53 protein-coding genes and 2 pseudogenes (2 of these 55 cut by a window edge) are annotated in these 55,778 nt (G+C 61.0%); 24 read left to right on the forward strand and 31 right to left on the reverse strand.

The window, feature by feature from the left end:
- Together BMY54_RS05485 and BMY54_RS05490 are read left to right on the forward strand one after the other, a co-directional pair.
- Nucleotides 1–310, forward strand: the end of a protein-coding gene (locus BMY54_RS05485) for a DUF4123 domain-containing protein (protein ID WP_093430255.1). It extends 485 nt beyond the left edge of the window; the window shows 310 of its 795 coding nt (coding positions 486–795); its start codon lies beyond the left edge, outside the window; it ends in the stop codon at nucleotides 308–310.
- Nucleotides 311–327: 17 nt separating this feature from the next.
- Nucleotides 328–1,191 carry an alpha/beta hydrolase gene (locus BMY54_RS05490; protein WP_093430256.1) on the forward strand — a complete coding sequence of 288 codons (864 nt, stop codon included), beginning with the start codon at nucleotides 328–330 and terminating at the stop codon, nucleotides 1,189–1,191.
- On the opposite strand, the gene BMY54_RS05495 is transcribed toward BMY54_RS05490, so the two are convergent.
- A complete protein-coding gene (locus BMY54_RS05495) occupies nucleotides 1,185–2,534 on the reverse strand; it encodes an MATE family efflux transporter (RefSeq protein WP_093430257.1) in 1,350 nt (449 codons plus the stop codon). The genes BMY54_RS05490 and BMY54_RS05495 overlap by 7 nt on opposite strands.
- A gap of 272 nt (nucleotides 2,535–2,806) precedes the next feature.
- Nucleotides 2,807–3,100 carry a hypothetical protein gene (locus BMY54_RS05500; protein ID WP_007914623.1) on the reverse strand — a complete coding sequence of 98 codons (294 nt, stop codon included), beginning with the start codon at nucleotides 3,098–3,100 and terminating at the stop codon, nucleotides 2,807–2,809.
- A gap of 245 nt (nucleotides 3,101–3,345) precedes the next feature.
- On the opposite strand from BMY54_RS05500, the gene BMY54_RS05505 reads away from it, so the two are divergent.
- From BMY54_RS05505 to BMY54_RS05525, 5 genes are all read left to right on the forward strand, one after another.
- The gene (locus tag BMY54_RS05505; protein WP_007914625.1) at nucleotides 3,346–3,648 is read left to right on the forward strand and encodes a MazG-like family protein; all 303 of its coding nucleotides are present in this window, start codon (nucleotides 3,346–3,348) and stop codon (nucleotides 3,646–3,648) included.
- Nucleotides 3,648–4,397: a methyltransferase gene (locus BMY54_RS05510; RefSeq protein WP_093430258.1), complete on the forward strand. Its 750-nt coding sequence runs from the start codon at nucleotides 3,648–3,650 to the stop codon at nucleotides 4,395–4,397. The genes BMY54_RS05505 and BMY54_RS05510 overlap by 1 nt, the downstream gene beginning before the upstream one ends.
- Before the next feature lie 12 nt (nucleotides 4,398–4,409).
- Nucleotides 4,410–5,030, forward strand: coding sequence for a DUF4136 domain-containing protein (locus BMY54_RS05515; protein WP_093430259.1), 621 nt, complete (start codon nucleotides 4,410–4,412; stop codon nucleotides 5,028–5,030).
- 54 nt (nucleotides 5,031–5,084) lie between these two features.
- A complete protein-coding gene (locus BMY54_RS05520; protein ID WP_093430260.1) occupies nucleotides 5,085–5,642 on the forward strand; it encodes a DUF4136 domain-containing protein in 558 nt (185 codons plus the stop codon).
- A 222-nt stretch (nucleotides 5,643–5,864) separates the two neighbouring features.
- Nucleotides 5,865–7,853, forward strand: coding sequence for a pilus assembly protein TadG-related protein (locus BMY54_RS05525; RefSeq protein ID WP_093430261.1), 1,989 nt, complete (start codon nucleotides 5,865–5,867; stop codon nucleotides 7,851–7,853).
- Here BMY54_RS05525 and BMY54_RS05530 read toward each other — a convergent pair.
- Nucleotides 7,850–10,603: a PAS domain-containing sensor histidine kinase gene (locus BMY54_RS05530; RefSeq protein ID WP_093430262.1), complete on the reverse strand. Its 2,754-nt coding sequence runs from the start codon at nucleotides 10,601–10,603 to the stop codon at nucleotides 7,850–7,852. The genes BMY54_RS05525 and BMY54_RS05530 overlap by 4 nt on opposite strands.
- Complete coding sequence (locus BMY54_RS05535) at nucleotides 10,600–11,043, reverse strand: TadE/TadG family type IV pilus assembly protein (RefSeq protein WP_093430263.1); 444 nt, start codon at nucleotides 11,041–11,043, stop codon at nucleotides 10,600–10,602. The genes BMY54_RS05530 and BMY54_RS05535 overlap by 4 nt, the downstream gene beginning before the upstream one ends.
- Nucleotides 11,044–11,118: 75 nt before the next feature.
- Between BMY54_RS05535 and BMY54_RS05540 the strand changes: the two genes are divergently transcribed.
- From BMY54_RS05540 to BMY54_RS05555, 4 genes and pseudogenes are all read left to right on the forward strand, one after another.
- Nucleotides 11,119–11,589, forward strand: a complete 471-nt coding sequence (locus BMY54_RS05540; RefSeq protein ID WP_175559554.1) for a prepilin peptidase — start codon at nucleotides 11,119–11,121, stop codon at nucleotides 11,587–11,589.
- 126 nt (nucleotides 11,590–11,715) lie between these two features.
- Nucleotides 11,716–12,504 carry a response regulator transcription factor gene (locus BMY54_RS05545; RefSeq protein ID WP_093430265.1) on the forward strand — a complete coding sequence of 263 codons (789 nt, stop codon included), beginning with the start codon at nucleotides 11,716–11,718 and terminating at the stop codon, nucleotides 12,502–12,504.
- An 898-nt stretch (nucleotides 12,505–13,402) separates the two neighbouring features.
- Nucleotides 13,403–13,762 (forward strand): annotated as a pseudogene (locus BMY54_RS05550) (DUF6124 family protein); the annotation flags it as partial.
- A 529-nt stretch (nucleotides 13,763–14,291) separates the two neighbouring features.
- Nucleotides 14,292–14,660 (forward strand): DUF6124 family protein, encoded by a 369-nt coding sequence (locus BMY54_RS05555; protein WP_093430267.1) that lies wholly within the window; start codon nucleotides 14,292–14,294, stop codon nucleotides 14,658–14,660.
- Nucleotides 14,661–14,778: 118 nt separating this feature from the next.
- Here the strand turns inward: BMY54_RS05555 and BMY54_RS05560 are convergent, their stop codons facing one another.
- From BMY54_RS05560 to cpaB, 8 genes are read right to left on the reverse strand one after another with little or no spacing between them, the layout of a single operon-like run.
- Nucleotides 14,779–15,051: a DUF3613 domain-containing protein gene (locus BMY54_RS05560; RefSeq protein WP_093430268.1), complete on the reverse strand. Its 273-nt coding sequence runs from the start codon at nucleotides 15,049–15,051 to the stop codon at nucleotides 14,779–14,781.
- 10 nt (nucleotides 15,052–15,061) lie between these two features.
- Entirely contained in the window at nucleotides 15,062–15,784 is a 723-nt protein-coding gene (locus tag BMY54_RS05565) for a tetratricopeptide repeat protein (RefSeq protein ID WP_093430269.1), read from the reverse strand.
- A 22-nt stretch (nucleotides 15,785–15,806) separates the two neighbouring features.
- Nucleotides 15,807–16,691 (reverse strand): type II secretion system F family protein, encoded by an 885-nt coding sequence (locus BMY54_RS05570; RefSeq protein ID WP_093430270.1) that lies wholly within the window; start codon nucleotides 16,689–16,691, stop codon nucleotides 15,807–15,809.
- Nucleotide 16,692: 1 nt separating this feature from the next.
- Nucleotides 16,693–17,577 (reverse strand): type II secretion system F family protein, encoded by an 885-nt coding sequence (locus tag BMY54_RS05575; RefSeq protein ID WP_093430271.1) that lies wholly within the window; start codon nucleotides 17,575–17,577, stop codon nucleotides 16,693–16,695.
- An 18-nt stretch (nucleotides 17,578–17,595) separates the two neighbouring features.
- A complete protein-coding gene (locus BMY54_RS05580; RefSeq protein ID WP_093430272.1) occupies nucleotides 17,596–18,864 on the reverse strand; it encodes a TadA family conjugal transfer-associated ATPase in 1,269 nt (422 codons plus the stop codon).
- Entirely contained in the window at nucleotides 18,861–20,051 is a 1,191-nt protein-coding gene (locus BMY54_RS05585; RefSeq protein ID WP_093430273.1) for a CpaE/TadZ family protein, read from the reverse strand. The genes BMY54_RS05580 and BMY54_RS05585 overlap by 4 nt, the downstream gene beginning before the upstream one ends.
- A complete protein-coding gene (locus BMY54_RS05590) occupies nucleotides 20,048–21,265 on the reverse strand; it encodes a type II and III secretion system protein family protein (protein ID WP_093430274.1) in 1,218 nt (405 codons plus the stop codon). The genes BMY54_RS05585 and BMY54_RS05590 overlap by 4 nt, the downstream gene beginning before the upstream one ends.
- Nucleotides 21,266–21,285: 20 nt before the next feature.
- Complete coding sequence (cpaB, locus tag BMY54_RS05595; RefSeq protein ID WP_093430275.1) at nucleotides 21,286–22,227, reverse strand: Flp pilus assembly protein CpaB; 942 nt, start codon at nucleotides 22,225–22,227, stop codon at nucleotides 21,286–21,288.
- Between the two features lie 331 nt (nucleotides 22,228–22,558).
- Between cpaB and BMY54_RS05600 the strand changes: the two genes are divergently transcribed.
- The 3 genes from BMY54_RS05600 (at nucleotide 22,559) to BMY54_RS05610 (ending at nucleotide 23,479) form a co-directional block, all read left to right on the forward strand.
- On the forward strand, nucleotides 22,559–22,768 hold the full coding sequence (locus BMY54_RS05600; RefSeq protein ID WP_175559555.1) for a Flp family type IVb pilin: 210 nt from the start codon (nucleotides 22,559–22,561) through the stop codon (nucleotides 22,766–22,768).
- Nucleotides 22,769–22,786: 18 nt separating this feature from the next.
- Nucleotides 22,787–22,999 carry a Flp family type IVb pilin gene (locus tag BMY54_RS05605; protein ID WP_093430276.1) on the forward strand — a complete coding sequence of 71 codons (213 nt, stop codon included), beginning with the start codon at nucleotides 22,787–22,789 and terminating at the stop codon, nucleotides 22,997–22,999.
- A gap of 72 nt (nucleotides 23,000–23,071) precedes the next feature.
- Nucleotides 23,072–23,479 carry a response regulator gene (locus BMY54_RS05610; protein WP_093430277.1) on the forward strand — a complete coding sequence of 136 codons (408 nt, stop codon included), beginning with the start codon at nucleotides 23,072–23,074 and terminating at the stop codon, nucleotides 23,477–23,479.
- Nucleotides 23,480–24,172: 693 nt separating this feature from the next.
- On the opposite strand, the gene BMY54_RS05615 is transcribed toward BMY54_RS05610, so the two are convergent.
- The 4 genes from BMY54_RS05615 to BMY54_RS05630 all read right to left on the reverse strand — a co-directional run bounded on the left by BMY54_RS05615 (nucleotide 24,173) and on the right by BMY54_RS05630 (nucleotide 30,060).
- The gene (locus BMY54_RS05615; protein WP_093430278.1) at nucleotides 24,173–25,843 is read right to left on the reverse strand and encodes a ShlB/FhaC/HecB family hemolysin secretion/activation protein; all 1,671 of its coding nucleotides are present in this window, start codon (nucleotides 25,841–25,843) and stop codon (nucleotides 24,173–24,175) included.
- Between the two features lie 133 nt (nucleotides 25,844–25,976).
- Nucleotides 25,977–27,551, reverse strand: a complete 1,575-nt coding sequence (locus BMY54_RS05620; RefSeq protein ID WP_093430279.1) for a collagen-like triple helix repeat-containing protein — start codon at nucleotides 27,549–27,551, stop codon at nucleotides 25,977–25,979.
- A gap of 299 nt (nucleotides 27,552–27,850) precedes the next feature.
- Nucleotides 27,851–28,705 carry a MaoC family dehydratase gene (locus tag BMY54_RS05625; RefSeq protein WP_093430280.1) on the reverse strand — a complete coding sequence of 285 codons (855 nt, stop codon included), beginning with the start codon at nucleotides 28,703–28,705 and terminating at the stop codon, nucleotides 27,851–27,853.
- Nucleotides 28,706–28,707: 2 nt separating this feature from the next.
- Complete coding sequence (locus BMY54_RS05630; protein ID WP_093430281.1) at nucleotides 28,708–30,060, reverse strand: 3-oxoacyl-ACP reductase; 1,353 nt, start codon at nucleotides 30,058–30,060, stop codon at nucleotides 28,708–28,710.
- Between the two features lie 283 nt (nucleotides 30,061–30,343).
- On the opposite strand from BMY54_RS05630, the gene BMY54_RS05635 reads away from it, so the two are divergent.
- On the forward strand, nucleotides 30,344–31,621 hold the full coding sequence (locus BMY54_RS05635; RefSeq protein WP_093430282.1) for an acetyl-CoA C-acetyltransferase: 1,278 nt from the start codon (nucleotides 30,344–30,346) through the stop codon (nucleotides 31,619–31,621).
- Between the two features lie 250 nt (nucleotides 31,622–31,871).
- Here BMY54_RS05635 and BMY54_RS31220 read toward each other — a convergent pair whose 3' ends face one another.
- Together BMY54_RS31220 and BMY54_RS31225 are read right to left on the reverse strand one after the other, a co-directional pair.
- The gene (locus BMY54_RS31220; RefSeq protein ID WP_371748302.1) at nucleotides 31,872–32,639 is read right to left on the reverse strand and encodes a methyl-accepting chemotaxis protein; all 768 of its coding nucleotides are present in this window, start codon (nucleotides 32,637–32,639) and stop codon (nucleotides 31,872–31,874) included.
- Between the two features lie 90 nt (nucleotides 32,640–32,729).
- Nucleotides 32,730–33,818, reverse strand: a pseudogene (locus BMY54_RS31225) (cache domain-containing protein); the annotation flags it as partial.
- A gap of 447 nt (nucleotides 33,819–34,265) precedes the next feature.
- On the opposite strand from BMY54_RS31225, the gene BMY54_RS05645 reads away from it, so the two are divergent.
- Entirely contained in the window at nucleotides 34,266–35,162 is an 897-nt protein-coding gene (locus BMY54_RS05645) for a PA4780 family RIO1-like protein kinase (RefSeq protein ID WP_007914672.1), read from the forward strand.
- Nucleotides 35,163–35,485: 323 nt separating this feature from the next.
- A complete protein-coding gene (locus BMY54_RS05650) occupies nucleotides 35,486–36,694 on the forward strand; it encodes an MFS transporter (RefSeq protein WP_093430284.1) in 1,209 nt (402 codons plus the stop codon).
- Here BMY54_RS05650 and cueR read toward each other — a convergent pair.
- The 3 genes from cueR to BMY54_RS05665 form a co-directional block, all read right to left on the reverse strand.
- Entirely contained in the window at nucleotides 36,648–37,061 is a 414-nt protein-coding gene (cueR, locus tag BMY54_RS05655; protein WP_093430285.1) for a Cu(I)-responsive transcriptional regulator, read from the reverse strand. The genes BMY54_RS05650 and cueR overlap by 47 nt on opposite strands.
- Nucleotides 37,058–39,451, reverse strand: a complete 2,394-nt coding sequence (gene cueA / locus BMY54_RS05660; protein WP_093430286.1) for a copper resistance metal-translocating P1-type ATPase CueA — start codon at nucleotides 39,449–39,451, stop codon at nucleotides 37,058–37,060. Before cueA ends, cueR begins: the two co-directional genes overlap by 4 nt.
- A 194-nt stretch (nucleotides 39,452–39,645) precedes the next feature.
- Nucleotides 39,646–40,029 (reverse strand): hypothetical protein, encoded by a 384-nt coding sequence (locus BMY54_RS05665; RefSeq protein WP_093430287.1) that lies wholly within the window; start codon nucleotides 40,027–40,029, stop codon nucleotides 39,646–39,648.
- 147 nt (nucleotides 40,030–40,176) lie between these two features.
- Between BMY54_RS05665 and BMY54_RS05670 the strand changes: the two genes are divergently transcribed.
- Both BMY54_RS05670 and BMY54_RS05675 read left to right on the forward strand, forming a co-directional pair.
- Nucleotides 40,177–40,374: a cation transporter gene (locus tag BMY54_RS05670; RefSeq protein ID WP_038360680.1), complete on the forward strand. Its 198-nt coding sequence runs from the start codon at nucleotides 40,177–40,179 to the stop codon at nucleotides 40,372–40,374.
- 88 nt (nucleotides 40,375–40,462) lie between these two features.
- Nucleotides 40,463–41,665: a multidrug effflux MFS transporter gene (locus BMY54_RS05675; RefSeq protein WP_093430290.1), complete on the forward strand. Its 1,203-nt coding sequence runs from the start codon at nucleotides 40,463–40,465 to the stop codon at nucleotides 41,663–41,665.
- 5 nt (nucleotides 41,666–41,670) lie between these two features.
- On the opposite strand, the gene BMY54_RS30550 is transcribed toward BMY54_RS05675, so the two are convergent.
- The 3 genes from BMY54_RS30550 to BMY54_RS05685 all read right to left on the reverse strand — a co-directional run bounded on the left by BMY54_RS30550 (nucleotide 41,671) and on the right by BMY54_RS05685 (nucleotide 43,344).
- Complete coding sequence (locus BMY54_RS30550) at nucleotides 41,671–41,844, reverse strand: hypothetical protein (protein ID WP_007914687.1); 174 nt, start codon at nucleotides 41,842–41,844, stop codon at nucleotides 41,671–41,673.
- Between the two features lie 160 nt (nucleotides 41,845–42,004).
- Nucleotides 42,005–43,018, reverse strand: a complete 1,014-nt coding sequence (locus BMY54_RS05680) for a zinc-binding alcohol dehydrogenase family protein (RefSeq protein WP_093430297.1) — start codon at nucleotides 43,016–43,018, stop codon at nucleotides 42,005–42,007.
- Between the two features lie 32 nt (nucleotides 43,019–43,050).
- Complete coding sequence (locus tag BMY54_RS05685; protein ID WP_093430300.1) at nucleotides 43,051–43,344, reverse strand: putative quinol monooxygenase; 294 nt, start codon at nucleotides 43,342–43,344, stop codon at nucleotides 43,051–43,053.
- A 119-nt stretch (nucleotides 43,345–43,463) separates the two neighbouring features.
- Here BMY54_RS05685 and BMY54_RS05690 point away from each other — a divergent pair, with 119 nt between their 5' ends.
- The 3 genes from BMY54_RS05690 to BMY54_RS05700 all read left to right on the forward strand — a co-directional run bounded on the left by BMY54_RS05690 (nucleotide 43,464) and on the right by BMY54_RS05700 (nucleotide 46,968).
- Nucleotides 43,464–44,393 carry a LysR family transcriptional regulator gene (locus BMY54_RS05690; protein ID WP_093430303.1) on the forward strand — a complete coding sequence of 310 codons (930 nt, stop codon included), beginning with the start codon at nucleotides 43,464–43,466 and terminating at the stop codon, nucleotides 44,391–44,393.
- 317 nt (nucleotides 44,394–44,710) lie between these two features.
- Entirely contained in the window at nucleotides 44,711–45,445 is a 735-nt protein-coding gene (locus BMY54_RS05695; RefSeq protein ID WP_093430305.1) for an ArsR/SmtB family transcription factor, read from the forward strand.
- 140 nt (nucleotides 45,446–45,585) lie between these two features.
- Nucleotides 45,586–46,968, forward strand: coding sequence for an MFS transporter (locus tag BMY54_RS05700; protein WP_093430308.1), 1,383 nt, complete (start codon nucleotides 45,586–45,588; stop codon nucleotides 46,966–46,968).
- Nucleotides 46,969–47,086: 118 nt separating this feature from the next.
- Here the strand turns inward: BMY54_RS05700 and BMY54_RS05705 are convergent, their stop codons facing one another.
- The 3 genes from BMY54_RS05705 to BMY54_RS05720 form a co-directional block, all read right to left on the reverse strand.
- Complete coding sequence (locus tag BMY54_RS05705; protein ID WP_008082147.1) at nucleotides 47,087–48,040, reverse strand: adenosine deaminase; 954 nt, start codon at nucleotides 48,038–48,040, stop codon at nucleotides 47,087–47,089.
- 80 nt (nucleotides 48,041–48,120) lie between these two features.
- Nucleotides 48,121–49,086 (reverse strand): 2-oxoglutarate and iron-dependent oxygenase domain-containing protein, encoded by a 966-nt coding sequence (locus BMY54_RS05710; protein ID WP_093430311.1) that lies wholly within the window; start codon nucleotides 49,084–49,086, stop codon nucleotides 48,121–48,123.
- Nucleotides 49,087–49,230: 144 nt separating this feature from the next.
- A complete protein-coding gene (locus BMY54_RS05720) occupies nucleotides 49,231–50,304 on the reverse strand; it encodes a BMP family ABC transporter substrate-binding protein (protein ID WP_093430367.1) in 1,074 nt (357 codons plus the stop codon).
- Nucleotides 50,305–50,592: 288 nt separating this feature from the next.
- Between BMY54_RS05720 and BMY54_RS05725 the strand changes: the two genes are divergently transcribed.
- Nucleotides 50,593–51,684, forward strand: a complete 1,092-nt coding sequence (locus BMY54_RS05725; RefSeq protein WP_093430317.1) for a calcium:cation antiporter — start codon at nucleotides 50,593–50,595, stop codon at nucleotides 51,682–51,684.
- 123 nt (nucleotides 51,685–51,807) lie between these two features.
- On the opposite strand, the gene BMY54_RS05730 is transcribed toward BMY54_RS05725, so the two are convergent.
- The 3 genes from BMY54_RS05730 to BMY54_RS05740 form a co-directional block, all read right to left on the reverse strand.
- Nucleotides 51,808–53,166 carry an 8-oxoguanine deaminase gene (locus tag BMY54_RS05730; RefSeq protein WP_093430320.1) on the reverse strand — a complete coding sequence of 453 codons (1,359 nt, stop codon included), beginning with the start codon at nucleotides 53,164–53,166 and terminating at the stop codon, nucleotides 51,808–51,810.
- Nucleotides 53,167–53,419: 253 nt separating this feature from the next.
- Nucleotides 53,420–54,106, reverse strand: a complete 687-nt coding sequence (locus BMY54_RS05735; RefSeq protein WP_093430321.1) for an SDR family oxidoreductase — start codon at nucleotides 54,104–54,106, stop codon at nucleotides 53,420–53,422.
- A gap of 22 nt (nucleotides 54,107–54,128) precedes the next feature.
- Nucleotides 54,129–54,479 carry a MerR family transcriptional regulator gene (locus tag BMY54_RS05740; RefSeq protein ID WP_093430322.1) on the reverse strand — a complete coding sequence of 117 codons (351 nt, stop codon included), beginning with the start codon at nucleotides 54,477–54,479 and terminating at the stop codon, nucleotides 54,129–54,131.
- A gap of 84 nt (nucleotides 54,480–54,563) precedes the next feature.
- Between BMY54_RS05740 and BMY54_RS05745 the strand changes: the two genes are divergently transcribed.
- Complete coding sequence (locus BMY54_RS05745; RefSeq protein ID WP_093430369.1) at nucleotides 54,564–54,980, forward strand: hypothetical protein; 417 nt, start codon at nucleotides 54,564–54,566, stop codon at nucleotides 54,978–54,980.
- Between the two features lie 59 nt (nucleotides 54,981–55,039).
- On the opposite strand, the gene BMY54_RS05750 is transcribed toward BMY54_RS05745, so the two are convergent.
- Nucleotides 55,040–55,778: the 3' portion of an ABC transporter permease gene (locus BMY54_RS05750; RefSeq protein ID WP_064118442.1), read on the reverse strand. It continues 188 nt past the right edge of the window; the window shows 739 of its 927 coding nt (coding positions 189–927); its start codon lies beyond the right edge, outside the window — the gene reads right to left on this strand; it ends in the stop codon at nucleotides 55,040–55,042.

A 55,778-nucleotide genomic window follows, 5' to 3' on the forward strand; every position in this document is an offset into this window, starting at 1 on the left:
GGGGCTAGCCGTCGAGCCGCTGAGCATCGAAGAAAGCCTGACCCGGCGCCAGCGCGAACGCCTGCAAACCTGCTTGCTGGAGCAGCATATCTGGCGCTGGTGCCAATCGCTGGGAACCGATTACGCGACGATGGCCTCCCATGTGCATCAAGGCCTGACGCTGGGATTCAGTGACCGCACCGTGCTCGATGGCTGGTTATGGCTACGCTTGCTGCATCCGCGAGCCGTGCTGGTGCCACCGCCGGTGGGGCTGACCCAACAGCAGCGGCTTGACCATGTGCGGCGCCAGTGGCGCAGCGATCAGTCCTGAGGCGAGGTTCGGCGCGTATGGCAGGTTTATTCCGGCAAGGGTTGGGGATCGTGTTGCTGCTGGTGCTGGGCGGTTGTTCGCCGGTGCAGTTGCTCAATGCGTTGACTCCGGACAGCACATACGCCAAAACCGTGGGCATCGCCTATGGCGACGATCCGCGGCAGAAGCTCGACGTGTATGTGCCGCATCAGCCGATGCCCGGCGCGCCGGTGGTGGTGTTTTTCTATGGCGGCAGCTGGAACAGCGGTTCGCGCGTCGACTACCGCTTTGTCGGCGAAGCGCTGGCGTCCCGAGGGATTGTTGCCGTGGTGGCGGATTACCGTTTGTATCCACAGGTGCGCTATCCGCTGTTCCTGCAAGACGGGGCGCGTGCGGTGGCATGGACCAAAGCGCATATCCACGAGTTTTCCGGCAACCCGCAGCGCTTGTATCTGATGGGCCACAGCTCGGGCGGGTACAACGCGGCGATGCTCGCGCTGGACAGCGAATGGCTCGCGGCGGTGGGCATGTCGCCCAGGGATGTACAAGGCTGGATCGGTCTGGCCGGGCCGTATGATTTTCTGCCGATCAAGAATCCCGAGGTGCGCCCGGTGTTCTTCTGGCCGGATTCACCGCCGCAGTCGCAGCCGATCAACCATGTCAGTCGCGGCGCACCGCCTGCGCTGTTGATTGCGGCAAGCCGGGATGATCTGGTCAACCCGACGCGCAACACCGGTGGCCTTGCGAGCAAGCTGCGCGAGGCCGGTGTGCCGGCGCAGGATTTGTATTACTCGCGGCCCAGCCACATAACCTTGGTGGCGACCCTGTCGCGGCCGTTGCGGCGTCTGGCGCCGGTGCTTGATCAGGTGGTCGGGTTTATCGCCCACACGCCGAGTCAGTGAACGCCGCCACTGAACCAGCCATCGTTGCGCTTGAGCCACCAGGCTTGCGCACCGAGGGTCAGGCTGCGCAACACCATGAACAGCAGAAAAGATATCCACAGCCCGTGATTGCCCAGACCTTGCAGCGCCCAGGCGAACGGCAATAACAGCACCACGGTGATCAGCATGCCGTTGCGCATTTCCCGCGCGCGGGTGGCGCCGATGAACAAACCGTCGAGCAGGTAGCTCCAGACTGCAATCAGCGGCAGCACGGCGAGGTAGGGCAGGTAGACGAACGCGGTGTCGCGCACGCTCTGGATGTCAGTCTGCATCTCGATGAACAAGTGCCCGGCCAGCAGGAACAGCATGGCGAAGCCGAGGCTGGCGATCAGTGACCAGCCGCCTGCCACCACCAGCGAGCGACGCAGGGCCAGACGATCACGGGCGCCGATGGCGTGTCCGCACAAGGCTTCGACGGCGTGGGCCAGACCATCCAGCGCATGCGCCGTCAGCAGCAAGCCATTGAGCAGCAGCGCGTTGGCGGCCACCGTCGAATCACCCAGTCGCGCGCCTTGTACGGTGATCAGGAAAAACACCGATTGCAGCGCCAGGCTGCGGATGAAGATATCGCGGTTGACCGCCAGCAACGGACGCCAGCTCTGCCAGATGCTCAGCGCTGCCCAGACAATGTGCCCCGGGTACGCGCGCAGCGCCTTGCGGGTCAGCAGCAGGCCGAGCAGGGCGCCGCTCCATTCGGCGATCACCGAGGCGCGCGCCGAACCGACCACGCCCCAGTCCAGGCCGATGACGAACCACAGATTGAGGACGATGTTGATCAGGTTGGTGGTCAGCAGAATCGCCAGCGGCGCCCGGGCGTTCTGTGTGCCGAGGAACCAGCCGACCAGCGCATAACTGGCCAGCGCCGCTGGCAGGCCGAACAGGCGTGTATGGAAAAAGTCCCGGGTGAGTTGATCCAGCTCCGCTGACGGTTGCATGAAGTGCAACGCAACACCACTCAGCGGCACACCCAAAGTGCCAAGCACCAGTGCCAGTCCCATCGCCAGCAGCAAGCCCTGCAACAGAATCTGCCGCAACGCCGCACCGTCGCTGCGCCCGGCGGCTTGCGCGGCAAACCCGGTGGTGCCCATGCGCAGAAAGCCCATAGCCCAGGCGAGAAAGGTGTACAGGCTGGCACCGACCGCCACCGCGCCTAATTGATGGGCGTGGGGCAAGTGGCCGATAACGGTGCTGTCGACCAGCGCCACCAACGGTACGGAAATATTCGACAGAATCATGGGCGCGGCGAGTGCCCAGACCTTGCGGTGCGTCGGGCGGTCGCGCCAGTCGGCGATCAGAGTAGACATGCGGGCTCCTTGGGGGAGCGGGGATTGTAACGATTCATGGAGGATTTGCTGTGTCTGACAGAAACAACCCCCTCACCCCAGCCCTCTCCCAGAGGGAGAGGGGGCCGACCGAGGTGTCTGGCGTCATCCATCGACCTGAGAGAATGTGCCGATTATGGATTCGCTGAAGCTCGCTCAAGTCGGTGTAGCTCTTGAAGAGCCCCTCACCCTAGCCCTCTCCCTCCGGGAGAGGGTTAGGCGGGCGGCGTTCCGATGAGGGGCTCTTCAAGCGGTTAATGAATAATCCAGCTAAGCAGCCACAACCCCAGCAACAACCAGATGATCCCGGCAATGATCGACGCATTCATGAACGCCCGAATCGCCGACCACAACAGCATCAGCCCGACGATCAGGGCGATGATGCTGATAATCGAGGTGTCCATGCCCAGGGTTTTGGCCAGGCCGTCGACAAAGTTGCCACCGGCATTGCTCAGAATGTTGAACAAACCACTGAGGCCATCGACGATAAAGCGGATGACTGAACCGAGCGCCTGCCCGAGCCATTCGAAAAAGCTTTCTACCTGCATGTGTGCATCCTGATGAAAGAGCTGAGCCTTGGGCCACAACGCGGGTGGCCGAGTTCCCTGCATGATAGAAGGTTTGCACCCATTCTGTGTGGGAGCGAGCCTGCTCGCGAATACGGTGGATCAGTTAACTGATGGGTTGAATGACACAGCGCTTTCGCGAGCAGGCTCGCTCCCACATTAGATCACCTGCGCCGCTTGCCTTTGGTGGGTATCCCCCCGAAGCTATACGCCTTCAGGAGAACCCGATGAACCTTGTTGAACTGACCGAACGCCTGCACGCCATTCGCGACCGTAATGACTGGCGGCAATTTCACAGCCCGAAAAACCTCGCCATGGCAGCCAGTGTCGAAATGTCTGAACTGGTGGAAATCTTCCAGTGGCTGACGGAAGACCAGTCGCGCCAGTTGCCCGCCGACAAACTCGCCCACGCCGGGCAGGAAGTCGGCGATATCGTGTTGTACCTGTTGCTGCTGTGCAGCGAGTTGGGCCTGGACATGAATGAAGTGGTGCGCGCCAAGCTTGCCGACAGCGAACGGCGGTTCAGCTGATGAGCGACCGGCATTTCGATCAGTTGGCGACGCGGTTCGCCGAAAAAATCTATGGCGGTGCCAAAGGCGCGATTCGCCTCGCGGTGTTGCAGGCCGACCTAATCGAGGCACTGCCGGATCGTCCGTTGCGCGTTCTCGACATCGGTGGTGGTCTTGGCCACATGTCGCTGTGGCTGGCCGAGCGCGGCCATGACGTAACCTTCACCGAGCCCGCCGCACCGATGCTCGACGGCGCGCGCCAGCGTTTTGCTGAAGCCGGGCAAACCGCAACATTCATTCAGGCGCCGTGGCAGGAACTGCTCGGCCAACTCACTGAACCGTACGATCTGGTGATCTGCCACGCCGTGCTCGAATGGCTCGCCGAACCCCACGCGATCCTGCCGGTGCTGCACCAACTCACCAAGCCCGGCGGCTGGTTGTCGCTGGCGTTCTACAACCGCGATGCGCTGATCTACCGCAACCTGCTCAAAGGCCATTTCAAGAAAATGCGCAAGAACAGCATGGCTGGGGAAAAGCAGAGCCTGACCCCGCAACAGCCTCTCGACCCACGGGAATTGGCAACGCAACTCGAAGGCCTGTGGCAGGTCGAAACCCAGAGCGGGATCCGGGTTTTCCACGACTACATGCCGGTGGAATTCCAGGCCCGCGCCGAACTCGCGGATTTGCTCGAGATGGAGCTCGCTCACCGCCGTCACCCAAGCTTCGCCGGGCTTGGGCGCTACTTGCACTGGATCTGCCGGCCGATCTGATCGGAGCGCGACATGAAAGCTCAATCCGGGTTATTGCTGATCTGTCTGGGGTTGGCTGCCTGCCAGGGCAGCAACCCGTACGTGGCGCAGTCGCGGCCCTTGCCGCCGGCGCCGGCGCCGGCGCAAGCCGCCACCACCTTCGACCGTAGCGCTTACCCGGCGCCGCCGCGTGACTACGGACGCTATCGCAGTTGGGCCTGGCTCAACGGGCAGTTGCCGCCGGGTACGGCGTGGGCGGACTCGGCGCAAGTGGCCGAAGCGGTGAGCAATGCCCTCGATCAGCGCGGTTTGCGCCCGTTGCACGACAACCGCCCGGCCGACCTGTTGGTCAGCGCCGATCTGCAGCTGGAAACCCGTTTGCGGCAGGTCCAGGACGACTACGGCTACTACGGCGGCGGATACGGCGGCTACGATCGATATGGTCGCGGTTATGGCATGTACAACACGGTGCCGATCGTGCGCACGTATTCGGAGCAGGTCGTGGTGGTGCAGGTCAATCTGTTCGACGCCGGCAGCGGGCAACCGGTCTGGAGTGCCAGTGCCGAAACCGCGAACAAGGGCAGCGAAATCGATCGCACCGATTCGATCCGCGAAGCTGTGGAAAAGGCCATGTCGGCGTATCCTCCGAGTTAGCTTTCTGCCAACGGGAAGCTGCCGCAGGTTCATGTCTTCAATCGGAGAAAAACCATGTTCCGCCGTCTCGCTCTACTGGCCATGGCCACGCTGCTCAGCGCCTGCGCCGCCAACCAGGTCAACCACGACTTCGATGCCAGCCGCGACTTTGCCGCCTATCGCAGCTGGAGCTGGAAAGACCCCGCCCTGCAATATCGCCCCGATGATCCACGAATCAAAAGCGACCTGACCGAACAGCGCATCCGCCAGGCCGTCGCTGATCAGCTCGACCAGCGCGGTTTGCGTCCTGCGGCGGCGGGGGGCAAGGGTGACCTGAATGTACAGACCTACCTGATCGTCGAGGATCGTCAGCAGCAAGTGACGACCAATTACGGTGGCGGTTGGGGTGGCCCGTGGAACGGCTACTGGGGCGCGCCGATGTACAACGAAACGCGCAACATCACCTACAAGGTCGCGACCATCCAGATCGACCTGCTCGACGGCAAGGACGGCAAACTGGTGTGGCGCGGCAGCGATGAGCAGATGCTCGCCAGCAGGCCGAATCCCGAAGATCGCAGCAATGCCATTCGCGAGACTGTCGGGCGGATTCTGGCCAACTATCCACCGCGCTGAATCCGTTAAAAAGTGGGAGCTGTTGAGCTCCCATTTTTTGTTCCACCCTAAATTCTGATGTGGGAGCGAGCCTGCTCGCGAAAGCCGGGTGTCATTCAACTGTTATTTATCCGACACGACGCCTTCGCGAGCAGGGATGTTTGTCTGTTCGAAATGGCGCGTTGCCATTAGGCGCGTCTACACTCAGTTGCACCAATGGAGCTTGCGGCAAAGGAGTGCGCCATGTCGCCTCGTTCGCGATTCACCAGCCCGGCCCGGCAGCGCGGGGCGATTGGCTTGATGGCGGCGGCCACCCTCAGTCTGGCGGTGGTGATGCTGCTGTTGGTGGTCGACACCGGCCGCTTGTACATGGAGCAACGCAAATTGCAGCGGGTGGTGGACAACGCCGCCCTCGAAGCCGTCAGTCGTGGCGGCAATTGCCTGCCGGGGCTGAGCGCTGCCAGTTACGCCGGGCAAAGCGCCGTGCGCAACGGCTACGTTGTCGACGCCAGCAACACCCTCGCCACCACGTGCGGCACCCTGGTGACTGCCGCCAGCGGTTTACGCACGTTCGCCGTGGATGCCACGCAAATGGCTGCGGTCAAAGTCGTCGCCAGTCGCACGGTGATCACCAGTTTTGCCGGCGGCGTACAAGCCTTGTTCAGCGGTACACCGGTCAGTCTCAATACCACGCTGAATGCCTCGGCGGTGGCCGCCAGACCGCAGCCAACGGTCGCCCAGCTGAATATTCGCAGCACGCTGGCGAGCATCGATACGGCCCAGTCGAACATCCTCAATCCGCTGTTTTCCGGGCTGCTCGGCGGTAACGTCAACCTCACCGCGTTAGGCTGGGACGGCCTGCTGAACACCGATATCAACTTGCTGAAATACCTTGATCAGCTGGCGATCAATCTCAACGTCGCGGCCGGCAACTACACACAATTACTCAACACTCAGGCCACGGTGACGCAACTGATTCAGGCCGCCGCGACGGTGGTGCAACTCAATGGTGCGACCGCCCAAGTGATCACTGCGCTGGGCCAATTGCAGGTGGCGGCGGTCAACGCGGCGCCGGTCAAACTGGGTGACATTCTGCAATTGCAGACCGGCACCACTTCGGCGGGGCTGGACGCCAATCTGCAACTGCTGCAGCTGATTCAGGGCGTGGTGCAACTGGCCAACAGCAAGAGTGCGGTGGCGGCGACGTTGCCGATCAGCGTGCTCGGGCTGGCGAACGTCACGGTGCGGGTGAAAGTGATCGAGCCGCCGCAGTTCTCTGCGATTGGCGATCCGGCGCGGGCCAAGGTCAATCCGACCGGGCCGGACCGGATTTATGTGCGTACGGCGCAGGTGCGTACGATGTTGTCGGTGAGCCTGCCGGTGCTGTCCGGGGTCACGGGACTGACCAATGCGGTGTTGGGATTGGTCGCGGGACTGACGCCGACGCTCAATGCAGTCCTGAGTCTGAATCTGGTAGCAGTCCTGAGTTCGGTCGCCTGCGCCGGTTGCCAGCAACTTGACCCACTCCTTTTGCCATCCCCCGAAATTGACATCAGCCTGGATGCTGGTGGCGCGAAAAGCTATGTCACCGATTACAGCTGCCCAACCGGGACAACAGGCACGAAAAGCCTGACTGCCCACACCATCACATCCATTGCCGACCTCAAACTCGGCAAGATCGACCCTGCCAACGCCTTTTCCTCGGCCGCTGAACCGACTGTCACGCCATTACCGTTGGTTGACCTGGGAATCGTCACCTGCCACAAGATTCTGGGCATCGGGACTTGCGACCCCTCCACCCATATTCAATACGGCGCTGGCGGCATTGCGATCATGCTCGACACCAGCGTTGCGCAAAACACTCAGGATCTGGTGTTCTCCAGCGCTACGCCATTCGCCACCCCGGCCAACCTCAAATTACCCCCAAGCATTCAGTCAGCCGCACCCACCAGTAACATCGTCGGCAGCCTGTCGAACACCCTCGCGGGGATCAACCTGATCGTCTACAAACCCCAGGGCAGCAATCCATTGGGTGCCGTTGTTACCGGCGTTGCCTCGTTGATCAGTGATGTCACCAGCAAACTGCTGCCGGTGGTGACCAACCTGGTCAGCCCGTTGCTCGACCCGCTGCTGAACAACCTGCTCAAAGGCCTGGGCATTAACCTGATGGATGTCGACGTCGGTGCCAACATGACCTGCGGCCAGACCGGCAAGGCCTATCTGGTGATCTAGGCGTCCACGGCAACCGGCAACTCAATGCAGAACCGCGCGCCCTCCACCGAGTTGCGCACGCTCAACTCGCCGCCCATGTTGTCGATGATGCCGTAGCTCACCGACAGCCCCAGCCCGGTGCCGACGCCGATGGGTTTGGTGGTGAAAAACGGCTCGAAAATCCGCTCCAGCAAACGCGGATCGATACCGCCCCCGTTGTCCTCGACCCACAGTCGCACATGCTGCTCATCACGTTCAGCGTAGATTGAGATCCACGGTTTGAAGCTTGAGTCCTTCTCGCGTTTGCTCAGTAACGCATCCCGCGCGTTGACCATCAGGTTGATCAACACCTGTTCAAGCTGATCGACGTAGCCGCGCACTTGCACCTCGAACCCGGTCTCGCTGATGCGCAAATCCACGCCTTTGCCGCGCATGCCCTCGGCCAGCAGCGACAGCGTGCCTTCAATGGCTGAGGCCGGGTTGAACAGTTGCTGCTCGATCTCCGAACGTCGACCGAATACGCGCATGTGATCGACGACTTTCGCTGCACGCTGCACCTGCGCATCGATGCGATTGAGTTTGTCGGTCAGGTAATCGACCTGCACATCGCCGTTGCCCAGACGCTTGAGCACGTTGACGATGGCCATGCGCATCACGTTCAGCGGCTGATTGATTTCATGGGCGAGGCCGGTGGCCATTTCGCCAAGGGTGGCCATTTTCGCGCTTTGCGTGAGTTGCTGCTGCGAGCGGCGCACCTCGGTGTTGTCGCGGCCTACCGCTTGCACTTCGATCAACTGGCCGTGCTCATCGAACACGCCGCGATCGGACCACACCCACCAGGCATGTTCTCTGCCGGGCAGTTGCAGGCTGATTTCCGCGGTGCTCACCGGTTGCTCCACAGTCAGTGCAGCGAGACGCTGGACGAACGCAGTACGTTGTTCCTCGGACATCCAGCTGCCCAGATCAACCCCTGGCAGTTCCTCCGGCGTGCATTCCAGATACTTCGCCAGCGGCCGGTTGCCAAAGGTCAGAATCAGATCCGGGCGATAGCGACAGATCATTGCCGGCGAGTCTTCCACCAGAATCCGATAGCGCTCTTCACTCTTTTTCACCTGTTCGGCTGCCAGGGTCGCCTCGGTGACGTCCAGCCATAAACCGACCGCTTCGACCGGCAGGCCGAGGTCATTGCGCAGCAGACGGGCTTCATCGAGCAACCAGTGATACTCGCCGCGACGGTCGCGCAGTCGATAACGGCTGCGCACCGAACCTTCGCGCAGCAACTGGCGGCTGCGGGCGAAATACACCTCGCGATCCTCGGGATGGATCATCTCGACCAGAGCGCCGTCGCTGCAGTCCTCAAGGTTCCAGCCCAGCAAGGGTTGCAGGCTGGCACTGAAGAACGCCGGGACCAGCGCGCCTTCCTGGTAGTGCTGGACGTAAATCACCGCGGGCGAGCTGGCAATCAGGTTGTCCAGCCGCGCATGCGCGGCGGCGGCCCGTTGTTGCTGGTTCTGGATGTCGCTGATGTCGAGCATGAAACCGACCAGCCTGCGGTGCTCGCCGCTGCCAATCAGTTGGCCCTGTACGCGATACCACGTGGGCGCTTGCGCGGGATTGCCGTCGTGCAGACGCACCGACAGCGTCAGGGCTTCACCGTGTTGTTGCAAAGCGTGCAGACGGCTGCGCAACTCGTCGCGGTCGGCGGGATGGATTTGCGTCAGCCAGTCTTCCAGCGGTAATCCGCCAGGGTTCACGTTCAAGACCGCCGCCAGCGCGGGTGCCAGTTGAATGTGCTTGTCGCCTGCCAAAATCTCCCACCAGCCTGCACCCAATAGGGTTTGCAGCGCTTCGATGCGCTCCAGTTGCAGGTGATGCTGCTGTTCGCGCAGGCGCCCCAGCAACGGCCCGGCCAGCGCGCCGAGCAGTGCCATCCAGTCACGCTCGGTCAGGTATGGTGCGGCGCTGTCCACGGGATAAAACCCACAGAGCAGCCAGGCCACCACACCGTGTTCATCGCTATACGGCACCGCGAAACCTTCGGCACTGCCGAACAGAACCTGCACTCGCGAATGTTCATCCAGGCCCTGATGCGCGCCGACACGTTGCGGCGCGGCACCGTTCAGGCTGTCCAGCGGCGTGCCCAGACGTTGCTGGTCGTGCCACAGGTTCGGCGCATCGTGGGCGCGATGCTGACGATAGATCTGCCAGCCCTGCTGCTCATCATCGAGCAAGGCCAGCGCCAGACAAGGGATGTGCCAGCGCTGGGCGATCATTTGCAATTGTTCGCTGACGATCGTCGGCAACCGCGCCTGGCTGCATGCGCGCAACTGTTCGCTGATCTGCCCGGCGAGCAATTGGCAGGCATCACGCTGGCGCGATTGTTGGCGTTCGAGCAACAAGTCGGCGATATCGATCAACTGCATCAGCCAGCCCTCGCCCAGCGGTTGAACCCAGCCACGCACGTGCACGGTCTGCTCGCCCAGACCGAAGAAGTCGAGATCAAGCAAAAGCCCCTGCCACTCCCTTGGTCGACCTTCGATGGTCAGTGTGCTGTGCGGCAGTAGATAGGCGCTCAGCGGTAAGGGTCGATCGTGAGTCTTGAACTGCGCCAGCAGATGCCGCAGCGGCCCGGCCATTTGCAGCACGTCACCGTCGTCGTTCAGGTACAGGTGCAAGCCTGTTGCGGGTGAACCGAGTGGGTCGGGCAACTCATGGGCGGCGGGCGGTGTGCGTTTGAGCAAACGCCCGAAAAGTTTGTCTCCCGACGTCAAAATTGCAGACTCGACTTGGCGGTCAGGTAGGTGGGCAGGCTGGGTACCGTGCCGATGCCCGGCAGAACCAGAAACGGCATGACCTGATTGAGCTTGCTGACCGGGTAATTCACTTGCACTGTCAGCAGGCCCGTCGCGCTGTATTCGACACTGGTGTCAACGCCGACCACCAGGTTGAAGATCGGACGGATCCAGGACAATTGCTGGGTCAGCGTGGCATTCGCGGTGTTGATCACCACGGTTGAATAGTTGGGTGTGTTGGGATCGACCGCGACACTGCGGCGCACGGCTTCGGACGTGGCTTGATTGAACGATTGCATCATCACCAAGGGCAGGCTGTAACTGACCAGGCCGTAAAACACGGCGAAAAAGATGATGAACACCAAGGCGAACTCAATCGCCACCGCACCTTTTTGCGACTTGCGAAAGCCGGTTTTCATGAGTGCGTCTACCCTGACTGTCACTGCGTAGTCTCAGCATAGAATCATTCCGCAAAAATGGACGGTTTTTACCGGATGTACAGTTTTCTCCTCCTGATCTGGCTGGGCCTGTGCGCGGAGCAAGATGCCCGCCAGCGACGCATTGCCAATGGGCTGACGCTCGGTGCGGCGGCGCTGGCGCTGATCTGGCTGTTGTGGACCGGCAGCACTTGGCTGGGCGCTGAGGCGGGGCAGGGCGGTTGGGCCTGCCTGATCGCGCTGGCGCTGACCCTGCCGGGTTTTTTCATGGGGCGCATGGGCGCCGGCGATGTGAAATTAATGACAGCCCTCGGTCTTGCGACGGACGGTCTGTTTATTCTTGGCGTATTTATGGGGGCGGGCGTCGCCAGCCTGATCTGGATGCTGCTGGCGCCAAGAGTCTGGCTCCATATGAGTCAAGGGCTTAGAGAACGTCTGCGATATCTGGCCCCCGGCATGTCAAAAAAGCTGCCATTTGCACCGTTCGTGCTGGTCGGTGCAGTGCTCGTTATGCTTTGGATCCACTAGTCGCCAAGCGCCACTAGTTCTATGTACATAGTCGGAAAGTACGTCTACTTTCAAATGAACTGGTTATACAGCCAAAGGCTGGCAGTACAGGAATGGTCAGCTTTGGCCTGGGACATGGAGTAGCACGTGAACAAGCTTACGTCTGCGGTAAAAGTCCTCGTGGTCGACGATCAGCCGTTGATCGTGGAGGAGTTGTGCGAGTTTCTTGAAAGCAATGGTTATCGCTGTGTGCCGTGCGAATCCAGTCTGCAGGCGATCGAGTGTTTCAGTGAGGACGCGGAAATCGGTCTGGTGCTGAGTGATCTGCACATGCCGGACATGGATGGCATTCAACTGATTCAGGCGTTGCAGCGTTTGGCGGGCAAGCGTCGGGTGTTCGAGGCGATCATGCTCACTGGGCGTGCCGACAAGCAGGATGTGATCAAGGCATTGCGTGCCGGGATTGCCGATTATTATCAGAAGCCGATTGATCTGGATGAGTTGCTCGACGGGGTGCGGCGTCAGGAGGCGGCGCTGCAGGAGCGGCAGAAGAATCTGCAATTGGGGCATTTGAATCAGAAGTTGCAGTATCTGTCTGAGTCGATTGATGACCTTTATCAGGATCTGGACAAGGTGCGGCGTAGTCCTTCGGCGGTGGTTCGTGATGTGTTGGGCGGTGAGCCTGCCGAGGCGGAGGCTCAGGAGATGCCGGAGATTTTCAATCAGTTGTCGCCGCGGCAATTGGATGTGGCGCGGTTGGTGGGCAAGGGGCAGACCAATTATCAGATTGCCTGTGAGTTGGGGATTACCGAGAACACGGTGAAGCTTTATGTTTCGCAGGTGTTGCGGTTGACGCATATGCATAATCGGACGCAGTTGGCTTTGGCTCTTTCGCCGAGTGCTTCTGCTGCGCGGCAGCGGGTTACGGCGCATTGACTTGGCGGCCTGTGGGCCGACCAGGTTCTTGGGGTTTTGGGTGAATATCCGTTGCTGCGGGTGTTGCTGCTGACGGTTCCGCTCTTACAGCGGGTCACTTTTGGCAAACGCCCCAAAAGTAACCAAAAGGTCTGCGCCCTGACGTTCGGCCCGCTCGCTGGGGCTCGGGGTTCCTTCGCTCCGGGATCGATCCGGGGGCATCGCTTCCGGTTTGCTTCGCTGCACCTCCTTTCGATGTGTTCGACTTCGTCGAACGGCGCTGCGCGCCTACCCCCGGATCAATCCCTCCACTCAGCCTGCCGACGGGCTCCAAGATCAAAAGCAGGCGAGCTGACACTCGGCCTATTGAGTGGTGAAGAGCGGGTGTTCGGCTTTAGTTTTGTGGTGGATTTGCCCCTCATCGGAACACCGCCCGCCCAGCCCTCTCCCGAGGGTGAGGGAGCTGATCTGGTGATTTTCAGTATCTGAATTCGACTCGGTCTTTCACGTCGACGTAGCTCTCCCAAACACCTCGGTCAGTCCCCTCTCCCTATGGGCGGTCCGACGTTTCGGGAGGGTGAGGGTTGGTTTCTGGCTGTTTAAATTTGTGCCAGATAACCGGAACCTTCCCACACGGTTTTCAGGTTGTCCGTCAGACGTGCTCTCTCTAGTCTCTGACTGTCGCTGAACACTCAGCGATCGGGTGTGAGAACCCGGCAATTTATGGTCATCCAGTTTCTGTGCACGCATAATCGCCGCCAGCTTGTCTGCTGTCTGCAATGTGTCATGGCGGCTGTGTGCGGGCAGACTTCGGTCTGGCCGGGTGTCCATAACCGGTATTCTCACCCCGCATACAGCTGCCACCTTTTGCCCCGTGAGAATGGCAGTGGGTGGCGGCAAAGACTTTGGAATTGTTTCAATGGACAAACTGATCCCCGACCCACCCCACGAACCCATCACCCCGCTCGAAGAAGCCATCCGCGCCGACGACCTCGTCAAAAACCGCGAGGCCATCAAACGCGCCCTCGATTTCTACCTCTGCCCCGAACCCGCGAAACCCCACCAACCGAGCACGATGTTTCTCATCCATCCGAAAATCGATACCGAAAGCCTGCTCGCCCATGCCTGCGAATCCCTGGCTTCGGCCAATACGCTGGCGGGTAACTTTGCCGATCAGTTGGGTCGGCCGGAGCGCAATGCCGCGCTGGCGATTCAGCAGATCATCACGCTGGCCGAGCTGGCGGTAAACCGGGCACTGGATCGGGTGGACCCACAGACCTTACCCGCCAGGCACACCGCGTCATCGTTCTTCGCGAGCAGGCTCGCTCCTACATTTTGAAATGCATTTCAGCTGTGGGAGAGCACAGGGGGACGGCTTCTGATTTGCGTTGGATTCGCCCCTCATCGGAAACGCCGCCCGCCCAGCCCTCTCCCTATGGGCGGTCCGAAGTTTCGGGAGGGCTAGGGTGAGGGTTGGCTTTTGGCTGTTTAAATGTGTGGCAGATAACCGGAACCTTCCCACACGGTTTTCAGGTTGTCCGTCGGACGTGCGCTCTCTAGTCTCTGGCTGTCGCTGCCAATTCAGCGACCGGGTGTGGAAACCTGAATTTCAAGTAGATGCGTTGCATCGCTACCGCAATCATTGTCGGCGTCTTCTTTCGTCTGCAAACTGTGTCGCGGCGGCTGTGCGCGGGCAGGCTTCGGTCTGGCCGGTTGCCTACTTATCGGTTTTCCACCCTGCGTACAGCTGCCACCTTTTGTCGTGTGGAAACGACAAAGGTTGGCTCCTCAGCCAAGTAGGAGTTGTTATGGACAAACTGATCCCCGACCCACCCACCGAACCCACGACCCCGCTCGAAGAAGCTATCCGCGCCGACGACCTCGTCAAAAACCGCGAGGCCATCAAACGCGCCCTCGATTTCTACCTCTGCCCCTGCCCCGAACCCGCGAAACCCCACCAACCGAGCACGATGTTTCTCATCCATCCGAAAATCGATACCGAAAGCCTGCTCGCCCATGCCTGCGAATCCCTGGCTTCGGCCAATACGCTGGCGGGTAACTTTGCCGATCAGTTGGGTCGGCCGGAGCGCAATACCGCGCTGGCGATTCAGCAGATCATCATGCTGGCCGAGCTGGCGGTAAACCGGGCACTGGATCGGGTGGATCCGCAGGCCTGATCCGCCAGGCACACCGCGTCATCGTTCTTCGCGAGCAGGCTCGCTCCCACAGGTGGAGTGCATTTCAAAAGGTGGGAGCGAGCCTGCTCGCGAAAGCGCTCGCAAGGTCACCCCATCACTAATTCTTGCTCTCGATCTTCCCTCCCGCATCCGGATCATAAAAATCCGGAATCTCATATTTGTACTTCTTCAGCCAGCGCTGCATTGCCAAATCCCGTTCGGTCGCAGTCGCCGTTTGGGGTTTGGGGGAGGCGGCTTTGTTGCGGCTTTGCAGGACCAGCCAGCCTTCGGTTTCCTGTTGTTGCGCCGAGGCGGGGCCGGCGTCGATGGCGGCGGCGCTGAGGGGCAGGCTGAGCAGGGTCAGGTAGCACAGGCCTTTGAAGGGGTTCATGGCTGTCTCCTTATTTGAGCGATGACGGCAACGGGTCAGCGACGGCGGCCACTTGATTGCTCGTGGCCGGTTTGGCCTTGACCGGGGCTTTGAGTTTTTCTGCGCGTTCCTGGGCTTCGGTGAATTGTTGCGGGGTCAGTTTGGCGCGGCTGACGATTTCGGCGGCTTGTGGCCAATCGTTCTGGTACAGCAGCAGGGTGACCATATTCAGGGTTGCCAGTTGGTTGTTCTGCTTGAGTTCGATGGCGGTGAGGAACTCGAAACGGGCGTCGTTGAGGCGCAGTTGGTTGAGGTAGACCACGCCCAGGTCGTTGCGGATTTTTTCGTCGGTGGGGGCCAGGCGCGCGGCGCGTTGCAGGTGGGCTTGGGCTTGGCCGTTATCGCCGCGAGCAGCGTAGAGCTGACCGAGGCCGTGTTCGGCTTCGGCGGTCAGGCAGCCGCCGAGCAGGCCGCGGTACAGCGGCTCGGCTTCGCTACGGCCGAGCAGACGATAGACCTTGGCTTTGCGCAGGCGCACTTCGCTGATGTTGTCCGGCAGGCTTTGCAGGTTAGCCAGGCTGGCGTGCAGTTTGCCGTCGTTGGCCAGATCGTCCGCGAGGTTCAGGGCCAGCTCTTGCTCCTGGGTCATCTTGCTGCAATTGCTCGGTGCCAGCAGCGCTGTCCAGGGTGCCTGGCCGTCGGTGGCGCAACCGCCGAGCAGCAACAGACTTGCCATGACTATCAGTACTTTCATCAAACGCTCTCCATGAGCAAGGTCAGTTTGCGAACGCCCGGGCTATCGCGGTGAAGCCGGGGCCAGCGAGGACGATCAGCAGTGCCGGAAACAGAAACAGCATCATCACTACAGACATCTTCGCCGACATTTTCGAGATGTACTCCTGCAAGCGCGTCAGGCGCCGGTCATCCAGCAGTTGCTTGAGCGCCAGCAGCGATTTCATCGCGCCGCCGCCCTGTTGAATCAGTTGCTGGAGGATTACGCAGGTGTCGCTGAATTCGTCCACGGCGAGCATCACCGCGGCTTTGTTCAACTCCTGGCCAAGTTCCAGACCGGAGTCGACACGGGTCAGGATCAGGCGCAGTTCGCTGGTCAGTTCCGGCAACAGTTTTTGCGCTTCGATGCTGAGTACACGCAGGGCTTGTTCGACTGCCATGCCGGATTCGAAAAGGATGCGCAGCAGCGGAATGAACGTCGACACCTCCACGGCGATGGTTTGCTGCCGGCGTGCCGCCGCGTAGGCCAGCAAGCGTTTAGGCAGCAGATAACCGCCGCCGGTAGCGAGCATCGGCACGATCCAGCGGTTGTCAGCCTGGGGGAAAAACACCTCTTGCAGAAAAATTGCCAAACCCAACGTTAGCAGCGGCGTGCCGATCTGGCAGGCCGCAAAAAGCGCGCGTTCATTGGCCCGGCGCCAGCCGATGCGGTTGAGCAGGGTCTGGGTTTCGCTGTCGATGCTCACCGAACGCTGGCCGAACTTACTGCTGCCCAATGCGCGCAACCAGTTGCCGAAGCGATTCTCGCGCACCAGTTGTCCTTGCAGGCGCTGATTGATCTGACGCACCCGGCGCCGCTCCATCAGCAGGTGATTGATCACCAGCATCAAGGCGCCGAGCAGCAACATCAGTGCCGCGAGCCAGACCATGTCAGACGCTCCTCAACATGCGCCACAGCGCCAGGCTGCCGACCACTTGCAGCACGGCGGCGCTGATCAACATGTGCTGACCACTGGCGTCGTTCCACATCCCCAGCATGTAGCCGGGGTTGGTCAGCATGAAGTAACTCACCAGCAGCAGCGGCAATGAGCCGAGCACCCACGCGGTCATCCGCGTTTCGCCGGTGAGGGCGCGCAGTTGGCGGGCGCCCTGGTCGCGTTCGCGGATCAGTTTGATCAGGTTCTCCAGCAGCTCGCTGGCGTTGCCGCCGTAGCGATGATTGACCTTCAGGCCGAGGGCGAACATGCGTAGTTCATCCTGTTCATACAGCTCGGCAAAATCACTGACCGCATCGGGCAGGTTCACCCCCAGTTGCACGTTGCGCTGGACCCGGCCCATTGCTGTTTTTAACGGATCTTCGCTGGCTTCAATGCCGCCCATGACCGCGTCACTCAGGGTGCGCCCGGACTTCAGGCTACGCACGGTGTGATCAAGCAACTGCGGCAGTTGCTCGATCATGCGTTTGATCCGGCGTTGGTAAAGAATGGCGATGTATAGCCGCAACAGCAGTGGCGGTATGACGATCATCAGTAGCAGGCCGATCCAGTCAGCAAGAAAATACCCCAGCGCTATCGCCAGCGCCCACAGACTCAGCCACAGGCCGAAACGCTCGGTCGGGCGGCCCAGTCCGGCACGCAGAAACATCCGCTCCAGTCCGACCCACACAGGTTTTTCCGGCGCCAGTTGCGGTTGTCCGGCGGCGAGACGGTTGAGCACTTTTTCCGTGGCGGTCTTGCGCAGACCCTGCAAAAACAGGCGAATCGACAGCCCCAGCAGCGTCAGGCAGATAACAATGAGAATGATCGCTCCCAGCATGCTCGATGCTCCTTGCCGTCAGCCCAGATGTGTCTCGTGGCGCAGCTTGTCGCCGGCCGGATTGACGGCTTCGCGCAGGAAACCGAAACCGCTGCGGCGGTCGAGGCGGAACAGAGTATTGGTGACGTAAACGTCTTCGCGAATGCCGACCACTTCCACGACCTCGCTGACGCAACGGCGCCCGTCAGGCATGCGCGTCAACTGGATGATCACGTCGAGGGCCGCGCAGATCATCTGGCGCAGGGTGCGTTCGGCGATGGAACGGCCCGTCAGACCGACCAGCGTTTCCAGGCGCAGCAGGGCATCCTGGGCGTTGTTGGCGTGCACGGTGCTCATCGAGCCGTCGTGACCGGTGTTCATCGCCGTGAGTACATCGACCACTTCGACGCCACGAATCTCGCCGAGGATGATCCGGTCGGGGCGCATCCGCAGGGCATTGCGGATCAGGTCGCTGGCCTTCACTTCACCGTGGCCTTCGGCATTCGGCGGACGGGTTTCCAGGCGCACCACGTGGGGGTGGCCGAGCTGCAATTCGGCGACGTCTTCGATGGTCACCAGACGTTCGTGCGGGTTGATCAACTGGCTGAGAATGTTCAGCAGCGTGGTCTTGCCGGTGCCGGTGCCGCCGCTGATCAGGATGTTGCAGCGCTTGCCGACGGCATCCTGGAAAAACTCGAAGATCGACAGGTCGACGGTTTGCATGGCGATCAGGTCGCTGCTTTTAAGCATGTCCTTGCGGAATTTGCGGATCGACAGGCAGGGGCCGTCGAGGGCAATCGGCGGAATGATCGCATTGACCCGGCTGCCATCGGGCAGGCGTGCGTCGACCATCGGTGAGGACTCGTCGAGGCGCCGTCCGAGCGGTGCAAGGATGCGCTGCATCACGCGTTCGACGTGATGCGCATCGATAAACCGCAGGTCACTCTGGTGCAGCACACCGTCGCGTTCGATGAATACCCGATGCGGGCCGTTGACCAGAATCTCGGTCACCGAATGATCGCGCAGCAACACCTCCAGCGGACCGAAACCGGTGAGTTCGTCGACGATCTCTTCGGCCAGCCGCTCCATCTCGTAGCGGGAAATCGCCAGATGCAAACGGGCGATGTACTCGGCGACCTTGTCGGTGACGAACTGTGCGAGTTGCTGACGAGAACCTTCCAGCAGGTTTTTGCCCGACTCTTCGAGGGCGTCGATGATGTAGCGATGCAGGACCAGTTTCAGGCCTTCGTGATCGCTGTTGCCGCCGCTGCTACGGGGCGCAGCGCCGAAGAGTTTTTCTGCGCTCATGAGGTGCCTCGCAAGCGGTCGAACCAGGTGACTTTGGGCTTGGCCAGACCCTCGGAACGTTTGGCCAGGCGCTCACCGAGGGCGCGCAGGCTCTGGGTAAGTTTTTCGCGCGGGGCCAGTTCGAACAGGCTGACGCCCTGGTTTTTTGCGTTCAGGCGCACTTCTGGAGTGAGGGCCAGCGTGGCGATCACCTCCAGATTGAAGGTCTTGCCGAGGGTTTCCGAATTGGGCGCAACGTTGCTCAAGTAACGGTCGATCAGCAGCCGCCCGTGGTCGAGCTTCATGCCTTTTTCCCGCCACAGATTGAGCACCGCGAGGTTGCGTCGGCAGTTGAGTACGTTCTGGTCGGTGTACCAGAGCAACTTGTCGCAATGGCTGACAAAGGTGCGCAACGCCTCGCTGTCAGTCTGCCCGGTGAGGTTCACGACGATATGCTGGAAGTGCTGGCGCAGGGCGCTGAGCAACATGTACAGCTCGGCGGCGCTGGTGTTTTCCAGCGGCTCATCGTTGCTGGCGTAGGCGAGAATGCGCAGGCCGGCTTCGGCGCTGGTGAAGGCGCTGTCGATCAGCGTGGCGTCGAGCCGGCGCAAGTGACGCAGGGCATCGCCAAAGTGAAACGAACTTTCCAGCCCGAGCAGGGCGAGGCTGTCACCGCGCGGCAGACCGAGATCGAGCAGCAAGGTTTGCTGACCGCTCTTTTGCACCACCAGCGCCATGTGGTTGGCCAACAGCGCGCCATCGGAACTGCTCTGCACGCCATACATGACCGTGAGGCCGCCGAGTTGCGTGTTCGGTGCCACGGGCGGCAGGCGTTTACTCAAGCGCCGCACCAGCCCGGCGACTTCACTGGAGCGCGAACCGTAGGCGACAAAATCCCGGGCCCCGGCGCGCATGGCATTGAGCACCAGCTGATTGTCCATGCCGTCGCCGAGGGCCACGATCGCCAGCATCGGTTTGGCCTCCAGCGCGCCTTCGATCAACGCGCTCTGGGCGACCACGTGTTCGCGATCCAGGCCGACGAACACCAGGCTGGCAAAGGTGACATCCACCAGCGCCAGCAACTCATCCAGGCTGCCGCCACCGGCGCTGACCACTTGGCCGAGCGGCGCGAGCGCGCCCTGCAGCCACTCCAGATCGGTGCTGTTGCGGGTGATGGCGAGAAAGGTCTGGCTCAGGCTCTGGCTCATTGGGATAACCCGCTGCGCTTGTCGAAATTGCCGTTCTCAAGAAAAAACATGCGGTAGAAATTCGGGTCGTAATTGCGCAGTTTTTCCCCGGGCAACGACGGCAGTTGGGCATCGGCGGCCAATGGCTGCACCAGGTGCGGGGTGACGATCATCAGCAGTTCGCGCTCTTCGCGCTTGATCTGCGAGCCTTTGAAAAATGCGCCGAGCACCGGGATGTCACCGAGGCCGGGAAACTTGTTCACCTGCGAGCTATTGGTGGTGCTGATCAAGCCACTGATGACGAAACTCTCGCCGTCGCCAAGCGACACGCTGGTGTCGGTGCGGCGGATAGTCAGCGCCGGCACGGTGGTGCCGGCGATCTGTACGGCGTTACTGAAGTCTAGTTCGCTGACTTCCGGGGCGACCTTCAACGCGATGCGGTCGCGACCGATGATGGTCGGCGTCAGGGTCAGGCGGATGCCGAATTCCTTGTACTCGATCGACACGCTGTCGCTGCCGGAACTGGGCACCGGAATCGGAATTTCACCGCCGGCCAGAAAGCTTGCGCTTTGCCCGTTCAGCGCGACCAGGCTCGGCCGCGCGAGGGTGTAGGCGAAGCCGCTGGTTTCCAGCGCGTTGATGATTGCCATGGTCTTGCCGCCGATCCACGAGAAGTTGAACAGCGAGTTGTCCACCGGCAGGCGTGGCTGCGGCACCCCGTCAATCGGCGGAAGGGTGCCGGGCGAACCGAACAGGAAGTTGCCGCGCGTGCCGATTAGCGAGGCGGTGGCTTGCTTGAGTTTGGTGCGGCTGACTTCGACGAACCGAATATCGGTCTGCACTTGCGACGGCAGGTTCGGATCATCCGACGGCAGACTGCTGTTCAGCGCGGCAGTGGCGGCGCCCTGAACAAAGACCATGCTCTGGCGCGGCTCGCTCGAACACGACGTCCAGACCATCAGGCTGGTGGCGCCGGGTGCAACACCGGTGAGCAGAAAGGACGAGCTGCCGTTGGCGTGGACATCGGCGATTTTCGGGTCGCCAATCGCCAGACGCGTGATCGCCACGGGGGACTGCACGTCCTGCTGAAACCCTTCGCCGATTTCGATCACTGGCGGCATGCGCCCCAGTGCCGAACAATTGCCGACTGCCGCGAACGCAGCGTCCATCGACAGGCCCATCAGTAACAGGGCGCGCAGCATGGGTTTGAATGTCGGCCTGAAACGACTCTGCATGCCCTTGGATCCTTGCGCAGTCATGGGTTTTGTTGGGTGATCTGGTTGCCGCGAATGATTTCCACGGCAGGCCTCGGGGCCGCACCGGAACCGCCGCCGGTAGGCGCTTTCGGTCCAGCGCCCAAGGCCAGTTGGGTGAACTGGAAGAGTTGGCTGTTGGCATTGTTCAGATGTGCCGGCGCCTGAGTTTCTCCAGCCCAGTATTTGGCCAGACGTTGTTCTTCACTGCTGCGTACGGCCAGACGCAAGGTGCCGACTTGCGTTGCCAGCATCAGTCGGCTGAGCAGTTGTTCCGGCACTGCCAGCACCACGGTGCGCGCGGCGATGCGGCGTTGATCCTGTTTGAGTTTTTCCTCGGCGCTCAGGGCCGGCGAGGCGGGTTGGCCGTCGTTGGTCAGGCCGTATTGATCGCCGACACCCAGCACACGCATGGCCGGTAAAACGATCTGTGCCGACTGTTCGAGGTTGCTGGAATCCTGGCGCAAGTAGAGCAAGACATCGACGTAATCGCCGGGAATCAGTTGCCCGGCGGCACCGATCACTTCGTCAACAGCCACGGTGAGCGCGCGTTCGTCACTGTGAATCATGCGTGCCAGTGAACCGCCGGCGGTGAAGCTTTCATCGTTCAGCCAGGTGCCGGCGCTGAGGTGCCGCCAAGGTGTGCGGCCAATGGCCTGATCGACAGTGCTCAAGCTGCCCGCCGGTGCACTGCGCAGTTTTTCCACCGCTACATCGGCGGCGGTCAGCGCAGTGAAGGGTGGCACATCGTGCAGCAGCACCACCACGGGTTGGCGGGTCTGGTCTTCGGCGATCGCGACAGTTTTTTCAACAGTGACAGTTGGGGCGACGGGGGCGACGGCGACGGGCGCTGGTTGACGACTGAGTACCAGTCCCCAGTAACCGACAAAAATGGCTCCCAATAACAGGATGGCTGCAAGGCCCATGGTGACGCGACTGTTCATGACGGCTCTCCCTTTCCTGCTGCACTACCCACTGCTATTGCTAACGAGAGAAGTTCCCAATCCGGCAGCTATGAACATGCAACTATTTCGCTATTTCCACGCTAGCTGATCCAAGCCAAAACGCCATTACTGACAGGAAAATAACTCACGAAAGTATGAGTCTTGGCCAATTAACAGCAGCCGATGGCAAAAACACGATTGGATTAATACTTTCCGGTTAATCCGTTCTTACAGTTGTTGGGTGGGGGTTTGTTGACAATGCTCAAATGGCACGGTGGAACCTTGCCGCTGTAGTGCGACATCGGCGCCAGAGGCGCGAAGGAGTGGACGTATGTTCCAGATGATTGTTGATTACTTGATGGCCAGAGTGCGTCTGTTGTTCAGAAACGAGGAGGCGGCATCGGCTATCGAGTACGCGATCGTGGTGGCGATGGTGGCCGTTGTGGTTGTGGCATTTGTGACCCCCCTCGGTAATCGAGTGTTGTTCTACTTCAACAGCATCTTGACCGGACTTGGCGGCCAAACCGTGACCCGACCCTGATGACGGAGGAGAGCTGCGATGCTTTTTGAATATCTGATGATTCGTGCCCGCAGTTTCCTGGCCGATGATGACGCTGCATCGGCCATCGAGTATGCGATTGTGGTGGCGATGGTCGCTGTGGTGGTCATTGTGTTCGTTACGCCTGTGGGTGGCCGAGTGTTAATCATGTTCGATAATCTGTTGGTCGCGTTGGGCGGATCGACGGTGCAGACGCCACCCGCGACACCCTGAGTTGAACGAAGCTCAATGCCCGGCTGATGTCGGGCTACACTCGGGTTCACTTTCAGTTTTCAGGGATTGCCCATGACTGCTTCCTCGCTGCCGCGCCAACAGTTGCTTCTGGTTGACGATGAAGAGGACGCGTTGCTGGAGCTGGCGGAGTTGCTCGAGGGGGAGGGGTTTGTCTGTCATACGGCGACGTCGGTGAAGCTGGCGTTGCATCATCTGACTCGCCATCCCGATATCGCGCTGGTGATTACTGATTTGCGCATGCCGGAGGAGTCCGGGATGTCGTTGATCAAGCGCTTGCGTGAGCATACTTCTCGGCAGCATTTGCCGGTGATTGTGATGTCGGGGCATGCGGATATGGAAGATGTCAGTGACCTGTTGCGATTGCAGGTGGTGGATCTGTTTCGCAAGCCGATTTATTACGTCAGGTTGTTGGAGACTCTGGATAATTTGTTTCCCAAGCCTAAGGTTCAGGTTGGCTGAGGTTGAACTCGGCGGCCTCTGGGCCGACCGTGCTTTGGGTGTTTTGGGTGAATATCCGTTTTTTTGGGTGATGCAGCTGGCGGTTTCGCCCTTACGGCGAGGCACTTTTTCCAGACGCCGAAAAAGTACCCAAAAAGGCTTGCCGCAACGTTCGGCCCACTCGCTGAGGCTCGGGGTTCCTTCGCTCCGGGATCGATCCGGGCGCAGCGCCTACGGTTTGCTTCGCTGCACCTCCTCTCGCTGTGTTTGGCTTCGCCAAACGGTCGCTGCGCTCCCACTCCCGGATCAATCCCTCCACTCAGCCTGCCGACGCGGCCGGTGAATCAAGATCAAGAGCTGCAGCCGAGCTAACGCTCATCCTGTTGAGTGGTGAGGAGCGGTAGCGGTGCGCGGTGTGCGGTGTGCGCGGTGTGCGCTGTTTTGCTTTGGCTTTTCTGTGGGGGCGAGTTTGCTGCGGACGGCGTTCCTGCGAAAGCGGCCTGACAGCCGGCCAGTTTCTAACTGAATGCACTCAATCCAACTGTAGGAATGAGCCTGCTCGCGATGGCGGCCTGACAGCCGGCCAATTTCTAACTGAATGCACTCAATCCAATTGTAGGAGTGAGCCTGCTCGCGAAGGCTGCCTGCAATCCGACCCAGTTCTGCCGTTTGTACACTCCACCCGCCGCTGCCGAAGCCTCTTGGTGTTTCAGCTTACAACTGGTAACTGAAACTGATGCTGTACCTGGGCTTGCGATTGAACGTGTCCAGCGCTTCATCCGACATCGCCTTCGCCGCTTCCAGCGCAATGTTGTAGTACTTGGCATCGCCAAACCGTAGCCCGATCGCCGCCGATGACAGATTGTTGGCCCGCACCGGCAATTCATTGAACCAACTGCGCGAGCGATCGAGTACGACATACGGTTGCAGGATGCGCACCCAGTTGCCGTCGCGGTTGAAGCTGTAGTTGACCTCGTACGCCACGCCCCAGCCCTTGTCGCCGGACGCTTGATCGTCGGGATAACCGCGACCGAAGTTCTGCCCGCCGAACACCGCGCGTTCGCTGTCGGGCAGGGTGTCGTCGCTCCAGTACAGCGCGGCCGACAGCACCCCTTGCCAATTGTCGAGGAACTTGTCGCTCTGTACGCCAGACAGGCGCAGGCGAAAGAAGTCGAGGTCGATGGCGTTGTTGTTGGTTTTCGCGCCCATGCTGTCGAGGCCCTGGTACACGCCGCCGCTGAGGATCCGCAACTGGCGGGCATCGGCCTTGCGCCAGTCGCTCTCGAAGGCGAGGGCGCGGATGTCGGTGCGTTCTTCGACACTCAGCGGGAAGCCGATCACCTTGTAGCGGGTCTTGTCGTTGACCGCGTAAAGCCTTGAACCGGCCGTCAGCAGTTCGTTGGAAGCGGCAATCAGCGGCAGGGTGAAACCGATCGAGTAGCGGTCGTTTTCGCGGTGCGGTTTGAGTTGCAGGCCATTGTCGAGCAGGACATTGGTGCCGGGGTCAGCACGGTAGCGTGAAGCCGACAGCGCCAGTTGTGCGCCCTCGTCATTGAGGAACTGGTTGTAGTCGAGCCGGTAGTAATGTTCGTGATCGTCACCCGGTGGAAACAGGCCGCTGAGGGTCAGTTGCTCGCCCATCGCGGTCTGCGAATTGCTGCTGACACCGAGCAGGGCCTGGGTGCCGTTGCGGTTGTCTTCGGTGGTGCTCAGCGTACTGGTGAAGGGTTTGCGACTGGCCTGGGCCACCAGCGTTGTGGCGCCGTCGGTGGTGCCGGGCGGTGGCACCTGGGCCTGGATCGTCACCCCGGGAATGCGCGTCATCAGCGTGGTGTAGCGCTCGAACGTCTTGCGGGTCAGCGGCCGCTCGGTCTGAATCTTCGCCGCCAGTTTGTCGAGCAGCGCTTTGACCCGGCCGACATCGCCCTGGATCTGGATATCGCGGACGTAGCCTTCCACCAGCACCACGCGCGCTACGCCGTCATTGAAATTTTGCTGCGGCAAGAACGCGTAGGACAGCAGGTAACCGTCCTGCTGATAGCGTCGGGTGATGTTGCGCGTGGCTTCGATCAGCTCGGCGAGCGTGGCTTGCCGGCCGATCAGGGGCTTATAGATTTCGGCGAGTTCGTTGAGCGGATAGAGGGTGCCGCCTTCGATCTGCACGGTTTGCAGTTTGATCTTGGTGTCCATCAACAGCGGTTGCGCAGCGGCGGCACCAGCGTCCGGCACCTGCACGGGCGTGGCGCTTGGGCGATAGGCGTCGGCCGGCAGGTTCGGCACCGGCAGATTGCGGATGGTTTCGTTGCTGTTGAGAAAGCTGGGCAGGGTGTCGGCGAGGGCGGCGGAACTGAGACTGAGGAACAGCAGGGATGCCATTACGCGCATAGGACACTCCATGGTCAGATCACAGCACTGGGCTGAATTCTCCTAAGAAAAAAGCGGAAGACTCGTGGGAATCTTCCGCCCTCAACCAAGCGTAGGCGCTGTAGGTGAGGCCGTCGAATCGGCCAGGTGCAATTTAGCGTTTGTTGCCTCCCAGGGTGCCAGTCAGACCACCGAGTACACCGCCCAGACCGCCACTGGTGGTCCCCCCGCTGGTACCGCCGTTAACCAGGCCACCGACGGCGGAGACGGTGCCGCCGACGTTGCTGACCAGACCACCGACTGCGGTGGTGACCGGGTTGTTGGTCGCAGCAATACTGCCGCCGATACTGCTGACCGCGCCGCCCACCTGGCCGGTGAGACCTGCAACAGGTGAGCCGATACCGGTAGCGGCGCCGAGTTGCTGAGTCACGTTGGTAACGCCACTGGTGACCGGGTTCAGGCCTGCGCCCAATGTGGCGCCAACCGTGGCCAGCGGTGAAGTCGTAGCAGTGATCGGAGTGCCCGAACCGCCAAGCACGGTGTTGAGCGAAGCGACGGTATTACCGAGACCGACAGCGGTAACGCCGCCTGCGCTGACCACGCCATTGGTATTGCCGGCATTCAGGCCCGCGCCGACGTTGACCACGGCGCCGCCAACGGTTTGCAGCAAACCGGTGCCGCCGAGGCCACCGCCCAAACCGCCACCCACTCCACCGGTACCCGAACCAGTGCCGTTAGACACCAGACCACCGGCCTTGCCGACTGCGGTGCCGGTATTGCTCAAGGCGCCACCGAGCGTATTGGTCAAGGCGTTGCCGTTACCCGCATCGGTAACATTGCCGCCCAGTGTGTTCACCGCACCACCGACTTGCGCAACCACGCCTTTGAGTGGATCGCCAAGACCTGTGGTCGCGCCGAGTTTGTCCGTGGTGCTTTCAACCATCGCAATCACTGGCACCAGACTACCGCCGAGTTTGTTCGTCAATTGGCTGGTCGGGCCGCTGGTCAGCGTGGTGTCGAGGGTATTGCCGAGCATGGTGACTTTCTCGCCGACACCATCAAGCAGCGGCGCGACTTTGGTCACCACACCGCCCACCACCGGTACGCTGCCCGTCGCAGTGGACAGCTTGGCGCTGAGGTCGGAGACGCCGTTGCCAACATCCGTCACTACACCGCCAACCGAGGCAACGGTGGTGGTCAGGCCATTAGGGTCGGTGGCCAGTTTGCCTACGCCATTGGCGACGCCATCACCCAAGGTGCTGACAACATTGCCTGCGGTGTTGGCCGCACTCTGCACCACACCACCGACCACCGGTACGGTGCTCAGCGAGTCGCCGATCTGGCCAACGCCATCGCCGACACCCGCGACGGTCTTACCGACATCCTGCACCAGGGTGGTGGTTACCAGCGGTGTGGTGGTCGGATTGGTCGGGTTGGTCGGATCCGTTGGGTCTGTCGGGTTGGTTGGATTGGTCGGATCGGTGCCACCGGTTCCGCCAGTACCACCTGTGTTCCCGGTCCCGCCGGTTCCGCCTGTGCCTGCAGTATCACCGCTGCCGCCCGTACCGCCAGTACCCGAGGTGCCGCCAGTGCCAGCGGTGCCGTCCGCCGCAGAACTGCCGGAGCTGCTGTGATGGCCGCCACCGCCGCTGCTGCAGCCGGCGAGGCCGAAGGAGAGAATCAATGCCAGAGCGATTGCCGATTTGCACCACACATCTTGAGTTTTCATGATTGAGATTCCTTGCACCTGTCACAACGTTCGTTGTCTTCGATGGCTCGCCGATCTGTTGTCGGTGATGCCTTCGCCCGTTGTGCTCAATCTCAGTCCAGGGGCAGGTTTCAGGCCATTCTCAAGTTGGTATTAACGCCTTTATATATAAGGTGAAGTTCAGCGCCTAAGGACTAATACCCAGGATATAGCCGGACAAAAAAAGGCCTTGATAATCAAGGCCCTGGTTTTTTCAGCGGAAGGCGGAAGGACGGCGAAAACTTAAGTTATATACACACAATTAACGGTATCCCGCGTGCTCAGGCAATCGGTTGCCACTGCCCGACCATATGCTCCAGGTCTTGCGCACCGATCAGCCGCAACTCACCACTGGACCCCGCCGCACTCGCCAGCAGGGTCACCTCACTGGGCAGGCGCACCGGTTTGCGAAAGTGCACGGCGATCTCAAGGTTGGCCTTGGGCAAATGATCGTTCAGCGCCGCGAGGGTCCGCGCCTTGTTCCACAAACCATGGGCGATCGCTGTTGGAAAGCCAAACAGCCTGGCACTGGCCGCACTCAGGTGAATCGGGTTGTAGTCGCCGGACACTTTGGCGTATTGCCGACCGATATCGACCGGGGCTTTCCAGCGCGCCACCTCCACCAGCGATTGCGACGGCTCCCAGGTCTGCTCGGCCGGCTCGCCCTCAAGTTTCACACCGCGACAGAGCATCTGGCTTTCCGCTTCCCACAGCGGCCCGAGCTGATCATCCAGGGTGGTCAGCAGATCGAACGTCGCACCTTTGGGATGCGCTTGCAGATTCGTCACGCGCACGCTGACCTGCGCCCGACCGATCCCGCCCATCGGGCGCAACACGCGAATGCGGTTGCTCAGATGAATCAGCCCCAGCAGCGGGAACGGAAAGGCTTTGGCGGTGAGCAATTGCATCTGCAATGCAAAGGCGAGGATGTGCGGATAGGTCGGCGGCAACAGACCGTCATCGACGAATCCGCAGACCTTGCGATAGCCCGCCAGGCGTTGGCCATCGACATCGACCCAACAGCGCAGGCCGCTGTCGGGTAATTGGGTGCCGGTGATTTTCCGTCGCGTCGCCGCCCGTGCGTAGAGCCCAGGCAGGCTCGGTTCGCGATCCAGCGTATGCCATTCGATGCTCATGCCTAAGCCCCCAGAACGCTTTGTCCGCAGACCCGCAGCGCCTGCCCGGTGAATGCTCCGGTGCCCGGTTGCGCCAGCCACGCGACGGCTTCGGCGACGTCTTGCGGTAAACCGCCCTGACCGAGCGAACTCATGCGTCGGCCCGCCTCACGCAGGCCAAACGGAATGTGTGCAGTCATTTGCGTCTCGATAAAACCGGGGGCGACGGCATTGATGCTGATCCCACGTTCCAGCAGCGTAGGCGCCCAGGCTTGCGCAAGACCAATCAGCCCGGCCTTGCTCGCGGCGTAGTTGGTTTGCCCGCGATTGCCGGCAATGCCGCTGATCGAGGCCAGCAGAATCACCCGCGCGTTGTCGCGCAGCGTGCCGCTGTCGAGCAGGGCCTGGGTCAGCACTTGCGGTGCGTTGAGGTTGACCGCCAGCACCGCGTCCCAGAATTCCGGGGTCATATTGGCCAGGGTTTTGTCGCGGGTGATGCCGGCGTTGTGCACCAGAATATCGAGGCCGTCAGGCAGTTGTTCGATCAATTGCGTGGCGGCGTCGGCGGCGCAGATATCCAGGGTAATCGCGCGGCCGCCGAGGCGGGCGGCAAGGGCTTCCAGATCGGTCTTCGCCGGCGGCACGTCGAGCAGGATCACCTCGGCGCCGTCGCGCGCCAGGGTTTCGGCAATCGATGCGCCGATACCGCGAGCCGCACCAGTGACCAGCGCCTTGCGTCCGGCCAGCGGCCGGGTCCAGTCAGTCACTGGCGTCGCACAAGCTGTCAGGCGAATCACCTGCCCGGACACGAACGCACTTTTCGGCGAGAGGAAAAACCGCAGCGGGCCTTCCAGTTGATCTTCGGCGCCCTCACCGACGTAGATCAATTGCAGCGTGCCGCCGCTGCGCAATTCCTTGGCCAGCGAACGGGAAAACCCTTCCAGCGCTCGTTGCGCACTGGCAGCAAACGGATCTCTGAGGGTTTCCGGGGCACGGCCAAGGATCACCAGATGGGCGCTGTGCTCAAGATTCTTCATCAACGGCTGGAAGAATTCGCGCAGTTGCTTGAGCTGGTCGGTATGCAGCAACTCGCTGGCGTCGAACACCACGGCTTTGAGTTTCGGGCCGTGGCCGGGAATCCATTCGGTAGCGGTTGCCGGTTGTTCGCCGTAACGGTAGATGCCGTCGGTCAAACGGTTGGCGAAGGCACTGACGCGCTCCGCCAGTGGCCCGCCGCCGATCAGCAGCGCCCCTTCCACCGGCCGCAGGCGCCCGGCCTGCCAGCGTTCCAGCCGCACCGGCGACGGCAGGCCCAGCGCCCCGACCAGGCGATGGCCGATGGACGAGTTGGCGAAGTCGATATAGCGGTCAGACATGGAACGCTCTCCAGAAGTTGGGGTTCAAAGTGTGGACTACCGATGGCAATCAATCGTTCGATCCACGCAATAAGGCCTACGCTAGAACAGCAGAGTAGTTTGCCCCCGGCGTTTGTGTTGCCGAACCCACAGTCAGAAACACAGCTGACCCCTGTAGGAGTGAGCCTGCTCGCGATAGCGGTGTATCAGTCAAGAAATGTTTATCTGACCCACCGCTATCGCGAGCAGGCTCACTCCTACAGGGGATCGGCGTGAATTCAAACCTTCGGAAAAGGAGTTATTCATGAGTCAGCTGCGCCGCGTCGCGATCATCGGCGGTAACCGCATTCCCTTCGCCCGTTCCAACGGGCCGTACGCCACGGCGAGTAATCAGGCGATGCTCACCGCCGCCCTCGAAGGCCTGATCGAACGCTACAACCTGCACGGCCAGCGCATTGGCGAAGTGGTGGCGGGCGCAGTGCTGAAATTGTCACGAGATATGAATCTGACCCGTGAATGTGTGCTCGGCTCGCGTCTGTCCCCGGCGACGCCCGCCTACGACATTCAGCAAGCCTGCGGCACTGGCCTGGAAGCGGCGATCCTGGTGGCGAACAAGATCGCCCTCGGCCAGATCGAGAGCGGCATCGCCGGTGGCGTCGACACCACCTCGGACGCGCCGATCAGTGTCAGCGAAGGCCTGCGCAGAATCCTCTTGCAAGCCAACCGCGCCAAGACCACCGGCGACAAGCTGAAAACCTTTCTGCAGTTGCGGCCGCAACACCTGATCCCGGAATTTCCGCGTAACGGTGAACCGCGCACCGGCCTGTCGATGGGGCAGCACTGCGAACTGATGGCGCAGACCTGGAACATCCCGCGTGAAGATCAGGATCAACTGGCCCTCGAAAGCCACCACAAACTCGCTGCGTCCTATAGCGAGGGTTGGCACAACGACCTGATGACACCGTTCCTTGGTCTGACCCGCGACAACAATCTGCGCCCGGACCTGACCCTGGAAAAACTCGCGACGCTGAAACCCGCCTTCGAAAAAAGCGCGAAAGGCACGTTGACGGCAGGCAACTCCACGCCGCTGACCGATGGCGCGTCTGTGGTGCTGCTCGGCAGTGAAGAGTGGGCGAAGGAACGCGGCTTGCCGATCCTCGCGTACCTGCGCGATGGCGAAGCGGCGGCAGTGGATTTCGTCAACGGCGCCGAAGGGCTGCTGATGGCGCCGGTGTATGCCGTGCCACGGTTGCTGGCACGCAACGGGCTGACCTTGCAGGATTTTGACTACTACGAAATTCATGAAGCGTTCGCGGCGCAAGTGCTGTGCACGTTGAAGGCCTGGGAAGATCCCGAATACTGCAAAACCCGTCTGGGCCTTGATGCGCCCTTGGGTTCGATTGATCGTAGCCGGCTGAATGTGAAGGGCAGTTCGCTGGCGGCCGGGCATCCGTTTGCGGCGACCGGTGGGCGTATCGTCGCGAACCTGGCGAAGTTGCTGGACGCAGCGGGGAAGGGCAGGGGGTTGATATCGATTTGCGCGGCGGGTGGGCAGGGCGTCACCGCCATCATCGAACGCTGACGCTGAAAGAGCCCCTCGCCCTAACCCTCCCGAAACGTCGGACCGCCCAGAGGGAGAGGGGACCGATTGGGGGATGCTTCAAAGGTGCGCCGACCTGAGAGAGTTGTGCTGAATCCAGAATCGAACCGATTTGGAGAATTCGGCCAGTCCATAATCGACGCGGTATTTCAGGTCGATGTATAACGCCAGACACCTCGGTCAGCCCCCTCTCCCTCGGGGAGAGGGCTGGGGTGAGGGTGGCTGTTGAGGTTCAGGTACGAAACCGTCTGACCAACCCATCCAACTCATTCGATAATCCCGCCAGACTCTGCGAATCCAGACGCGCCGAGTTGGCCAGTTCTGCCACCAACTGCGCATCACCGTGGATCTGGCTGATGTGCCGGTTGATGTCCTCAGCCACCTGATGCTGTTCTTCAGCAGCGGTAGCGATTTGCGTGTTCATGTCACGAATCACGTCCACCGATTCGCGGATCTGCCCGAAGCTTTCGCGCGCCTCGCCGATACGCGTCACCGACTGCTGCGAGACCTGCAGGCTGGCGTGCATCTGTTGTGTGACCTGACTGGTGCGCTTGGCCAGATTGCCGAGCAAGCCATCGATCTCTGCCGTCGAATCCGCCGTGCGTTTGGCCAGTGCGCGCACCTCATCCGCCACCACGGCAAAACCGCGCCCCTGTTCACCGGCGCGGGCTGCTTCGATGGCGGCGTTGAGCGCCAGCAGGTTGGTCTGTTCGGCGATGGAGCGGATGGTGCCGAGGATCGACTGGATATCGTTGCTGTCGCGCTCCAGTTGTTGCATTGACTGCGCCGATTGCTCCAGCTCCTGGCTCAGTTGATCGACGCTGTGCACCGCCGCATCAATCTGTTGCTGGCCTTGGCGGGCCTGACGCTGGCCGCTGTCGGCGGAGTCAGCCGCCTGACTGCACGAGCGCGCGACTTCGTTAGCGGTGGCGACCATTTCGTGGAACGCGGTCGAGACCATGTCGACCGCTTCACGCTGACGCCCGGCGGCTTCGGCCATGTCGCTTGAGACGCGGGTCGAACTCTGCGAGGTCGCGAGGATTTTCCCGGCGGCGCCGCCGATGTGCTGGATCAGGCTGCGGATCGCGGTGAGGAACTGATTGAACCAGTTGGCCAGTTGCGCGGTTTCATCATTGCCACGGATGTCGAGGTTTTTGGTCAGGTCGCCTTCGCCCTGCGCAATGCCTTCCAGGCCACTGGCGACGCTGCGGATCGGCCGCACGATGAGGGTGGCGAAACTGGCGCCAACCACGGCGAACAGCACGGCCAGCACGGCGGCGATGATCGCGATCAGCCAGGTCAGTTGCGTGGCCGAGCTCATCACATCGCTCTGCTTGATCAGGCCGACGAAGGTCCAGCCCAATTGCTCCGATGGCCAGACGTTGGCCATGTAGCGCTCACCGTTAAGCTCGACTTCGACCAGGCCTTTGCCGGCCTTGGCCAGCTGCGCATAGCCTTCGCCGAGGCTGTCCAGCGGCTTGAAGTTGTGTTCCGGCTGTTTCGGATCGACCAGCACCGTGCCGCTGTTTTCCAGGAGCATCAGGTAGCCGGTTTCGCCCAGCTTGATCTGTTTGACGATCTCGGTGAGCTGCTTGAGCGTCACGTCGATGCTGACCACGCCGCCGTTGCTGCCGAGTTTGTTGTCGATGGTGCGCACGGTGCTGACGTAGGTCGCATCGTCCTGTGCCCAGTAATAGGCGGCGGTACGGAATGGTTTACCCGGTTTGGCTTGGGCGGCCTTGTACCAGGGACGCTGACGCGGATCGTAGTTATTGAGCTTGGGGTCGTCCGGCCACGACACATAACCACCGGCGGCGGTGCCAACGATGGCGTAGGCGTAAGCCGGGTGGGCGTTGCCCAGGTCCTGGAGGAACGCGAAGACCTTTTTGTCCATCTCGCCTTGCGGGATGGATTCGGCGTTGGCGCTCATGTAGGTCTTGAGGCTGTCGTCGGTGTTTTTGATCAGCGGCTGCGACGCCAGGTAATCGACGTTCTGGCTGATGCCATCAAAAAACAGCTGCATGGCATTGCTGACCTGACGGATTTCGCGACCGCTGCTGTCGACAAAACTGTCCCGGGCATCGCTGCGCAAGTTCATCACCACCAGCGTTGCGACCAGCACCACCGGCAAGCAGGCGATGATTGCAAACGCCCACGTCAATTTCTGTTTGATGTTCATCCGCGCTCCAGATTTTCTTGTAGGCCCACGCAGTGCAGATGACTTGTGGTTTATTGGCAGCCGAAAACGTTGTGGATCACTCGTATCCCCGAGCGCGGCATCGCTGATTGTTGTGGAACGATTGCCGGACAAATCCCTCTGTCATTGAGGGCTTCGGCTGCAAAACAGGGAAATTGAGGCGACTTTGCAAAAATCTGCCGAAGGGGCATCAGCCGGATGTCAGATTCTGTCGCAAATGCCCTTGAAGACATGTACCAACAAGTACAACAGCCTCGGCTATGATTCCCCTCGGTCGATGCGCGAGCGCAGAGTTGGCCCTGTTTAATCCGGCACAGTGTGTGCATTCTCAACGTTCACAGGTCGGCAACCCCTCCCCGTGATGCGAGGATTGCCGTATAACGAGTGACATTCGCGTGTTTGGTAATAAAGGACCCACAATAAAAGCTGATGAAGACTCCAAAACGCATTGAACCCCTGATCGAGGACGGTCTGGTCGACGAGGTGCTGCGCCCACTGATGAGTGGCAAAGAAGCAGCTGTTTATGTGGTGCGCTGCGGCAATCAGTTACGTTGCGCAAAGGTCTACAAGGAGGCGAACAAACGCAGTTTCCGCCAGGCGGCCGAGTATCAGGAGGGCCGCAAGGTGCGCAACAGCCGACAGGCTCGCGCAATGGCAAAAGGCTCCAAGTTCGGTCGCAAAGAGACCGAAGATGCCTGGCAGAACGCCGAAGTGGCGGCGCTGTTCCGTCTGGCCGGCGCCGGTGTGCGGGTGCCCAAACCCTACGACTTCCTCGACGGCGTGCTGTTGATGGAACTGGTGGCCGATGAGTTCGGCGATGCCGCGCCGCGTCTCAATGACGTGGTGCTGGAGCCGGATCAGGCGCGCGAGTATCACGCGTTCCTGATTTCGCAGATCGTGCTGATGTTGTGTACCGGTCTGGTGCACGGTGACCTCTCGGAGTTCAACGTGCTGCTGACGCCAACCGGCCCGGTCATCATCGACCTGCCGCAAGCTGTCGACGCTGCCGGCAACAACCACGCGTTCAGCATGCTGGAGCGCGACGTTGGCAACATGGCTTCCTACTTCGGACGCTTTGCCCCGGAGTTGAAGCTGACCAAATACGCCAAGGAAATGTGGGCGTTGTACGAAGCCGGCACCCTGCACCCGAACAGTGTGCTCACCGGTGAGTTCGATGATCCGGAAGACCTGGCCGACGTTGGCGGGGTATTGCGCGAGATCGAAGCGGCGCGCCTCGACGAGGAACGCAAGCAGGCCATCCGTGCAGCGGACGACGAGCCGAAAGGCAAGTCCGACGAACCACCGCCACCACCGTGGATGCAGTGATTGCTTGATGAGAAACCCGGCTTCGGCCGGGTTTTTTGTTTGAATCAGAAGCCTTGGAACCCAGAAGCCCCTCATCGGAACGCCGCCCGCCCAGCCCTCTCCCAGAGGGAGAGGGGGCCGACCGAGGTGTCTTGCGTCATACATCGACCTGAAAAAACGAGTCGATTATGGATTCAACGAAAAACGTTCAGGTCGGTGTACCTCCCAAATATCCCCCAATCAGTCCCCTCTCCCCATGGGAGAGGGTTAGGGTGAGGGCTCTTTCGGATCAACGCAAATTCAAGTCTACTGTCCACCGCCCCAACCACACTCAAGGACTGAATGTGACCACCCCGAGCAACACCCACCTGATCGTCACCGCTCGACTGATCTCCGATTTCGGCGCCTTCCTCAACATGGTCGCGCTGGCCACCTACGTCTACCTGCTGAGCAACAGCGCAATAAGCGTCGGGATCTTTCTCGCCAGTCGTGTCGGCGGGGGGATTTTTGCCAGTCTGATCGGCACCGCGTTTTACCGTCGTTGCAGCGGACGCGCACCGCTGATCGCCTTCGACCTGCTGCGCGCCAGCGTGCTCGGTCTGTTGTTGATCGTGCCCGTCAGCCAACAGGCCTTGCTGTTGCCGGTGATCGCCTTCGGTCTGGGCCTGGGCAATTCGATGTTTGCCATCGGCCTCAACAGCCAGTTGCCGCGTCTGGTCCCCGCTGATCAACTGCTCAAGGCCAACGCCTGGATCACTTCGGCCTCATCCGCTGCGATGGTTGGCGGCAGCCTGGTTTCAGGTTTGCTGGTCGCGGGGTTTGGTTTTGAAACGGTGTTCGCACTGAATGCGCTGACCTATTTGCTGGCCGCGTTATTGATTGTGCCGCTGCGGTTCGCACCCGCAACCGTCAACGACGCACCGGAACGCGGCGAATGGACAGCGCTCAAGCAAGGCCTGCGTTCTGCGCCGGTGATTGCCGCGATGCTCGCGGTCACCATGGCCGACACTTTGGGCAGCGCCGCGCACAACGTCGGCTTTCCGATCATCTCCAGACTGCTCACGCCGGAGTCGGCGAGTACCACGCTGGGGCTGATGCTCGCAGTGTGGGCCAGCGGCAAGCTCCTCGGTGCGCGAATCGCCAGCCGTCTCAAAGGCTCGGACAACATCCATCTGGAACGGCGGTTTTTCTTTGGCGTGGCGCTGATGTCCTGCGGCTTTATCCTGATGTTCCAGCAACACAACCTCTATGCCCTGTTGCTGTTTTCCTTGCCGGCAGGCTTGGGTGACGGTTTTTCCGAGGTCGGGCTGATGTCGCGTCTGCAACGTGAACCCGAGCAATTGCGCCTGCCGATCTTTAGCGTACTGACTTTGCTGCAAATGACCGGGTTCGGTATCGGCATGCTGATCGCCGCGCCGTTCTACGCTTGGTGGACGCCGGGTGCCGTGGTCATGCTGTTCCACGGCATTCCGCTCAGTACGTTGCTGCTGGTGAAAGTTCTGGCGCTCAAGCGCGGGCGGATTGTGCGCAGCAGCCCGACGCCAGCTCCTTGAGGATCGGGCAATCGGGGCGGTGGTCGCCGTTGCAGTGCTCGACGAGGTCTTGCAGGGTGTCGCGTAATTCGCCGAGCTCGCGAATCTTCTGGTTCAACTCGTCGATGTGCTGGCGCGCCAATGCTTTCACATCGGCGCTGGCCCGTTGGCGATCCTGCCAGAGGGTCAGCAGTTTGCCGACTTCCTCCAGCGAAAAGCCCAGATCCCGCGAGCGCTTGATAAACGCCAGCGTGTGCAGATCATCGTCGCCATAGACCCGGTAACCGCTGTCGGTGCGATGCGCCGCTTTGAGCAGGCCGATCGACTCGTAATAGCGGATCATTTTCGCGCTCAGGCCACTGTGTCTGGCCGCTTGGCCGATGTTCATCGGTGTTCCTCCAGGTCCTTGGGTTTCCAGGTTTTCAACAGTAGCGCATTGCTCACCACGCTGACGCTCGACAGCGCCATCGCCGCGCCGGCCAGCACCGGATTGAGGAAGCCGAACGCCGCCAGCGGAATGCCGATCAGGTTATAGACGAAGGCCCAGAACAGGTTCTGGCGGATCTTCGCATAAGTCTTGCGACTGATCTCCAGTGCCGCCGGCACCAACCGTGGATCGCCGCGCATCAGGGTAATGCCCGCCGCGTGCATGGCGACGTCGGTGCCGCCACCCATGGCGATACCGATGTCGGCAGCGGCGAGGGCCGGGGCGTCGTTGATGCCGTCACCGACCATGGCGACCACGCCGGTTTTTTTCAGCTCGGTGACGGTCGCGGCTTTGTCCGCTGGCAGCACTTCGGCGTGGACATTGCTGATACCGAGGGCCTCGGCGACCACGCGCGCACTGCCACGGTTGTCGCCGGTCAGCAGATGGCTGTGGATATCGCGGGCGGCGAGCTGCTGCACGGCTTCCAGTGCACCGGGTTTCAGGGTGTCACCGAAGGCGAACAAGCCGAGCACTTTCGGTTCCGGGCTTTGCTCGATTAACCACGACAGGGTGCGGCCCTCGGCTTCCCAAGTCTGGGCAGATTCGCTCAGGTTGCCCGCGTTCAAAGCACTTTCTTCGAGCATCCGCCGATTGCCCAGCGCCAGACGCCGGCCTTCAAGATTGCCGGCAATGCCGCGACCGGTCAGCGATTGACTGTCGCTGACATCCGGCACGTTCAGGCCTCGTTCCGCTGCGGCATCGAGTACCGCTTTGGCCAACGGATGTTCACTGCCGCGTTGCAGGGCGCCTGCCAGTTTCAGCAGCGTGTCTTCATCACCATCCATTGCACTGAAATGGGCAATGCGCGGCGTGCCGGAGGTCAGCGTGCCGGTTTTGTCGAACACCACACTGCTGACTTCATGGGCGCGTTCCAGCGCTTCGGCGTCCTTGATCAGAATGCCGTGACGCGCGGCCACGCCGGTGCCGGCCATGATCGCCGTCGGCGTGGCAAGGCCCAGCGCACAAGGGCAGGCGATGACCAGCACCGCGACGGCGTTGATCAACACGGTCTCCATGGGGGCGCCGTAGAGCCACCAGCCGATCAGTGTCACCAACGCGATCAGCAACACCGTTGGCACGAAGATCTGGCTGACTTTATCCACCAGTTTCTGGATCGGTGCTTTCGCGGCTTGAGCGTCCTCAACCAGACGAATGATCCGCGCCAGCACGGTTTCTGCGCCGAGCGCCAGGGTGCGCACCAGCAAGCGGCCTTCACCGTTGATCGCGCCGCCGGTGACTTTGTCTCCGGGTTGTTTCGGTACCGGCAGGCTTTCGCCGCTGATCAGTGCTTCATCGGCGTGGCTCTGGCCTTCGATGACTTCGCCGTCGACCGGGAAACGCTCGCCGGGTTTGACCAGCACCAGATCGTTCAGGCGCAAGGCGCTGATGGCGACATCCTGCTCGCGACCGTCGATGACTTGAATCGCCCGTTCCGGACGCAATGCTTCCAGCGCGCGGATGGCGCTGGCGGTCTGGCGTTTGGCGCGGCTCTCCAGGTATTTGCCGAGCAGCACCAAGGCAATGACCACCGCCGACGCTTCGAAATACAGATGCGGCATGCGCCCGGCGGCGGTGGCCCATTCGTACAAGCTCAAGCCGTAACCGGCGCTGGTGCCGAGGGCGACCAGCAAGTCCATGTTGCCAGCGCCGGCACGCACGGCTTTCCACGCCGCCACATAAAAGCGTGCACCGAAAATGAACTGCACGGGCGTGGCGAGGGCGAATTGCGCCCAGGCCGGCAGCATCCAGTGGATGCCGAACGGTTGCAGCAACATCGGCGCCACCAACGGTAGGGCTAGGGCGATGGCGCAGATCAGCGCCCAGCGTTCATGTTTCAGGCGCTGTTGTTGGTTATCGGTTTGTGGATGTTCGGCTTGCCAGATGCTGGCCGAATAACCGGCCTTGCTCACGGCCTCAAGCAGCGTTTGCGGGTCGACCTGGCCGAGCAAATCCAGATGCGCACGTTCGTTGGCCAGGTTCACGCTGACGCTTTTGACGCCCGGCACTTTGTTCAGCGCACGTTCGACGCGACCGACGCAGGAGGCGCAGGTCATGCCTTCGATATTCAATTCGATAGTCTGCTGCGGCACGCTGTAACCGGCGCGCTCAACTGCTGCCATCAAGGCCGGCAGACTGTCGCCGGGCGCCTGCACACGGGCCTGCTCGGTGGCGAGGTTGACGCTGACGGCACTGGCGCCGCTGACTTTGCTCAAGGCCCGCTCGACACGCCCGGCACAACTGGCGCAGGTCATGCCGGCAATCGGCAGGTCGAAAGTGATGGAATCGGACATTGGTCGTACTCCCTGTAGTAGATGCCTACAAGGATCAACCTTGCCATGCGGGCAAGGTCAAGCGCCATTATTTGACGCGCCGCAAAACCAACTGTGGGAGCGAGCCTGCTCGCGAAAGCGGCGGGTCAGTCAACATCATCGCTGAATGACACGCCGTATTCGCGAGCAGGCTCGCTCCCACAATTGGGATTTACTTAGTATTCGAGATCGGCGCGCTTCAAGTAGACGCCTTCCGAATTCATCGCCAACCGATACTTCAGCACATCACCGGCATGCAATTTGATCTCCTGCGACCCCGGCGCGAGCATCCCCGGGTTACAACCGGCGACCTGTCCCGGCAGCAACTTCAAGCGCAGCGAAACAGTGCCCGGCGGCAGGTTGAAGGAAATGCTTTGCTCCTGCAGCAGCCGCGCCGAAAGCTGATCCTGGATGTACACGCCGATCTCGCAAGAAGTCGACACTTCCAGGCGCTCGCGGGAAATAATCAGCACCGCATAATCCTCGCCAGCAGCTTGCACTTGAGGGACGGCGGCAAAGAGGCTGAGAAAGCCAAACAGGCTGAAAGCTGACCAGCGCATGGCTGAATCTCCTGAATCGAGTCATTGATGTACGCAGCTTGGCCGAGCGCGACGCCGATTGCCAGCCCGGCAGTTTATTGAAGAACTTGACCTTGCCATCGTGGCAAGCTCGAGACTGCCGGCAACCTCACTCAAAGGAGTCATTCCATGCAAGTGTTCAACGTTCAAGGCATGTCCTGCGGTCACTGCGTCAAAGCCATCACCAACGCCGTGCAGGCCAGGGATCCAGCGGCCAGTGTGCGGGTTGATCTGGCGGCTAAAGAGGTCGGCGTCGAAAGCGCCATGAGTGCTGATCAGGTCATCGAAGCGATCCGCGAGGAAGGATATGAGGTGAAGCTCGTCTGAATTTGATCGTTAGCGAGCTATCGGAATGTTCAAGGCGTTCGGGCGCGGCTAGACTGTCGGGCTGCCGACTTGCCAACCTGGATGCCTGATGAACTTCCGTACCATTCTGATTCTCGGTGCCTTGACCGCCTTCGGGCCCTTGGCGATCGACTTCTATTTACCTGCATTTCCCTCGATGGCGCTGGCGTTCGGCACTGACGAGAAACACGTGCAGATGACGCTGGCGGCGTATTTCGCCGGTCTGTCCATCGGCCAACTGGCTTATGGCCCGGTGGCGGACCGCTTCGGCCGACGTATTCCGTTGCTCGTTGGTCTGACGCTGTTCACTTTGGCGTCGCTGGCCTGCGCTTATGCGCCAAACCTGGAATGGCTGATCGGTGCGCGTTTCGTCCAGGCGCTGGGCGGCTGTGCCGGGATGGTGATTTCCCGGGCGGTAGTCAGCGACAAGTGCGATGCAGTCGGTTCGGCGAAAGTCTTTTCGCAATTGATGCTGGTGATGGGCCTGGCGCCGATTCTGGCGCCGATGCTCGGCGGTCTGCTGGTCAACACCACAGGCTGGCAGTCGATCTTCCTGGTGCTGACCGGCTTCAGCGCATTGGCCGGGTTGGCCGTGGCGCTGGGGCTGCCGGAAAGTATGCCGGCGCACATGCCGCGTCAGCCGTTGTCCGGCGCGCTGCGTCAGTACGGGCGCTTGCTCAAGGACCGGGTTTACCTCGGCCACGCCCTGACCGGCGGCATCGCCATCGCCGGGATGTTTGCTTACATCGCGGGTTCACCGTTCATTTTCATCAAACTTTACGGCGTACCGGCCGAGCACTTCGGCTGGCTGTTCGGCACCAACGCGGCGGGGTTCATTTTGGTGGCGCAGGTCAACGCGCGGATGTTGGCCAAGCGCGGCCCGGCATTCCTGCTGTCGCGGGCGGTATGGGTTTACTTCGCCGCCGGGCTGACGCTGCTCGCGGTCAGCGCAATGCACACCGAATCCTTGTGGCCGCTGCTGATTCCACTGTTCATCTGCGTGTCGAGCCTGGGTTGCATCAGCCCCAATGCTGCCGCTTGTGCGATGAACGGGCAGGGTGCACGGGCCGGCAGTGCTTCGGCGCTGCTCGGCTGTATGCAATTCAGTGTCGCCGCCGGCGCTTCGGCGCTGGTAGGGGTGTTGCACGACGGCACCGCCGTGCCGATGGCCATGGTCATCAGCCTGTGCGGTTTGCTGGTGGTGTGCGTGGCGCTGCTCACCCGCCGTCTGCAGAATGCCCGGGCACTGGCGCAAGCTCAGGCCGAGGCATAAATACCTCAGCCGGCAGCGCGCTGCTGGCTGCGATCGGGAATCTGATGGGGTGCGCACAGTCGCGCTTCGAGGGTGCGGGTGAAGGCCAGTGCTTCGGCTTCACTGCGGAATGTCACGGCGTGTTGGTCCAGACGAACCTGCCACTGAGACTTTGCCACTTCTTTTATCAGGATCTTCATTGCTGACCTCCCTTGCGTAAAAGATGTATCGCAGAGGCTTCGATTGTAGACCTGAATACGATCGCAATTGTGACAAGGGTCAAGCATCGGACTGACGGCAAAAAACAGCGCAGCCCCGCCGACCGCTCTAGGTTCGGCGAAGGCTGCGCTGTGCGGTTTTTTAGAAACCTTCTAAAACAATTTTGCCCTTGGCTTTGCCACTTTCCAGCAGCTCATGGGCGCGACGCAGGTTCGCCGCATTGATCGTGCCGAAATGCTCGCCCACCGTGGTCTTCAACGTCCCGGCATCAATCAGATCCGCCACGCGGTTGAGCAGTTTGTGCTGCTCGATCATGTCTGGCGTCTCGAACAGCGAGCGGGTGTACATGAACTCCCAGTGCAGCGACAGGCTCTTGCGCTTGAGCTTGCTCACGTCCAGCGACTTCGGATCGTCGATCAACGCCAGTTTGCCTTGCGGCGCCAGCGCTTCGACCAGTTGATCCAGGTGCTGGTCGGTCTGGGTCAGGCTGGCGACGTGGGTCACGCTGTCGACCCCGGCGCGCTTGAGTTCTTCGCTCAGCGGCTGGCTGTGATCGATGACCAGGTCGGCGCCCAGTTCTATGACCCAATCGCGGGTTTGCTCGCGGGACGCGGTGCCGATCACCTTCAGGCCGGTCAGTTGCCTGGCCAATTGCGTCAGGATCGAGCCAACCCCGCCGGCGGCACCGACGATCAGCAGGCTCTGGCCTTCATCGGTATTGCCTTCGCGGATTTGCAGGCGCTCGAACAACAACTCCCATGCGGTGATCGCGGTCAGCGGCAGTGCGGCGGCTTCGGCAAAACCGAGGGATTTCGGCATATGGCCGACGATGCGCTCATCCACCACGTGCAGTTCACTGTTGCCGCCGGCACGGGCGATGGAGCCGGCGTAGAAAACCTTGTCGCCAGCCTTGAACAACGTCACTTCGCTGCCGACAGCCTTGACCACACCGGCAACGTCCCAACCCAGCACTTTCGCCGCGCCGTTTTCCGGTGCCGCGTTCTGCCGCACTTTGGTGTCGACCGGGTTGACCGAAATGGCTTTGACTTCCACCAGCACGTCGCGCGGGCCGGCGACCGGTTCTGGCAGTTCGATGTCTTGCAGGGACTTGGCGTCGCTGATCGGCAGGGAAGCGTAATAGGCGATGGCTTTCATGAGTGGCTCCGTACGGGTAATAGAAGAAGGGATCAGACAATCGCGCCGAGGCGCTTGAGTTGGAAGTGTTCGATGGCGTGGCCGGCGCTGGCCTGGAAATGCTGGAAATGCGCGCTGGCGTTGTGCGCCTCAAGAATCGCTTCGCTGGCCCAGTGTTCGATCACATAAAACACCTGCGGATCAGCGAGGTCGCGGTGCAAGTCGTACTGGCTGCAACCGTCTTCGGCGCGGCTCGGTTCAACCAGGGCGCGCAGGCCTTGTTCGAGAAGATCCTGTTGGCCGGGTTTGGCGGTCAGGGTGGCGATAGCGGTGAAGGGCTGGGACATGCTCGGCTCCAGAGAAGCGGGATGAATGCGATGGAGAGATGATTGGCTATTTCTCTGCGAGATAAAACCGGCTAAAAGAGCAGTCTCTTTCAATATTTTTTTGATAATCGAGGCTGAGCATGCTGCGTTTTGACGATTTGCAGTTGTTTGTCCGGGCGGCGGATCTGGGCAGTCTGTCGGCAGCCGCGCGGGTGATGGACATGTCCGCTGCCGTGGCGAGTGCGGCGTTGAAACGGATCGAACAGCAGCTCGGTGCGCGCTTGCTCGCGCGCTCGACCCGCAGTCTGCGCCTGACAGCCGAGGGCGACGGCTTTCTCGAATACGCGCGGGCGGCGCTGAGCAACCTTGATGAAGGCCGGCGCTTGCTGGCCAGCGGACAGGATCAGGTCAGCGGCGTGTTGCAGTTGTCGGCGCCTTCGGACTTCGGCCGCAACCTGTTGCTGCCGTGGCTCGACGAGTTCCAGCGCGAGCATCCGAAGCTGACCGTGCGCTTGCTGCTCGGCGATCGCATCGCCGACCTGTTCCGCCAACCCGTGGACATCGCTTTGCGTTACGGCGAGCCGGAGGACTCAAGTCTGGTTGCTTTGCCTATCGCCCCGCACAACCGCCGTGTGCTGTGCGCCTCCCCGGCGTATCTGGCCCGACACGGCGAACCGCGCCAGCTCGAACAACTGGCCCAGCACAACTGCCTGTTGTACATGCTCGGCAGCCGGGTGCATGACCATTGGAGTTTTCATGACGGTAAACGTGAAGTTGGTCTGACCGTCAGTGGTGACCGTTTCAGCGATGACGCCGACGTTGTGCGTCTGTGGGCGGTGGCCGGCGCCGGAATTGCCTACAAGTCGTGGCTGGATGTGGGCGCCGATGTGCTCGCCGGGCGGCTCAAAGTGCTGCTGCCAGAGCTGCTTTGTGAGCGCGCACCGCTGAATTTGTTGTGCGCCCATCGCGCCCAATTGAGTAAGCCGGTGAACCTTCTGAGGGAAATGCTCGCCAGCCGATGCGCTGAAGTGAGTAGTCAATTTCCCGCTTTTTCGGAAGTTGATCATTAGTCGCAGGTAAATAGAGAAATTTCTGTCAGGAACAATCACCACCTGCGCAGGCCCCGGCGCAGGACGCGCGGGCTAACCCGCTTATACTAGCGCCCGCCTCATGCCAGCACCGACACCCCGGCCCGGAGACCCTCGCACCGCGTCGCCAGTCTTCGAGTGACGGTCGCGCAACTGCTGCGGGTTCTGTGCCGGAGCAGGCTGCGTCAGCGGCTTGCCTCGCCCCGGTTCATGGCGATTTTCGCGTCTTGGCCGATGACTCATTACCGGCCAAGATGTCTCCGAGCAGTAGACGATACGATTCAACAGGGAGTGAACACATGGAACATGCACCTTGCATCAGCCAGATCGCCACGTTGCTGGCCGACCCCAAGCGCAGCGCGATGATGTGGGCGTTGATGGATGGCTCGGCCCGGCAAACCGAGGAGCTTGCGCTACTGGCAGGGCTGTCGCCATCGTCGGCCAGTGCGCATCTGGCGCGGCTATCCACGGGTGGTCTGTTGAAGGTCGAAGTCCGTGGTCGCAAACGCTTTTTCCGTCTCTCGGCACCGGAGGTCGGTGCTGCGATAGAAGCATTGGCCAGCGCCACCATTGCCAGTGCTCCACGGGAAATTCCCGAGGTCTTCAAACGCACCACCCCCATGGCCAAACCGCAAACCGCGCCGTCCTCATTGTTGCGCGCGCGTTTTTGCGATGACCACCTCGGCGGTACGCTGGCGGCGGACCTGTATCAGCGCTTGCTTGATGCCGGCTGGATCGAACAGCTCGAACAACGCGTCGTGGTGACCCACAAGGGTTCGAAACTGTTGGCTGGACGTGGCGTGTTCATTCAGGCGCTGGCCCATCGCAACGTGCAGGTGGCGTGTGCTTGTCCAGACTGGAGCGAACGTCGTCCGCACATGGGGGGATCACTCGGCGCCGCGTTATTGCAGTTGTTCATGCAGTCCGGCTGGCTGACCCTGCCCAACGACTCTAGAGCTTTGCAATTGACCGCCACCGGCCAACGGGAGCTGCATCGCTTTGCCAAGGAAACCGAGCTGGAAATGGCGTTGTAGAGCACTCGCAATCGACGTCCGGAACTGCGTAAGCGCTTCTGGCGTCGCCCGCGACTGCGAACAGGTCGTATCCAGCACGAACGCCGTTTCGCGATCAAGCACACTCGATCCGGGGATATTTTTCGGATGGGGGAGGTGGCATGGAGACTCACGGCTACAGCGCGGCAGAACGTCTGGAACGACTGCCGATCAGCGGTTATCACCGGATCATTTTCATCATCATCGCCTTGGCGTTTTTCTTCGATTCCATGGATCTGGCGATGATGACCTTCCTGCTCGGCTCGATCAAAGCCGAGTTCGGCCTCAGCAGTGCGCAAGCGGGGTTGCTCGCCAGCTCGAGTTTTTTCGGCATGGTGCTGGGGGCGTCGCTGTCCGGCATGCTCGCCGATCGCTTCGGGCGCAAACCGGTGTTTCAGTGGAGCATCGTGCTGTGGGGCGTGGCCAGTTATCTATGCTCGACAGCGCAAACGGTCGAGACGCTGACGCTGTTCCGCATCCTGTTGGGGATCGGTATGGGCATGGAGTTTCCGATCGCCCAGTCGATGTTGTCCGAGCTGATTCCAGCGCAGCGCCGCGGACGTTACATCGCGTTGATGGACGGCTTCTGGCCGCTCGGCTTCGTTGCTGCCGGTGTACTGTCCTACTTTCTGCTGCCGCTGATTGGCTGGCGCGACATCTTTCTGGTCTTGGCGGTGCCGGCGGTGTTCGTACTGGCGATCAGGTTTTTCATTCCCGAGTCACCGCGCTGGCTGGAGCAGGCCGGGCGCGATGACGCTGCGGATAAGGTGTTGAACGGCATCGAGGCGCGGGTGCGTTCGTCGCTCGGCGGTGCCGCGTTGCCGGAACCGATTCGATTGCCGCGTACCGTGACGCCGCCGGGCAACTTCTTTGCGGCGCTGAAACAGATCTGGTCGCCGCAGTATCGCCAGCGCACGACGATGCTCTGGAGTCTGTGGTTCTTTGCGCTGCTCGGCTTTTACGGGTTGACGTCGTGGCTCAGTGCGCTGTTGCAACAGTCGGGTTTCGCGGTGACGCAGTCGGTGTATTACACGGTGCTGATTTCCCTGGGCGGGATTCCCGGGTTTCTCATGGCCGCATGGCTGGTTGAGCGCTGGGGGCGCAAACCGGTATGCATCGTGACGTTGCTCGGCGGAGGTGTAATGGCGTTCCTGTATGGGCAGAGCGCGGTGTTTGGCGGCAACGTGGCGCTGCTGATCGGCACCGGTTTGCTGATGCAGTTTTTCCTGTTCGGCATGTGGGCGGTGCTCTACACCTATACGCCGGAGCTTTATCCGACGTCGGCGCGGGCGACCGGCTCGGGCTTCGCCTCGGCGATTGGCCGCGTAGGTTCGCTGCTCGGGCCGTTGGTGACCGGACTGGTGTTCCCGATTACCGGGCAGGGCGGGGTGTTTGCGCTGGGCGCGGCGTGCTTTGCGATTGCGGCGGGGGTGGTGTGGTTGTTCGGGATGGAGACGCGGGGTAAGACCCTGGAAGAGCTGACTGAAGCCCAATCCATCGGCTAACACCGATCCAATGTAGGAGTGAGCCTGCTCGCGATAGCGGTCTGTCAGGTAACACATCGGTGTCTGACACTCCGCTATCGCGAGCAGGCTCACTTCTACAAAGGTTATTCGGTGTTGCTTAGGGTTTTACCAGTCGCGCATCCAGGCTGTTCTGCGCCAAACGCTTGGCCTGATCCTGGGTCATGCCCAAGTGTTCATGCAGCGCGTAGAAGTTTTCAGTCACGTAACCACCGAAGTACGCCGGGTCATCGGAGTTCACCGTGACCTTCACGCCACGCTCGAGCATGTCGAGTATGTTGTGCTGCGACATGTGATCGAACACGCAGAGTTTGGTGTTCGACAGCGGGCACACGGTCAGCGGAATCTGCTCGTCGATGATCCGCTGCATCAGGCGCTCGTCTTCGATGGCGCGCACGCCATGGTCGATACGCTGGATCTTCAGCAGGTCGATGGCTTCCCAGATGTACTCCGGCGGGCCTTCTTCGCCAGCGTGGGCAACGGTCAGGAAGCCTTCGTGGCGGGCACGGTCGAAAACGCGCTGGAACTTGCTCGGCGGGTGGCCCATCTCGGAGCTGTCGAGGCCGACCGCGACAAACGCGTCACGGAATGGCAGTGCCTGGTCGAGAGTTTTCTCGGCTTCTTCTTCGCTGAGGTGGCGCAGGAAGCTGAGGATCAAACCGCTGGTGATGCCCAGTTGCTGCTCGCCATCCTTGAGTGCCGCGGCGATGCCGTTGAGCACCACTTCGAACGGGATACCCCGGTCGGTGTGGGTCTGCGGGTCGAAGAACGGTTCGGTGTGAATCACGTTCTGCGCTTTGCAACGCAACAGGTAGGCCCAAGTCAGGTCGTAGAAGTCCTGCGAGGTGCGCAATACGTCGGCGCCCTGGTAATACAGGTCGAGGAATTCCTGCAGGTTGTTGAAGGCGTATGCCTTGCGCAGAGTTTCCACGTCATTCCACGGCAGGGCGATCTTGTTGCGCTCGGCCAGGGCGAACAGCAACTCAGGCTCCAGCGAGCCTTCCAGATGCAGGTGCAGTTCAGCCTTGGGCAAGGCGTTGAGCCAGTCGTACATATTCTTTTCTCATCAGGTGCAATGACGGCATTCTACAGATGCTCGCCGAAACAATTGGCAAAACCTGACCAAGCGATCCATCACACGGCTTCTTGCTCGCGGCGATAGGCGTAGGTATCGGCGAAACGCGAGAGCAGGAATTCGGCGCAGGTGGTCGTCGGATATTTCGCCGGATGCTGTGCGTCCTGACAACCCGGCAGGCATTCGATGCGGGTGTCCGGATGCGGCTCGGCGAAGAACGGCATCGAGTAGCGATCCACGCCGAGCGGGCTGATCACCCGGTGCGGGGTTGAGCGATAACGGTCGTTGCTCCAGCGCGCCATCATGTCGCCGAGGTTGACCACGAAGGTGCCGTCGATGGGCGGCGCGTCGATCCATTCGCCTCGCACGTTCCTGACCTGCAAGCCACCGGCGCTGTCCTGATAGAGCAGGGTGATACAGCCATAATCGGTGTGCGCGCCGGCGCCTTGCTGCTCGGCGGAGCTGGCAGTGTGACGCGGTGGGTAATGAATCATGCGCAGGACGCTGACGGGATCATTGAAACGGCTGTCGAAGAAGTCGCGTTCGATGCCTAGCGCGAGGGTCATCGCCCGCAGCAGGGTTTGCGCGAGGGCCTGCATGTCGAGGTAATGCTGCTCCATCAACTCAGGCCATCCGATCTGCGCGGGATGACGGTTCGGCCCGCGTAACGGTTTTTCAGCGAGCACGTCGGGATGATTGGCCGGCAGGTGCAGGCCCATGTCGAAGGTTTCTTTCAGATCGCTGGGTTTGCTCGGGTCGAGTTGCTCGGTGGCGATGGCGCCGTAGCCACGATGGTGGCGGGTCTGGGTGATGTCGATCTTGAGTTTTTCTGCTGCTGGCAGGGCGAAGAAACGCTGGGCGTGGTCGAGCAGCGCGTCGATGCGTTGCGCTGAAATCGGGTGACCCTTGATGTAGAAGAAGCCCCAGTCGCGGCAGGCTTGGTCGATTTGCCCGGCCACGGCGGGCCAGGCGTTTTCGTCGTCGCTATAGAGCGGGCTGATATCAATGATCGGAAGCTGATCCATACACAATCCTTGAATACGCTGTGTTTCCAATGTGGGAGCGAGCCTGCTCGCGAAGAGGGAGTGTCAGACAACATTTTTGTTTAATGACACACCGCTTTCGCGAGCAGGCTCGCTCCCACAGGGTTTGCGTGGTGAGTCGGGGGATTACTTCGGCATCTCGGCCTTCATGCCTTCAACGTAATAGTTCATCGACGCCAGTTCCGCAGTGTTCGCACTCACACCCGCCGGGATTTTCTCGACGCCGGCCTGATCCTTGATCGGCCCGGTAAACGGCTGCAACGCGCCGCTCTTGATGTCGGCAATGATCTGCTCGGCCTCGGCTTTCACCGGTGCCGGTACCAGGTCGCTGATCGGCAGTTCAACCGTGCCTTCCTTCAACCCACCCCAGTAATCCTGAGGTTTCCAGCTGTGATCGATCACGCTCTGCGTCGCCTGAATGTAATGCGGCGCCCAGTCGTTGACGATCGAAGTCAGCACCGCTTTCGGCCCGAAGTGGGCCATGTCCGAGGCATACCCCACCGCATACACACCACGACGTTCGGCGGCCTGAATCGGCGCCGGGCTGTCGGTGTGCTGGAACACCACGTCGACGCCTTGATCGATCAGCGCGTTGGCCGCATCGGCTTCCTTGCCCGGGTCGAACCAGGAGTTGACCCACACCACTTTGATCTCGGTGCCGGGGTTGTACTTGTTCAGCGCCAGCTGGATGGCGTTGATGTCGCGGATCACTTCCGGGATCGGGAACGAAGCGACGTAACCGATCTTCTTGGTCTTGGTCATCTTCGCCGCGAGGAAACCACCGACGTAGCGACCCTCGTAAGTACGCGCCAGATAGGTGCCGAGGTTCTTGTCCTGTTTGTAGCCGGTGGCGTGTTCGAAGGTCACCTTGGGAAACTGCTTGGCGACTTTGACGGTGGGGTTCATGTAGCCGAAGGAGGTGGTGAAGATCAGGTCGTATTTGTCTTTGGCCATGTTGCGGATCACCCGCTCGGCGTCGGCGCCCTCGGCGACGTTCTCCACATAGTTGGTGGTGATCTGATTGCCGAATTTTTCCGCGAGGGCCTTGCGCCCCTGCTCATGCTGATACGTCCAGCCGTGGTCACCGATCGGGCCGATATAGACGAAACCGACCTTGAGCGGATCGGCAGCGCTGGCGCTCAGACTGATTCCGAGACCGAGGGCGGCGCACAGCAGTTTGTGCAGCGGACGTATTTGCATGAATTCGAACTCCATTTTGTTGTGTGTGGTCAGGGCCAATGCAAATTGCTGACCAACAGGACAACAAACTCCTTCGAAACCGCAGTGTGACCTTCGCGAGCAAGCTCGCTCCCACAGGTGAACGCATTTCAATGTGGGAGCGAGCTTGCTCGCGAAGGGGCCGGCAGGGCCGATAAAAGTGCATGCCTGAAACCAGCTGCCATCGCTTGGTGCGCTAAGGTGTAACGAAACGTTAGCGCCGCCCCGCAGTCAGTAGCTCATTCGCTCTCTTTCGGCAAAAGGCCCGCCATGCTCACAATTCTCAAGCAAGAAAGCTTTCTGCTGCTGGCAGTCATCGCCGCGTGCGTTGCCTATCCCCTGGAACACTGGCTGCTGCACAGCGGCCAGATCGTCGCGCTGCTCGGCGGTCTGGTGCTGATCGCCTTCATCGTCGCCGCCTCGATGCGCGTCGCCCATCACGCCGAATTGCTCGCGGAAAAGGTTGGCGACCCTTACGGCACGATGATCCTCACGCTTGCGGCCGTGCTGGTCGAAGTGGTGATTCTCGCGATCATGATGAGCAACGAAGCGTCGCCCACGTTGGTGCGCGACACGATCTATTCTGCCGTGATGCTCGACATCAACGGCATCCTCGGCCTCGCCGCACTGATGGGCGGGATCAAACATGGCGAGCAGTCCTATAACGACGATTCCGCGCGCAGCTACAGCGTGATGATCCTCACCGCCATGGGGGTGTCGATGGTGGTGCCGGAGTTTATTCCCGAGGCCAACTGGAAGATTTATTCGGCGTTCACCATCGGCGCGATGGTGGTGCTTTACGCGCTGTTTCTGCGCATGCAGGTCGGCCCGCACAGTTACTTTTTCAGCTACAGCTATCCGGACAAACGCCGCAAGAAAGAACCGCAGGAAGCGCAGACGAATGCGCCGAGCATCGGCCTGTCGATCGGCATTCTGGTGTTTGGCATTGTGGTGATCGGCGCACTGGCCGAAGTGATGTCGAAGACCCTCGATCTGGGCCTGGAAGGCACGGGCGCGCCGCCGGTGATCACGGCGATTCTGGTGGCGGCGATTTCAGCAGCGCCGGAGATTTTGACCGCGTTGCGCGCAGCGTTGGCCAACCGCATGCAGTCGGTGGTGAACATTGCGATGGGCGCGTCGCTGTCGACGGTGATTTTGACGGTGCCGGTGATGGAAGCGATGGCGCTGTATACCGGCCAGCCGTTTCAGATGGCGATGACGCCGGTGCAGACGGTGATGATCTTCATCACGCTGATCGTCAGCGCGATCAACCTCAATGACGGTGAGACCAATGCCATCGAAGGCATGACGCACTTCGTGCTGTTCGCGACGTTCATCATGTTGTCCCTGCTCGGTCTCTAGCCCCGACACAAAACAACTGTGGGAGCGAGCTTGCTCGCGAAAGCGGAGTATCAGTCAACTCAAATATTGACTGACACGACGCCTTCGCGAGCAAGCTCGCTCCCACAGGGATTGGTGATCGGATCAGGTACCGGCGATCAACTGGCGCGCCGCCTGGCTGTGATCGGCAATCAGGCCTTTCAGATCAAGACCCTCAACCTGGCCATCGACCACGCGCCACTTACCACCAATCATCACCCGATCCGCACGATCGGCACCGCACAACAGCAACGCCGAAATCGGGTCATGGCTACCGGAGAAGCGCAGCTCATCAAGCTTGAACAACGCCAGATCCGCCTGCTTGCCCACGGCAATCTCACCAATATCGGTACGGCCCAGCAAGCTCGCCGAACCCTTGGTCGCCCAACCCAGCACGCGTTCCGGGGTGATCTTCTCGGCGCCGTAACGCAGACGCTGGATGTACAGCGCCTGACGCGCTTCGAGAATCATGTTCGACGCATCGTTGGACGCCGAACCGTCGACGCCCAGACCAAACAACGCGCCCGCGTCAGTCAGATCGATACTTGGGCAAATGCCGGAGGCCAGACGCATGTTCGAACTCGGGCAATGGCAAATACCTGTGCCGGCCTGACCGAGGCGGGCGATTTCGTCCGGGTTGAAGTGAATGCCGTGGGCCAGCCAGGTGCGCGGGCCGAGCCAGCCGACGCTGTCGAGATAATCGACGGTGCGCAGGTCGAAACGCTGCAGGCAGAAATCTTCTTCATCGAGGGTTTCGGCCAAGTGGGTGTGCAGGCGCACGTCGAGCTTGTTCGCCAGTTCCGCGCTGGCCGACATGATTTCCGGGGTCACCGAGAACGGCGAGCACGGCGCCAAAGCGATCTGGATCTGCGCGCCGTCGCCACGTTCGTGGTACTCGTGAATCAGGCGCTGACTGTCGTCGAGAATCACCTGACCTTCCTGCACGGTTTGCTGCGGCGGCAAGCCACCGTCCTTCTCGCCGAGGCTCATCGAACCGCGAGTGAGCATGGCGCGCATGCCCAGTTCGCGGACGGTTTCGACTTGCACGTCGATGGCGTTCTCCAAGCCATCCGGGAACAGGTAGTGGTGATCGGCCGCAGTGGTGCAGCCCGACAGCAGCAGTTCGGCCAAAGCGACTTTGCTGGCGAGCGCGAGTTTTTCCGGCGTCAGGCGCGCCCAGACCGGGTACAGGGTTTTCAGCCACGGGAACAACGGCTGATTGACCACCGGTGCCCAGGCGCGAGTCAGGGTTTGATAGAAGTGATGGTGGGTGTTGATCAGGCCCGGCAGGATCACATGTTCACGGGCGTCGAACACTGCATTGCACGGCGCCGACGGCTGTTGGCCAGCGGCGAGGACTTCGACAATGACACCGTCTTGCACAACAAGACCGCCACGGGCATCGAGCGAGTTGGAGGTGAAAATGGCGAGGGGATTTTTTAACCAGGTACGGGTCGCGGGCATGTTGCCGGCTCCTCTGAAAATGGGGTTCAGGGTTGCCAGCTCAGTGATGCCCTGTCTGCTGATCCAGGGTCGCCGCGAGGACGAGGTGCGCAGTTTCAAACAAATCGCTGCATCGGGCAAGCCCGACCCGACAGGACAACACGGTCCCTTGTAGGAGTGAGCCTGCTCGCGATAGCGGTGTATCAGGCAATACTTTTGCTGAACGACACACCGCTATCGCGAGCAGGCTCACTCCTACAGGGGATTTGTATGCTTACCAGGGAATCGTTTCACCCTTGTAGTTGATGAAGTGATGCCCGCCCTTGCCGGTATACGCATTCACCTGATCAACCAGCCCACGGGTGCTGGTATCCACGTCAAGGTCAGCCCCTTCGCCACCCATGTCCGTCTTCACCCAACCCGGATGCAGCGACAACACTGTCATCTTCTGCTCACCCAGTTGCGTGACAAAACTGTTGGTCATCGAATTCAGCGCAGCCTTGCTCGCTTTGTACAGCGCCAACTCCGGCGCGTCCGGCACCGTCACGCTACCCAACCCGGAACTCATGAACGCCAGCACGCCGCTGCCATCGCGGATCTGCCCGACAAACCGCTGGGCCAGATTGATCGGTGCCACCGCGTTGGTGAAAAACAGCTGACCGACCTCAGCCAGTGTCGCGCCGCCCGGGGTCTGGTCCGCCGGGCCTTTGACCCCGGCGTTGACGAACAGCAGGTCAAACGTTTCGCCCTTGAGCTGCTGACTCAGGGCGATCACCGCTTGCTGGTCATCCATGTCGAGCTTCTCGATCCGCACCTTGCCCAGCGCTTGCAGCGCCTCGGCGTTTTGCGGATTGCGCACGGTGGCGGTGACTTGCCAGCCGTCGGCCAGCAGGGTTTTCACCAGACCGAGGCCAAGGCCCCGGGAGGCGCCGATGATCAGTGCGTTTTTTGCAGACATGATGGGCTTCCTTGATGAATGAGGATCATGGATTCAATGGACAGGCCTGACCGAGGCGAAGTTGCAACTCTTGCCGCAGCGTGTCGAGTTCGCGCATACGGGTTTCGATCAGTTGCAGTTTGTCGCGCAGCAACTGCGCCACGGCGTTGTCCGGGTTGGGGGCGTTCCACAGCGCGGCAACGCTGTCACTGATCTCGCCGAGGGTAAATCCCAGGCGTTGCGCGGTTTTGATATAGAGCACCAGTTGCACCATGTCTGGCGGATAGTCGCGGTAACCGTTGGCACGGCGTTGCGCGGCTATCAGCCCACGCTGCTCGTAGAAGCGCAGAGTGTCACGGCTGACGGCGCAGGCCTGGGCTAATTCACCGATGCGCATGCGGGCTCTCAAAAAGGCTATTGACCCTGGAGCATACTCCAGGCTTTACCGTGCTTGCTCCCTGAATTTTGCGGAGCATGGATGATGTGGACTTCAACGCAGTATCGCAATGTGGTGCTTGGCAGTGCCTGGTATGACCTGATCGTCACGGTGGCATTTGCCACGCCGTGGAGTTTTGCCGCTTTGCATGGGTTTTTGACCGCGCTGAATTTGCCCGGTGAACTGCCGGCGTTTGCGCCTGTGCACCTGTTGATGGCGAATTTGCTGGGCTCGGTGGTGTGCGTGTGGGCGGTGCTGCGGATTCGTGATCCGCAGGCGCTTTATGGACGGTATGACGCGGTGGGGCGGTTTTTGTTTGCGACTTGGCAAGCATATGCCTTGGCCCATGGCGCCAGTTCGATCCTGATTATTTTCCTGGTCTTCGAACTGGCGTGGGGCGTTGCTCAGGTGTTGCCTGTGCGGACGCCTTCGCGAGCAAGCTCGCTCCCACAGGGGATCTGAGTGAACTCGGTCAACTGTGGGAGCGAGCTTGCTCGCGAAGAGGGCAGTGAATTCACCTCTTAATGCCCCGCCTGCCAAGGCTGCCCAAGCGAAACCGGCGCATACAACCGCGTCCGCAACGCATCGCGCGACAACAGCACCAGCACCACAATCGTCGCCACATACGGCAGCATCGCCAGCAAACTCGACGGAATCGCCAGCCCCAACCCCTGCGCCACCAAGTGCAGGATGCTGGCGAGGCCGAACAAATAAGCCCCGAGCAACAACCGCCACACCCGCCAACTGGCAAATACCACCAGCGCCAGGGCGATCCAGCCACGCCCGGCGGTCATGTTTTCCGCCCACATTGGCGTGTACGCCAGCGACAAATACGCTCCGGCCAGCCCGGCCATAGCCCCGCCGAACAGTACCGCCAACGTGCGCACGGTCAACACCGGCAACCCCATTGCACTGGCCGCATCCGGATTCTCGCCGACCGCTTGAATGATCAACCCGACACGACTTTTGATGATCACCCACGCCACCAGCGCAAACAGCGCGAACGACAGATACACCAGCAAATCCTGAGCAAACAGCATCCGCCCGATCAGCGGAATCTCACTCAGATAAGGGATCGCCAACGGCTCAAACCCGGCCAGTGGTTTACCGACCCAAGCTGCGCCGACAAAGGTCGACAGCCCGACACCGAAAATCGTCAGGGCCAATCCGGTCGCTACCTGATTGGCGTTGAACACCAACGCCACTAGCGCAAACAGCGACGACAACAACATCCCGGCCAGCATCGCCAACAACACGCCC

The organism is Pseudomonas sp. ok266, from assembly GCF_900110195.1.
GTDB classification, from domain to species: Bacteria; Pseudomonadota; Gammaproteobacteria; order Pseudomonadales; family Pseudomonadaceae; genus Aquipseudomonas; species Aquipseudomonas neuropathica.

Coding starts and splice junctions, on each gene's coding strand:
- BMY54_RS05555 (WP_093430267.1), top strand. CDS start 14,292: ATGGACAAACTGATCCCCGACCCACCCACCGAACCCACGACCCCGCTC.
- BMY54_RS05560 (WP_093430268.1), bottom strand. CDS start 15,051: ATGAACCCCTTCAAAGGCCTGTGCTACCTGACCCTGCTCAGCCTGCCC.
- BMY54_RS05670 (WP_038360680.1), top strand. CDS start 40,177: ATGCAAGTGTTCAACGTTCAAGGCATGTCCTGCGGTCACTGCGTCAAA.
- cueR (WP_093430285.1), bottom strand. CDS start 37,061: ATGAACATCGGCCAAGCGGCCAGACACAGTGGCCTGAGCGCGAAAATG.
- BMY54_RS05575 (WP_093430271.1), bottom strand. CDS start 17,577: ATGCTGGGAGCGATCATTCTCATTGTTATCTGCCTGACGCTGCTGGGG.
- BMY54_RS05630 (WP_093430281.1), bottom strand. CDS start 30,060: ATGTCTGACCGCTATATCGACTTCGCCAACTCGTCCATCGGCCATCGC.
- BMY54_RS05620 (WP_093430279.1), bottom strand. CDS start 27,551: ATGAAAACTCAAGATGTGTGGTGCAAATCGGCAATCGCTCTGGCATTG.
- BMY54_RS05585 (WP_093430273.1), bottom strand. CDS start 20,051: ATGAGCCAGAGCCTGAGCCAGACCTTTCTCGCCATCACCCGCAACAGC.
- BMY54_RS05495 (WP_093430257.1), bottom strand. CDS start 2,534: ATGTCTACTCTGATCGCCGACTGGCGCGACCGCCCGACGCACCGCAAG.
- BMY54_RS05610 (WP_093430277.1), top strand. CDS start 23,072: ATGACTGCTTCCTCGCTGCCGCGCCAACAGTTGCTTCTGGTTGACGAT.
- BMY54_RS05515 (WP_093430259.1), top strand. CDS start 4,410: ATGAAAGCTCAATCCGGGTTATTGCTGATCTGTCTGGGGTTGGCTGCC.
- BMY54_RS05570 (WP_093430270.1), bottom strand. CDS start 16,691: ATGGTCTGGCTCGCGGCACTGATGTTGCTGCTCGGCGCCTTGATGCTG.
- BMY54_RS05685 (WP_093430300.1), bottom strand. CDS start 43,344: ATGTCCCAGCCCTTCACCGCTATCGCCACCCTGACCGCCAAACCCGGC.
- BMY54_RS05615 (WP_093430278.1), bottom strand. CDS start 25,843: ATGCGCGTAATGGCATCCCTGCTGTTCCTCAGTCTCAGTTCCGCCGCC.
- BMY54_RS05520 (WP_093430260.1), top strand. CDS start 5,085: ATGTTCCGCCGTCTCGCTCTACTGGCCATGGCCACGCTGCTCAGCGCC.
- BMY54_RS05540 (WP_175559554.1), top strand. CDS start 11,119: ATGTACAGTTTTCTCCTCCTGATCTGGCTGGGCCTGTGCGCGGAGCAA.
- BMY54_RS05600 (WP_175559555.1), top strand. CDS start 22,559: ATGTTCCAGATGATTGTTGATTACTTGATGGCCAGAGTGCGTCTGTTG.
- BMY54_RS05580 (WP_093430272.1), bottom strand. CDS start 18,864: ATGAGCGCAGAAAAACTCTTCGGCGCTGCGCCCCGTAGCAGCGGCGGC.
- BMY54_RS05525 (WP_093430261.1), top strand. CDS start 5,865: ATGTCGCCTCGTTCGCGATTCACCAGCCCGGCCCGGCAGCGCGGGGCG.
- BMY54_RS05705 (WP_008082147.1), bottom strand. CDS start 48,040: ATGTACGACTGGCTCAACGCCTTGCCCAAGGCTGAACTGCACCTGCAT.
- BMY54_RS05730 (WP_093430320.1), bottom strand. CDS start 53,166: ATGCCCGCGACCCGTACCTGGTTAAAAAATCCCCTCGCCATTTTCACC.
- BMY54_RS05700 (WP_093430308.1), top strand. CDS start 45,586: ATGGAGACTCACGGCTACAGCGCGGCAGAACGTCTGGAACGACTGCCG.
- cpaB (WP_093430275.1), bottom strand. CDS start 22,227: ATGAACAGTCGCGTCACCATGGGCCTTGCAGCCATCCTGTTATTGGGA.
- BMY54_RS05535 (WP_093430263.1), bottom strand. CDS start 11,043: ATGAAAACCGGCTTTCGCAAGTCGCAAAAAGGTGCGGTGGCGATTGAG.
- BMY54_RS05675 (WP_093430290.1), top strand. CDS start 40,463: ATGAACTTCCGTACCATTCTGATTCTCGGTGCCTTGACCGCCTTCGGG.
- BMY54_RS05590 (WP_093430274.1), bottom strand. CDS start 21,265: ATGCAGAGTCGTTTCAGGCCGACATTCAAACCCATGCTGCGCGCCCTG.
- BMY54_RS05725 (WP_093430317.1), top strand. CDS start 50,593: ATGCTCACAATTCTCAAGCAAGAAAGCTTTCTGCTGCTGGCAGTCATC.
- BMY54_RS05710 (WP_093430311.1), bottom strand. CDS start 49,086: ATGGATCAGCTTCCGATCATTGATATCAGCCCGCTCTATAGCGACGAC.
- BMY54_RS05565 (WP_093430269.1), bottom strand. CDS start 15,784: ATGAAAGTACTGATAGTCATGGCAAGTCTGTTGCTGCTCGGCGGTTGC.
- BMY54_RS05500 (WP_007914623.1), bottom strand. CDS start 3,100: ATGCAGGTAGAAAGCTTTTTCGAATGGCTCGGGCAGGCGCTCGGTTCA.
- BMY54_RS05645 (WP_007914672.1), top strand. CDS start 34,266: ATGAAGACTCCAAAACGCATTGAACCCCTGATCGAGGACGGTCTGGTC.
- BMY54_RS05720 (WP_093430367.1), bottom strand. CDS start 50,304: ATGCAAATACGTCCGCTGCACAAACTGCTGTGCGCCGCCCTCGGTCTC.
- BMY54_RS05635 (WP_093430282.1), top strand. CDS start 30,344: ATGAGTCAGCTGCGCCGCGTCGCGATCATCGGCGGTAACCGCATTCCC.
- BMY54_RS05745 (WP_093430369.1), top strand. CDS start 54,564: ATGTGGACTTCAACGCAGTATCGCAATGTGGTGCTTGGCAGTGCCTGG.
- BMY54_RS31220 (WP_371748302.1), bottom strand. CDS start 32,639: ATGGCCGAAGCCGCCGGGCGTCAGCGTGAAGCGGTCGACATGGTCTCG.
- cueA (WP_093430286.1), bottom strand. CDS start 39,451: ATGTCCGATTCCATCACTTTCGACCTGCCGATTGCCGGCATGACCTGC.
- BMY54_RS05680 (WP_093430297.1), bottom strand. CDS start 43,018: ATGAAAGCCATCGCCTATTACGCTTCCCTGCCGATCAGCGACGCCAAG.
- BMY54_RS05510 (WP_093430258.1), top strand. CDS start 3,648: ATGAGCGACCGGCATTTCGATCAGTTGGCGACGCGGTTCGCCGAAAAA.
- BMY54_RS30550 (WP_007914687.1), bottom strand. CDS start 41,844: ATGAAGATCCTGATAAAAGAAGTGGCAAAGTCTCAGTGGCAGGTTCGT.
- BMY54_RS05695 (WP_093430305.1), top strand. CDS start 44,711: ATGGAACATGCACCTTGCATCAGCCAGATCGCCACGTTGCTGGCCGAC.
- BMY54_RS05665 (WP_093430287.1), bottom strand. CDS start 40,029: ATGCGCTGGTCAGCTTTCAGCCTGTTTGGCTTTCTCAGCCTCTTTGCC.
- BMY54_RS05505 (WP_007914625.1), top strand. CDS start 3,346: ATGAACCTTGTTGAACTGACCGAACGCCTGCACGCCATTCGCGACCGT.
- BMY54_RS05625 (WP_093430280.1), bottom strand. CDS start 28,705: ATGAGCATCGAATGGCATACGCTGGATCGCGAACCGAGCCTGCCTGGG.
- BMY54_RS05740 (WP_093430322.1), bottom strand. CDS start 54,479: ATGCGCATCGGTGAATTAGCCCAGGCCTGCGCCGTCAGCCGTGACACT.
- BMY54_RS05490 (WP_093430256.1), top strand. CDS start 328: ATGGCAGGTTTATTCCGGCAAGGGTTGGGGATCGTGTTGCTGCTGGTG.
- BMY54_RS05690 (WP_093430303.1), top strand. CDS start 43,464: ATGCTGCGTTTTGACGATTTGCAGTTGTTTGTCCGGGCGGCGGATCTG.
- BMY54_RS05605 (WP_093430276.1), top strand. CDS start 22,787: ATGCTTTTTGAATATCTGATGATTCGTGCCCGCAGTTTCCTGGCCGAT.